This is a genomic window from Burkholderiales bacterium, from assembly GCA_015075645.1.
GTDB lineage: Bacteria > Pseudomonadota > Gammaproteobacteria > Burkholderiales > Casimicrobiaceae > VBCG01.
Window position 1 is genome coordinate 574893 of sequence record JABTUF010000004.1, and the last position, 56732, is coordinate 631624.

The window sequence follows — 56732 nt, forward strand, 5'->3', positions numbered from 1 at the left end:
TGCTCGAGGCCGGGCTGACGCGGCTCATCCATCAGCGCGCGCGGTTCGCCCTCGTGCTCACCGACATCGACCACTTCAAGAAGGTGAACGACACGCACGGGCACGACGTGGGCGATCGCACGCTCAAGCTCTTCGCCGCCACGCTCAAGCAGTTCGTCCGCCGCGAGGACCTCGTGTGCCGCGTCGGCGGCGAGGAGTTCGTGATGCTGCTCGCCGGCCTCGACGCGAGCCACGGCGCGACGCTCGTCGAGCGCGTCCGCACCGAACTGCCGCGGGCCACCGCGCGCGACAAGGTTCCCGCATTCACGATCAGCGCCGGCGTGGTCGACGAGCAGGACGGCAGCGACGCCGAAACGCTGCTGCGCGTCGCCGACGGCCTCCTCTACGAGGCCAAGGCGTCGGGCCGCGACCGCGTCGTGGTCTCGCCCCGCGTCGAGACCGATGCGGCGCCCGCCCACGGCGCCGGCGCGGGAGACTGACGCGCCGATCAGGACGCGCGGCGCCGCGGGATTCCGCACGCGCGGGAACGAGGTCCGCACCCCGTCGCCGGACCTGCTCCCGCCGCCGCTCCGGCGTGTGCAGGACGAGTGTGCGGGAGGGCGGCCGGGGTGACCCGGCCCCTACCCGAACGGGCCAATGCCGCCTATGCTTCGGCGCATCGCGGTTTCGGAGAACTCGACGATGCACCGCCTGCTGGCGTGCCTGGGGCTCTGCGCGGCCTGCGCCTCGCCCGGCGCGCCCGCACAGGAGACCAACCCGCTCGGGCTCTCCTACCTCGAGACCGCGGATCTCCGCCTCATCTGGTTCGACGGCCTCGACTATCTCGCACCGCACGCGGCGCGCACCTTCTCGAACTCGCTCGCCTGGCAGCGTGCGCGTTTCGGCTGGAAGCCCTCCGAGAAGGTCACGGTCCTGCTCAAGGACTACGCCGACTACGGCAACGCCGCGGCGAGCGTCGCGCCGCACAGCCGCCTCATCTTCGACGTCGCGCCGCTGTCGCACGCGTTCGAGTCCTATCCCGCGACCGAGCGGCTCTACTCGCTGATGAACCACGAACTCGTGCACATCGCGCAGGGGGACATCGCGAACGCCGAGGACAACCGCTGGCGCCGGTTCTTCGGCGGCAAGGTCCAGCCGATGCCCGAACATCCGGAGACCCTGCTCTACAGCTACCTGACGGTTCCGCGCTTCACCGCGCCGCGCTGGTACATCGAAGGCGGCGCGGTGTTCATGGAAACCTGGATGGGCGGCGGCGTCGGGCGCGCGCAGGGCGGCTACGACGAGATGGTGTTCCGGGCGATGGTGCGCGACGGCGCGCACTTCTACGATCCGCTGGGACTCGAATCGCGCGGCACGCGCTCGGACTTCCAGTTCACCGCGAACGCGTACCTCTACGGCGCGCGGTTCATGACCTGGCTCTCGTACCGGTACGGCGCCGACCGCGTCGTCCTGTGGATCCGCCGCGACGACGACAGCGAGCGCTACTACGCCGACCAGTTCCGCAAGGTGTTCGACCGGCCGCTCGACGACGCCTGGGCCGAATGGATCGCGTTCGAGAAGGACGTCGCGCAGAGGAACAACCTCGCCGAGGTGCGCAAGCACCCGATCACGCCGGCGAAGCGGCTCGCGGCGGGCGCGGTCGGTTCGATCTCGCGCCTCTACTACGACGAGGCGACCGGCACGCTCTACGGCGCGTTCCGCTACCCGGGCGTGGTCGAGCACGTCGGCGCGATCGACACGCGCGACGGCAGCGTGCGCCGCCTCGCCGACATCAAGCGCGCGATGCTCTACAAGGTCGCCTCGGTCGCCTGGGACCCCTCGACCGGCACGCTGTTCTTCACCAACGACAACCTCGCGTTCCGCGACCTGATGGCCGTGAACGTGAAGACGGGCGAGACGCGGATGCTGTTCGAGGACGCCCGGGTGGGCGAGATCGTCGTCAATCCGGCCGATCGCGCGATCTTCGGCGTGCGCCACGAGAACGGGCTCGCGGCGATCGTGCGGCTCGCGCCGCCCTACGACGAATGGCGGCGCGTGGCCGCCTTCCCCTACGGCAACGTGCCCTACGACCTCGACATCTCGCCCGACGGCAGGCGGCTGTCGGCGTCGGTGACCGAGAGTTCGGGCGAGCAGTTCGTGCGCGTCTGGGACATCGACCGGCTCGCCGCCGGCGACCTCGCGCCGCTCTCCGAGTTCAAGTTCGGCCAGTCGGTGCCGGAGAGCTTCGTGTTCTCGAAGGACGGGCGCTACCTGTACGGCAGCAGCTACTACACCGGCGTGTCGAACATCTTCCGCTACGAGGTCGCGACCGGGAAGATCGAGGCGGTGTCCAACGCCGAGACCGGATTCTTCCGGCCGCTGCCGCTCTCCGACGGCCGCCTCGTCGTGCTCGACTACACCGCCGCCGGCTTCGTGCCGGCGATCATCGACCCGAAGCCGCTCGAGGACGTGAGCGCGATCACCTTCCTCGGCGCCCAGGTCGCGCAGGGTTCGCCCGAGGTCCGGACCTGGCAGGTCGGCTCGGCGAGCGCGGTCGAACTCGGCAAGACGATCGTCGACGAGGGCCCCTACAAGCCGTGGCGGCAGCTCTCGCTCGCCAACGCATTCCCCGTGCTGCAGGGATACAAGGACTCGGTGGGCGTGGGCTACCGGTTCAACGTCTCCGACCCGCTCGGCTTCGCGAACGTGGGCCTCCTCGCCGCGTACACGCCGGACGACGACCTGCCGCAGGACGAGCGCACGCACATCGCGATCGACGCGAACTACCTCGGATGGCGCGGGTCGCTCTCGTGGAACCGCTCGAACTTCTACGACCTCTTCGGGCCGACGAAGCGGAGCCGCAAGGGGCTCGCGGCGACGATCGGCTACGACCATCTGCTGATCTGGGACGATCCGCGGCGGCTCACGCTCAAGCTCGACCTCGGGTACTACGACAAGATCGACACGCTGCCCAACGCGCAGAACGTCGCGACGACCTCCGACCAGCTCACGACCGCGTCGGCGGGGCTCTTCTACACCGACGTGCGCCGCTCGATCGGCGCGGTCGACGACGAGAAGGGCATCGCGTGGAACGCGGTCGCGACGGTCAACCGCACCGCCGGCGAGACGCTGTGGCAGTTGCGCGGCGGGCTCGACCTGGGCTTCGCGCTGCCGCTGCCGAACTCGTCGATCTGGCTGCGCACCGCGGCCGGCATCGCGACCGACGACCGCGACAATCCGGTCGCGCCGTTCTACTTCGGCGCGTTCGGCAACAACTACGTCGACAGCGGCGCGGTCAAGCGCTACCGCGAGTGGCACGCGTTCCCCGGCTTCGACATCGACGAGATCTCGGGCATCACGTTCGTGCGCCCGATGCTCGAATGGAACCTGCCGCCGGTCGCGTTCGAGTCGGTCGGCGGGCCGGTCTTCCACCTGCAGTGGCTGCGCCCGGCGGTGTTCGGCTCGGTGCTGTGGACCGATCCCGACCGTCCGGCCCGGCGCCAGGACTACCAGAACGTCGGCGGGCAGGCCGACTTCCACTTCTCGCTCCTGCACTGGTACGACATGACGTTCTCGATCGGCTACGCGGCGGGGTACCGGGGCGGCCGCTACGCCGGCGACGAGTGGATGGTCTCGCTCAAGATCATGTGATGTCGGGCACTCTCCTGTCGCACGCGCTGGTCGGCCTGTTGCCGGTGGTCCTGTTCCTGCTCGTGCTCCTGTGGCTCGACAGCTACAAGCTCGTCTCGATGCGCCTCGTGCTCGCGGTGACGCTCTGCGGCGTCGCCGCCGCGGTCGCGTGCTATTTCGTCAACGGCTGGCTCGTCGGGGTGCTCGCGCTCGACGTCGCGACCTACGCGCGCACGCTCGGACCGGCGGTCGAGGAGGCCGCGAAGGGGCTCGTCGTCGTCGCGCTGATCCGCGCGAACCGCGTCGGGTTCCTCGTCGACGCCGCGATCTGCGGCTTCGCGGTGGGCGCCGGGTTCGCGATGGTCGAGAACCTGCAGTACCAGCGCCTGCTGCCCGACGCCGGACTCGCGACCTGGATCGTGCGGGGCTTCGGCACCGCGATCATGCACGGAGGCGTCACCGCGATCTTCGCGATGATGGGCCTGACGCTCCTCGAGAAGGCGGAGCGCGCCGGCATCGCCGCCTTCGTGCCGGGCTACGCGCTCGCCGTCGCGCTGCACGCGGCGTTCAATCTCCTCGGCGGCTCGCCGCGCGCCGCGACGCTCGCGGTGCTGCTGGTGCTGCCGCCGCTCATGTTCGTCGTGTTCCAGCGGAGCGAGCGCGCGGTGGGCGCCTGGCTGGGGCGCGGCTTCGACGCCGACGCGGCGATGCTCGCGTCGATCAACTCGGGGCGCTTCGCCGATTCGCCGGCCGGCCGCTACCTCGAGAGCCTGCGGCGGCGCTTTCGCGGGCCGGTCGTCGCCGATCTCCTGTGCTACCTGCGGCTGCACACCGAACTCGCGCTCCGCGCGAAGGGCGTGCTGATGATGCGCGAGAACGGCTTCGACGCGCCGGTCGACGAGGCGACGCGCGACAAGTTCGCCGAGATGGACTATCTCGAGTCGAGCATCGGGCGCACCGGGCTCCTCGCGCTGAAGCCGATGCTGCACATGAGCCATCGCGACCTCTGGCAGCTCCACATGCTGGGGAAGTAGCCGACGTCGCGGCGCGTTCGATGCCCCCGTGATCGATCACGGGCACCGCGCGCCGGAGGCGTTCGACCGGCCCCTGCGTCATCGGCAAGGGGTCGTCACGCGCCTTCCGGAGCGATCAGCGCGACCGTCGGGAAGTAGTTGCGGTAGCGTCGCGCGTCGCGCGTGAGCAGGTTCCAGTCCTGGACTGCGGCGTGCGCGCCGATGAAGAAGTCGGGAAGCACGTTGGACTTGTTGCCGCCCTCGCGGCGGTACCTCAGGAACGCCCGGCCCGCGAGGAACAGCGCGGGGCGCGGCAGTTCGTGCACGGCCAGGCCCATCTCCTCGATGGCGGAATCCAGCGCCGGCACCGAATCGAATGCCAACGACAGTTCCGCGTAGATGACCGGATTGATGGCGAGGTCGTGCGCCTTCGACTGGGCGCGCAACTGGCGCAACGACCACTCGGCCCACGCCGGATCGTTCTCCAGCACGTCCAGCAGGACGTTGGTGTCGACGAGCACCATCGACGGGTCAGGGGCCGTGAATGAATCCGGCGGGGTCGCGAGGTTCCTTCACGGCCACTCAGTCCTCGCCGCGGAGCAGGGCCATCAGGTCGTCGGTGCGCCACTTCACCTGCGCCTTGCCGCGCGCCGCTTCGAAGCGATCACGCTTGACTCCGCCTGCGCCCCTCGCGCCTCGCCCGCCTGCCTTGCTGACCACGACCTGGCCTTCGCGATTGACGCCGAACTCCACGCCATCCCCGGGCGCGAGGCGCAGCGCGTCGCGCACCTTCTTCGGGATGGTGACCTGGCCCTTCACCGTCATCGTGGTCGCCACGGGCGGCTCCTGTGCAGGTAATACCTGATCGACGATTGTATTACATCCGCCCCGAAGCAGCGACCGGCGTGCGAAGGCGTTCCGGTTCGTGGTATGATCCGGGCTGCGGCATTCGTTCCAGTCCTCCTGCCGCAGTCGATTCCGACCTCCGCTTCATACCCCGCCTGGTCATGACTGGCCGCTCCGACGGAGCGACTGGCCTCGCATCGCTCGAAGGTTTCACCATGTCGTTTCAATCGCTCGGCCTGTCCGACGCGCTCGTGCGCGCCGTCGCCGAACAGGGCTACACCCGTCCCACCCCGATCCAGGCGCAAGCCATTCCCGCCGTCCTCACCGGCGGCGACCTCCTCGCCGGCGCGCAGACCGGCACCGGCAAGACGGCCGGCTTCGTGCTGCCGATGCTGCAGCGCCTGTCCGCCGCTCCGGCCGCGCGCGCGCCGTCGGGCGGCCGCGGAGCGCGCACGCCGGTACGCGCGCTCGTCGTCACGCCGACGCGCGAACTCGCCGCGCAGGTCGAGTCGTCGATCCGCGCCTACGGCAAGCACCTGCGCTTCCGCTCGATGACGCTGTTCGGCGGCGTCGGCTTCGGGCCGCAGGTCGAGCAACTGAAGCGCGGCGTCGACATCATCGTCGCCACGCCGGGCCGGCTCATCGACCACGCGGGCGAGCGCAACGTCGACCTGTCGACGGTCGAGATCCTCGTGCTCGACGAGGCGGACCGGATGCTCGACATGGGCTTCCTGCCGGACATCCGCCGCATCCTCGCGCTCCTCCCGGCGAAGCGGCAGAACCTGCTGTTCTCGGCGACCTTCCCCGACGAGATCCGCGCGCTGGCCGAGCGCCTGCTCGAACGTCCGCGCACGATCGAGGTCACGCCGCCCAACTCGACCGTCGACGCGATCCGGCAGAGGGTCCTCGCCGTCGGCCGCGACCGCAAGCGCGAACTGCTGTCGTGGATGATCGGACGCCACCGCTGGGAGCAGGTGCTCGTGTTCACGCGCACCAAGCACGGTGCCGACAAGCTCGCGCAGGCGCTCGAGCGCGACGGCATCCGAGCGCAGGCGATCCACGGCAACAAGAGCCAGGGCGCCCGCACCCGCGCGCTCGCCGGCTTCAAGGACGGCGAGGTGAACGTGCTGGTCGCGACCGACATCGCGGCGCGCGGCATCGACATCGCCGAGCTGCCGCGCGTGGTCAACTACGATCTCCCGAACGTGCCCGAGGACTACGTGCACCGGATCGGCCGCACCGGCCGCGCCGGCGCCGACGGCGAGGCGATCTCGCTCGTCTGCGTCGACGAGCACGATTTCCTTCGCGACATCGAGCGCCTGATCCGGCGCACGCTGCCGCGCGAAACGATCGAAGGCTTCGAGCCGGATCCGGCCGAGCGCGCGCAGCCGGTCTTCGCGAAGCAGCGCGGCCGCGGCCACGGTCACGGCGGGCACGCTCCGCACGCGCACGCACGCGAGAAGGCCGCTCCGCGCGGCCACGGCCGCCCGGCCGCTCACGGCAAGGCCGCAGGCCAGGTCGAGCGGCGCGCGCCTGCGCACGCGCAGGGGCAGCGGTCGTCCGGCGGCCCGGCAGGCGGACGCACGCACGGCGCGCCGCGCAGCGGAAACGCGCAGCGGCGTCGCGGCACCTCGCGCTGACGCGGAGCGCTATCGGTCGTCGCGCGTGAGCGCGACGATCGCCTCGCCGTAGCGCTCGAGCTTGGCGGCGCCGATGCCGTCGATCTGCGCGAGCGCGGCGATCGAGTCGGGCTGAGCGGCCGCGATCGCCGCGAGCGTGCGGTCGTGCAGGATCACGTACGCGGGCACGCCTTGCGCGCGCGCCTGTGAAAGGCGCCAGGCCTTGAGCGCGTCGAAGCGGTCGCGTGCGGGCCCCGCGAGCGCGGCGGCTTCTCCGCGGACCTTCGAGGGCTTCGGCGCGCGCCCGACCGCGCGGCGCATCGCCACCGTGGCCTCGCCGCGCAGCACGGCGCGGCTCGCTTCGGCGAGCTTGAGCGCGCCGTGCGCCTCGTGGTCGACACGCACGAGCCCCTGCGCGACCAGTTGGCGGAACACGCCGCGCCAGGCCTGCTCGTCGAGGTCGGCGCCGACGCCGAACACCGCGAGCCGGTCGTGGTCCCAGCGGGCGACCTTGTCGCCGCCCTTGCCGCGCAGCACGTCGATGACGTGCGCCGCGCCGAAGCGCTGCCCGGTCCGGTAGACCGCCGAGAGCGCCTTGCGCGCCGCATCGGTCGCGTCGAAGGTCTGCGGCGGCGCGAGGCAGTTGTCGCAGTTGCCGCAGGGCGCGCTCGCCTCGCCGAAGTAGTCGAGCAGCCGGACGCGCCGGCACCCCGCGGTCTCCGCCAGACCGAGCAACGCGTCGAGCTTCGCGCCCGACACGCGCTTGAACGCGTCGCTCGCGTCCGACTGCTCGATCAGGCGCCGCTGCTGCACGACGTCGGAGAGTCCGTACGCCATCCACGCGTCGGCGGGAAGGCCGTCGCGCCCGGCCCGTCCGGTCTCCTGGTAGTAGCCTTCGATGCTCTTCGGCAGGTCGAGGTGCGCGACGAAGCGCACGTCGGGCTTGTCGATGCCCATGCCGAAGGCGATGGTGGCGACGACCACGACGCCGTCCTCGCGCTGGAAGCGCATCTGGTTCGCGGCGCGGTCCGCGGCGTCCATCCCCGCGTGGTAGGGAATCGCGTCCACGCCCCTGCCCGCGAGCCACGCGGCCGTCTCGTCGACCGACTTGCGCGTGAGCCGGTAGACGATCCCCGCCTCGCCCGCGTGTTCCTCGCGAATGAAGGCGAGCAGCTGCTCGCGCGGCTCGGCCTTGTCGACGATCGTGTAGCGGAGGTTCGGCCGGTCGAAGCTCGACACGAAGGTGCGCGCGTCGTGCAGCGCGAGCCGCTCGACGATCTCGGTGCGCGTCAGCGGGTCGGCCGTGGCGGTGAGCGCGATGCGCGGCACGGCGGGCCAGCGCTCGTGCAGCACCGACAGCCCGAGGTACTCGGGTCGGAAATCGTGGCCCCACTGCGAGACGCAGTGCGCCTCGTCGATCGCGAACAGCGCGACGCGCGCGCGGCCGACGAGGTCGAGGCAGCCCGGCGTGAGCAGGCGCTCGGGCGCGACGTAGAGGAGGTCGAGCTCGCCGTGCTCGAACGCGCGCTCGGTCGCAGCGGCCGCGCGCGCATCGAGGGTCGAGTTGAGGAACGCCGCGCGCACGCCGAGCTGCGTGAGTGCGGCGACCTGGTCGGTCATCAGCGCGATGAGCGGCGAGACGACGAGCGCGCATCCGTCGCGCAGCAGCGCGGGCACCTGGTAGCACAGGCTCTTGCCGGCGCCGGTCGGCATCAGCACGAGCGCGTCGCCGCCCGAGGCGACGTGCTGCACGATCGCCTGCTGCGCGTCGCGGAACGCATCGTGGCCGAAGACCCGGCGCAGCGTGTCGCGGGCGCGCGATGCGAGGTCGACGGCGGAGCGGGGGTTCATCGGCGCGATTGTAGGCGTGAGCGCGGGCGCGGCCGCTCGCGCTATAGTGGACGACCCGACGACGGATGTTCACGGCGCGATGCTCTCCCACCACCTCGACCGCGACCGGGGCGTGCTGACGCTCGCGCCGTCGGGCTCGCTTCGCTCGGCCGACTTCGCGGCGGTGGCGGCGGAAGTGGATCCGTGGATCGCCGAGCACGGCGCGCTCGAGGGCGTGCTGATCCACGCGAGGGCGTTCCCCGGCTGGGAGAACTTCGCCGGATTCCTCGGGCACGTCGGGTTCGTGCGCGACCACGCCGCCAAGGTCCGTCGCCTCGCCTTCGCGTCCGACAGCCCGCTGCTCGCGTTCGCCCCGCAGGTCGCGCGCTTCTTCGTGCGGGCGGAGGTGCGCCATTTCGCCTGGGCCGAGTGCGACGCCGCGGCGGCGTGGCTCGCGGCCCCCTGACGCGGTGGCGGGCGGGAATGCGTCGGCCCGCGAGCGCGGGCTCGCGGCCTTCGGCGCGAAGCGCTTCGACGATGCGCTCGACGCTGCCCGCGAGTGGATCGCCGCGGCGCCCGACGCACCGGGCCCGCATCAGCTCGCCGGGCAGGCGCTCGCGCGGCTGGGGCGGCCAGCGGAGGCCGCGGCTGCGTTCGAGGCGGCGGAGGAGCGCGGCGGCGGTCCCGCGTGCGCGTTCAACGCCGGCAGCGCGTGGCAGGCGACCGGCGATCTCACGCGCGCACGCCACGCGCTGCACCGCGCGGCCGCCGCGCACGTCGAACTCGGCGCGAACGCGCTCGCGCTCGGCCGCGCACTGATCGACCTCGGCGAGCGTGGTCTCGCCGGACGCGTGCTCGCCGCGCTGGCCCGGCGCGACGCCACGGCGCATGCCGCGATGCAGTCGATCGTCCGGCTGGCCGCGGACGATCGCGGCGCCGCGGGCGGTGCGCCCGCGGTCGGACCTCCCGGCCCGATGGCTCCGCCGTCGTCATGGTCGTTCGTGGTGTGCAGCATCGACCGCGCGAAGTTCGAGGCGGTCAGCGCGACCTTCGCCATGCGTTTCGCGGGCGTGGCGCACGAGGTGATCCGGATTCCCGACGCCCGCTCGCTGTGCGAGGGCTACGCGCGCGGGCTCGCCCGCTCCGGCGGCGAGGCCGTCGTGTTCTGCCACGACGACATCGACCTGCTCGCGCCCGACGTCGCCACGCGGCTCGCCACGCATCTCACGCACCACGACATCGTCGGCGTCGCCGGGGCGACGCGGGTGACCGGCCCGGCGGTGTTCTGGGCCGGCCACCCGTGGCTCCACGGCTGGGTCAGCTACCGCGAGAGCGGGCGCGCCGGCTACGAGGTGACCGCGATGAGCCTCGCGCAGCCGCTCGTGGGGGACATCGCCGCGCTCGACGGCGTGTTCATCGCATGCCGGCGCGAGGCGGCGCTCGCGACCGGGTTCGACGCGGCGACCTTCGACGGTTTCCACTTCTACGATCTCGACTTCAGCTACCGCGCGCACCTCGCGGGGCGACGCCTCGCCGTCGCCTGCGACCTGGGCCTCGTGCACATGTCGAAGGGGTCGTTCGGCGCCGACTGGAGCCGCTACGCCGGGCGCTTCCGCGCGAAGTTCCCCGCGCTCGCGGCGCCGCAGGGCTCGCCGCACTTCTACGCCGCCCGCGTGCCGGGGCCCGCCGACGTGCTGGCGTTCCAGCGGCGGCTCGCCGAACTCGCCACCGCGTAGAATGCGATCGCCCCCGCCACGATCGCCCGACCGATGGATATCGCATTCGTCGTCGACCCGCTGCACGAACTCAAGGCCTACAAGGATTCGAGCGTCGCGATGATGCGCGCGCTCGCGCGCCGCGGGCACCGCGTCTTCGCCATGCTGCAGGGCGACCTCGCCTGGGCCGACGGCACGACGAGCGCGCTCGCGAGCGAACTCTCGGTCGGCGACGACGACCACGACTGGTACAGCGCGCTGCCGCCGTCGCGCCGCCGCCTCGCCGCGTTCGACGCGACGATCATGCGCAAGGACCCGCCGTTCGACATGGAGTACGTCTACTCGACCTACCTGCTCGAGCGGGCGGAGGGCGAGGGCGCGCGCGTCTACAACCGCCCGCGGTCGATCCGCGACCACAACGAGAAGTTCGCGATCGCGAAGTTCGGCCGCTTCGTCGCGCCGACGCTCGTCACGCGCGACGCCGCGCTCGTGCACGCGTTCATCGACGAGCACCGCGACACGGTCGTGAAGCCGCTCGACGGGATGGGCGGCACCTCGGTGTTCCGGGTGCGCGCCGACGACCCCAACCGCAACGTGATCGTCGAGACGGTCGGGCAGGAAGGCGCGCGCAGCGTCATGGCGCAGCGCTTCATCCCCGAGATCGCGGAAGGCGACAAGCGCATCCTCGTCATCGCCGGCGAGCCGGTGCCCTACGCCCTCGCGCGCATCCCGAAGGCAGGCGAGACGCGCGGCAATCTCGCGGCGGGCGGACGCGGCGTCGCGCGAGCGCTCACCGCGCGCGACCGCGAGATCGCCGAGGCGCTCGGGCCCGCGCTCTGGGCCGAGGGCCTCCTCGTCGTGGGGCTCGACGTGATCGGCGAACACCTGACCGAAGTCAACGTGACGAGCCCGACCTGCTTCGTCGAGATCGCGGCGCAGACCGGCTTCGACGTGGCGGGCATGTTCGCCGAGCGCCTCGAGCGCGCGGCGGGCGCGCGAACGTAGCGTCCGCGCTCCGCGCCGGCCCCGGACCGGGCGGACGCGGCTCGACTTCGCCGGCTCTGCTGCATCGCCGCATCCCGCGGGGTGGCCGGACGGTTGCTTCGCGGCCGAGACGTCGTGAATGGGGGCCGCGAGGCCGCGCTCGCCGCGGGGTTGCGCAGGACTTCGCCGGGTCGCGTGCTACCATCGGCCGACGCCGCCGTGCTCGTCAGGGAAGCGCGGCGCGACCGCATGATCGGCATCCTGATCGTCGCCCACGACTCGCTGCCCGACGCGCTCGCGCGCACCGTGGCGCACGTATTGGGCTCCCGTCCCCCGCAGTTCGAGACGTTGCCGGTCCGTCCCACCGACGACCCGCTCGACCTCTTGCCCGCCGCGCGCGCGCAGGTCGCGCGCCTCGACACCGGCGACGGGGTGCTCGTGTTCACCGATCTCTACGGCGCGTCGCCGTCGAATCTCGCGAAGAAGCTCGTGCAACCGGGCCGGGTCGAGGCGCTCGCCGGCGTCAACCTGCCGATGCTGGTGCGGGCGGTGACCTACCGGTCGAAGGGGCTGGAGACGATGGTCCGCAAGGCGGTCTCCGGCGGTTGCGAGGGTGTCGTGCACATCGTGGTCGATCCAACCCATGCCGCAACGCGAACTTGAGATCGTCAACAAGCTCGGCCTGCACGCGCGCGCCTCGGCGAAGCTGACGCAGCTCGCGTCGCGGTTCCAGAGCGAGGTGCACCTCGCGCGGAATGGCCGGCGCGTGAACGCGAAGAGCATCATGGGCGTGATGATGCTGGCCGCGGGCAAGGGCGCGAAGGTGACGCTCGAGACTTCCGGTCCGGACGAGGAGGAAGCGATGAAGGCGTTGTGCGCGCTCGTCGCCGACTGTTTCGGCGAAGGGCAGTGACGAGTGATCGCTCACGTCGCGCCGCACGGCCGGCCGCGTCGCCTTCGGGCGACAACGTATTTCGACCGGCCGGGGAACTGCGGGGCGCGATCGCGGATCAATAACAGAGATCCGGACGGGCGCCGTCCGGACCTTCCCGTCCCGTCCCGCCAGGAGGCCCCTCATGCAGATCCGCGAAATCCGCCTGCGCAACGTCAAGGGCCTGCACGCCCGCGTCGCGGCGCGCGTCGTCAAGGTCTCGAACCGCTTCAAGAGCCGCGCGATCCTCGTCGTCGGCGAGCGGCGCGCGAGCGCGCGCAGCATCATGGCCGTGCTGATGCTGGCCGCGGCGATGGGCGCGACCGTGCGCCTCGAGATCGAAGGTCCCGACGAGGTCCAGGCGGTCGAGGCGCTCGCCGCCGTGCTGGGCGCCCCCGGCGACCTGCGTTGAGCGCGAAACGGTCGGGGACCCCGGAGCGTCATCTCGCGCGCGCGGGACCCGGCGCGCGCAGGTGCTGAGCCGATGGTCAGCTTCGCGCTCCACGGCATCGGCGTCTCGCGCGGCATCGCGATCGGCCGCGCGCAGCTCGTCTCGCACGCGACCCTCGAGGTCGCCCACTACACGGTGCCCGCCGCGCGCGTCGACGAGGAGGTCGCGCGCCTCGCCTTCGCGATCGAGGAGGTCCAGAAGGAGCTGACCGCGCTGCACGGCACGATGACGAAGTCGGGCGAGGTGCCCGGCGAGTTCGGCGCGTTCCTCGACGTCCACTGGATGATCCTGAACGACCCGACGATCGCGGAGGCGCCGAAGCGGATCATCGCCGAGCAGCGCTGCAACGCCGAGTGGGCGCTGGCCCAGCAGATGAACGTGCTGGTCGAGCAGTTCGAGCAGATCGAGGATCCCTACCTGCGCGAACGCAAGGCCGACGTCGTGCAGGTGGTCGAGCGCGTGCTGAAGCGGCTGATGGGCAAGCCCGGCGTGCTGCCCAACGCGGTCGCGGAGGAGCGCACGATCCTCGTCGCGCACGACCTCTCGCCGGCCGACGTCATCGGGTTCAAGCAGCACCACTTCGCCGCGTTCCTGACCGACCTGGGCGGCGTGACCTCGCACACCGCGATCGTCGCGCGGAGCCTCGCGGTCCCCGCGGTCGTCGCCACGCACAACGCGCGGCAGATGATCCACGACGGCGAGTTGCTGATCGTGGACGGCACCCACCACGTCGTCATCGTCAATCCCGACCGCGCGGTGCTCGCCGAGTACCGGCTGAAACAGAGCGAACTCGACCTCGAGCGGCAGAAGCTCAGGCGCCTGCGCGGGAAGCCGGCGGAGACGCTCGACGGGCAGCGCGTCGAGCTCCACGCCAACATCGAACTGCCCGGCGACCTCGCGCAGGTCCTGGAGAGCGGCGCGTCGGGCGTCGGCCTCTTCCGCTCCGAGTTCCTCTACCTGAACCGCGTCGGTCTGCCGGGCGAGGACGAGCAGTTCGAGGCGTACCGCGCGGTCGCCGCGGGGCTCGCCGGCAAGACGGTCACGATCCGCACGTTCGATCTCGGCGCCGACAAGAGCAAGGAGGGACTGGGCGGCCTCTCGCGCGTGGCGCCCAATCCGGCGCTGGGCCTGCGCGCGGTGCGCTTCTGCCTCGCCGAGCCCAAGCTGTTCCTCACCCAGTTGCGGGCGATCCTGCGCGCGTCGCATTACGGCCGCGTGCGCATCCTGATCCCGATGCTCGCCTCGGTCGCGGAGATCGACGCGACGCTCGCGATGATCGAGCAGGCGAAGGAGAGCCTGCGCGAACGCGGCGAACCGTTCGACACGGAGGTGCCGGTCGGCGGGATGATCGAGATCCCCGCGGCGGTGCTCGCGATCGGGAGCTTCCTCGAGCGCCTCGATTTCCTGTCGATCGGCACCAACGACCTCATCCAGTACACGCTCGCGGTCGACCGGGCCGATGAGTCCGTGTCGCATCTCTACGATCAGCTCCATCCGGCGATCGTCCGGCTCCTCGCGCTCGCGATCGGCGACGCGGTCAAGGCCAAGGTGCCGATCGCGGTCTGCGGCGAGATGGCCGGCGACACGCTGATGACGCGACTTCTGCTGGGCCTCGGGTTGCGCGACTTCTCGATGCACCCGGCGCACGTCCCGGCGGTCAAGCAGCGCGTGCTCACCTCCGACGTCGGCGCGATCAAGCCGATCGTCGACCGGATGCGGCGCACCGACTCGCCGGCGAAGCTCGCCGCGCTGATGGACAAGCTGAACGCCTGAATCGCCCGCCCGACGGTTGCACGGCACGGCGATGACAATGGCATAATCCCGGCTCGCCCCGTCCGGGGCGCCTGGACGGAGGACGCCGGCATGGTGGCTTCACGCCTGCGGTGCGCGGTGGCGATGCTCGCGGTGGCGCTGTCCCTGGGGGCGGGGACGGCCGAGGCGCTCGCGCCCGGCGAGGCTGCGCCTTCGCTCGCGCTGCCCGACGCGCAGGGATCGACCGTCGCGCTCGACGCCCTGCGCGGCCGCGTCGTGGTCGTCGACTTCTGGGCGTCGTGGTGCGGCCCCTGCAGGCGCTCGTTCCCGTGGATGAGCGAGATGCAGCGCAAGTACGCCGACCAGGGACTGACCATCGTCGCGGTCAACGTCGACAAGCGCCGCGAGGACGCGGCGAAGTTCCTCGCGGTGACGCCGGGCGCGTTCACCATCGTCTACGATTCGACCGGCGCATCGCCCACGGCCTGGAACGTGAAGGGCATGCCGACCTCGTACCTCGTCGATCGCGGCGGCAGGATCGTCGCCGTCGACAGCGGTTTCCGCGAGGAGTCGAAGGACACGCTCGAAGCGCGCATCAAGGCGGCGCTCGCCGCGAAATGAACCGCGTCTCCGATCACGATTCCGAACCGAGCGCCCGGCAGGTTGCCGGCCTGCGCCGGCTGACCGCGGTGCTGCTGGTCGCGGCGGTCGGCCTCGGCGGTTGCGCGTGGGCGCCGCCCAAGCCCTGGGAGAAGGGCGAACTCGCGCGGCCGGCGATGCAGTTCGATCCGCCGGGCGAGCGCCTCGAGATGCGCAACCAGGAGCAGGTCTACAACAGCAAGGAAGCCGCGGGCGGCGGCTTCGGGGTCGGCGGGGGCGGCTGTGGCTGCAATTGACGCGGACGCCTCCGCGCAGGCGCGTCCCTCGCACCGCACGGAGCCGACGGAGCAGACGATCGCGGCGGAGGACCGACCCGCGCGCACGCATGCGCCTTCGACGCGCGCGTTGATGGCGGCGGCGCTCGCGCTTCCCGGGATCGCGCCAGGCGCGGCCGCGCAGTCGATGCCCGACGAGGGCACGTTCTCGATCCGTTACCTCGACTACCGCGACTGGCAGCCCGGCGCGGACCGGATGAAGGTGCAGAGTCCGTCGATGTTCCTGCAGAAGCCGTTCGCGGGGAGTTGGCTCTTCGAGGGCTCGCTCGTCTACGACGGCATGTCGGGCGCCTCGCCGCGCTACTTCAACACGCTTTCCGGCGCGTCGGGCGAAGGGGTGCGCGACTACCGCACCGCCGGCGACGCGCGGGTCACGAAGTACTTCGACCGCTACGCGATCGGCGTCGGCGGCGCGGTGTCCTCGGAACGCGACTTCCTGTCGCGCGCCGGCTCGCTCGACTTCCGCTGGTGGACCGAGGACCGCAACACCACGTTCGCGTTCGGCTTCGCCGGCACCGCGGACCGGATCAACTCGAACAACGGCGTCGCCGACAACGAGACGCGCTACACGATCGACTGGCTCATCGGCGTCACGCAGGCGGTCGACCCGAACGCGATCGTGCAGTCGAACCTGACGTACTCGCTCGGGCACGGCTACTACGACGACCCGTACAAGCTCCTCGACACGCGGCCCGACGAGCGGGACATCGTCGCGTGGCTCACGCGCTGGAACCAGGCGATCCCCTCCGCGGACGCGACCCTGCGGCTCGCGTTCCGGGTGCTGCACGACTCGTTCGGCTCCACGTCGTTCATGACCGAGGCGCAGTGGGTGCAAGCGCTGCCGCAGGGCTGGACCGTGCAGCCGGGATTGCGCTACTACACGCAGAGCGCGGCGGACTTCTACCGCGATCCGCCGTTCCCGACCGGCTACGTGCCCGGAGAGAACTACACGGCGGACACGCGCCTCGCCGCGTTCGGCGCGTTCACGACCTCGTTGCGGGTGGCGAAGAGCTTCGCCGACGGCTGGACCGCGGATCTTCGCGTCGACTTCTACCGGCAGAAGGCGAGCTGGAGATGGGGCGGCGGCGGCAGCCCGGACATCGACACCTTCTCGGCGCGCTGGATCCAGGCCGGCGTTTCGAAAGCCTTCTGACGCGCACGCCCGCAGTCGCGCGCGATGCCCGCGTGCGCGCCGCCGCGTCGGTTACTGCGGCGCGCAGAACACGACGCCCTCGCCCGCCCAGCCCTGCGCAGTCGTGAACTGCTGGTAGGTCGCGAGGCTCGTCGTGAAGCGGTGGTTGGGCGCGCCGGTCTGCCCGTTGTTGAACATCCGGTAGATCGGCACCGAGCCTCCCGGGCAGGCGCCGCCGGCAGCCGGCGGCAGGTAGTAGGCGATCTTCTCGTAGGTCCAGTCGCCGCCGTTCTCGGTGCGGATGCCTTCGCGCTCGACCGTGTCGGTCGTGTAGAAATGCGCGGCCTTCGATGCGAACTTCGTCGTGTAGAGGCGGAACACCGGCAGCGCGCCGCCGTTCGCCGCATCCCACACGTAGAACGCGTTGCCGGTGCGCTGCCATCCGGCGAACACGCCGGTGTCGAGCCCGGTCTGCTCGTCGGCCTGCGCGGTCAGGAAGTAGTGGCCGATGCCGGCGTGGAAGTACTCGATCGCCTGCACCTTGTCGGCCGGCGGACCGGCGTTGCCCGAGCCGGTGCCCGACAGGACGACGGTGTGCGGGCTGCCGGTGCCGGTGTCGGTGATGGTGAGCGTGCCGCTGCGCGCGCCCGCCGCTTGCGGGCGGAAGGCGACGGTCACGGTGCAACTCGCGCCGGGCGCGACGTTCCCGCAGGTGAATCCGGTGATCGGAAACTCCGCGGCCGGGTTGGTCGACAAACCGGTCACCGTCGTGCTGCCGCCGCCGACGTTGGAGAGCGTCAGCGCCGATCCGGCGGTCTGGACGCCGACCGTCGACGAGCCGAGGTGGAGCGCGGAAGGCATCGACAGGCTGCCCGCGGGCGGCGGACCGGCGGACTGCCCGGTGCCCGACATCGCGATCGTCTGCGGGCTGCCGAGTCCGTTGGACACGATCGTGATCGTGCCCGAGCGCGCTCCGGCGGCGAGCGGCGTGAATTGCACGCCGATCGAGCACGACGACAGCGGATTGACGTAGGCGCCGTTGGTGCAGGTGCTGCTGACGATCGAGAACTCGGCCGGATTGCTGTTGCCGACCGACGAGATCTGCACCGCCGCGTTGCCGGTCGACGTGACGTTCTTCGACACCACCGAACTGCCGACGCCGACCGGCACGGTCCCGAACGCGAAGGCCGAGGGCATCGAGAGCTGGCTCGTCACGCCGCCGGAGAACGTCGCGAGGTAGCTCGCGATCGTCATGAACGTGGCGTCGGTGATGATGTTCGCGTCGTACAGCGGACGAAGGTCGGCCGTCATGTCCGGCTTGGTGTCCATCGCCAGCTTGATGATGTTCCAGTCCTTGCCGCCCAGCACGCCGTTCTTGTTGTTGGCGGCCGGCCCGTGGCAGCCCGCGCAGTAGGTCGTGTAGAGCTGCTGCCCCGTCTGCGCGTGCGACGGCGATGCCGCGGAGAACGACGCTGCGGCGATGAGGACGGCAAGCGTGCGGATCGGAGTCATGTCGGCATCCGGTCGGACGGAGGGTGCGGAGCGGCGGCCGGCGTGCGCGAGATTGGCCTGACCAATTCCGCCACCAGTTTATTCCAATGTCATGGGGCGGCACAAGACAATGTCATGAAACGGCACGAGATGCCGACGAGCGGCCCGGACAGCACCCGATGGGGATCCGATGGCATCCAGACGTGTGCCGCCGACGCAGCGCACTATCTTGGTGCGCGGGTATCCAATCCGGCCCCGATTGGCTAGACTCGGGTCGAACGCGCCGATTTGATCCAGCTTGCGGGCGCACTACAAATCCGGCTAAAGCGGGTCGGCTCGACCGGGACCGACTTCGCGCCGGGGCGAACCGGGCGGCGAGTGCCCTCCGGAGCGGGCGAGGCGGAGCCGACAGCACACGATGGGCCGATTCAGCGACACGACGGGCGGGACCCAGGCTCGGGCCGGCGCCGGACATTCGATCGGCGTCGTGACGCCGCAGGTCGCGCGGTTCGACGCGCCGTTGAAACTCGCCTGCGGCAAGACGCTGCCGGCCTACGAACTCGCCTACGAGACCTACGGCGAACTCAATCCGCGCCGCAACAACGCGGTGCTCGTCTGCCACGCGCTGAACGCGTCGCACCACGTCGCCGGCATCGCGCCGGACGACCCCGACAACGTCGGCTGGTGGGACAACATGGTGGGGCCGGGCAAGCCGCTCGACACCAACCGCTTCTTCGTCGTCGGCGTCAACAACCTCGGCAGTTGCTTCGGGTCGACCGGACCGACGACGATCCACCCGCACACCGGCAAGCCGTGGGGCGCCGACTTCCCGCTCGTCACGGTCGAGGACTGGGTGGATTCGCAGGCGCGCCTCGCCGACCATCTGGGCATCGAGGACTGGGCCGCCGTGATGGGCGGGAGCCTCGGCGGCATGCAGGCGCTGTGCTGGGCGATACGCTACCCGTCGCGCATCCGCAACGCGCTGGTGATCGCCGCCGCGCCGAACCTCTCGGCCGAGAACATCGCGTTCAACGAGGTCGCGCGGCAGGCGATCCTCACCGATCCGGACTTCCACGACGGGCATTTCGCCGCCGCCGGCGCGCTGCCGCGCCGCGGATTGCGCGTGGCCCGGATGATCGGCCACATCACCTACCTGTCCGACGCGCAGATGGAGGTCCGCTTCGGGCGCAAGCTCCGCGAGGGCCTGCACTACTCGTTCGCGCCCGAGTTCCAGATCGAGAGCTACCTCCGCCACCAGGGCGAGAAGTTCGCCGACTACTTCGACGCGAACACCTACCTGCGCATCACCAAGGCGCTCGACTACTTCGACCCGGCGCTCGCCACCGGCGGCGACCTCGTGCGCGCGCTCGCGAGCGCCGCGTGCCGCTTCCTCGTCGTGTCGTTCACGACCGACTGGCGCTTCCCGTCCTCGCGCTCGCGCGAGATCGTCGAAGCGCTCGTCGCCAACCGGCACGACGTCACCTACGCCGACATCGCGGCGCCGCACGGGCACGACGCGTTCCTGCTCGAGAACCCGCAGTACCACGCGGTCGTGCGCGCGTACTTCGAGCGCGTCGCGCACGACTTCAAGGACTACTCGACGTTCCGGCTCGGCAAGGCGTTCTCGCAGGCGGTCGAGCAGCGCACGAAGGTCGCGCAGCGGTCCGACTACGCGGCGATCGCGGGCTGGATCGCCGAGGGCGCGAACGTGCTCGACCTGGGCTGCGGCGACGGCGAACTGCTCGCGTTCCTCGCGCGCGAGCGGAACGCGCGCGGCTACGGCGTCGAGATCGGCGAGGCGGGCGTGCGCGCGTCGATCGCGGCCGGCGTCAACGTGATCCAGCGCGATCTCGAGAGCGGACTCAAGGGATTCGCCGACAACGCGTTCGACTGCGTCGTGCTGTCGCAGACGCTGCAGGCGATGCACCACATCGAGCCGATCATCGCCGAGATGCTGCGCGTCGGGCGCGAGGCGATCGTCTCGTTCCCGAACTTCGGCCACTGGCGCCACCGCTTGCAGATCCTCGCCGGGCGGATGCCGGTCTCCGAGAACCTGCCCTACCAGTGGTACGACACGCCGAACGTCCACCTGTGCACGGTGGCCGACTTCGACGCGTTCCTCGCCGCGCGCGGCCTGCAGGTGCTCGACCGGGCGGTGCTCGCGGGCGGACGCGAGGTGAACGCGCTCGCGAACCTGCGCGGTGAACTCGCGATCTACCGCTTCCGCCGGCCCGGCGCCTCGCGGCGGGGCGCGGCGTGAGCCGGGAGCGCGACGCGCGGAGGCGCGGTGCCGCCTGACGCCGGACGCGAATCGATCCTGAAGAGCCGGCTCTTCTGGGTCGGCATCCTGTACTTCTCCGAGGGTTTCCCGCTCGGGGTCTTCTACGAGATCCTGCCGGTCTGGTTCCGCCAGCGCGGCGTCGACCTCGCCACGATCGGCGCGCTGTCGCTCCTCGGGCTCTCGTGGACGCTCAAGTTCCTCTGGGCGCCCGCGATCGACTACTGGAGGCACCACCGGCGCTGGATGGCCGTGGCCGACGCCGGCATGGGTCTCGTGATGATCGCCTTCGCGCTGCACGCGGGCTTCGGGCCGGCGGTGTGGGTCGCGATCGCGCTCTTCACGATGCTCTCGGCGACCAACGACATCGCGATCGACGGCTACACGATCGAGTTCCTGTCGAGGGACGAACTCGGGCTCGCGAACGGCGTGCGGATCGGCCTCTACCGCGTCGGCATGCTGACTTCGGGCGTGATCCTGATGGCCTCCGACGCGCTCGGCTGGGACGGCGCGTTCGCCTGCGCGGCGGTGGTCTTCTTCGGGCTCGCCGTCGTGAGCCTCTGCGCGCCGCCCGAGCGGCAGCGCGTCGTGCCGCGCGCCGAGATCGGCCGCGAACTCGCCGCGCTCGCGCGCTCGCCGTTCGCGCTCGCGGCGGTCGCGGGACTCGCGCTCGGCGTCGTGTGGCTCGCGAACAACGCGGCGAAGTGGTCGTCGCGCGTGCCCGGCTTCTGGATGTGGGCGGTCGGCGGCGCGGCGGTGCTCGCGGTGCTCTCCGCGCTCGCGGGGCGCGCGCGTCGGGCCCCCCGCGTGGCCGAGGTCGCGGCCTCGCCCGAGGCGACGGACCCGGAAGGCGCTCCGGCCGGATCCGATGCGCTCTCGGGCGGCGTGCTCTTCGGTGCGCTCCTCGATCTGCTGCGCCGGCCGGGCATCGTGCCGGTGCTCGTCTTCATCCTGATCTTCAAGCTGCCCGACGCGGCGATGGGCTTCATGGTGAAGCCGTTCTGGGTCGACGCCGGGTTCTCCGCCGCGCAGATCGGACTCGTGTCGGTCAACATCGGTCTCGCCCTCTCGATCGCGGGCGGCGTCGCCGGCGGCTGGATCACCGACCGGATCGGCATCCTGCACGCGCTGTGGATCCTCGGTCTCGTGCAGGCGGCGTCGAATCTCGGCTACTGGATCGCCGCGACGATCCTGCCGATCCCGCCCGCGGGCCCGGTGCCGTTCGAGCACCAGGCCGTGCTGTACGCGGCCTCGGCCCTCGAATCGTTCACCGGGGGCCTCGGCACCGCGGCCTTCCTCGCGTTCCTGATGGCGATCGTGCGGAAGGATCGCGCCGCGACCGAGTACGCGCTGCTCTCGTCGGTGTTCGCGCTCTCGCGCTCGCTCGCCGGCGCGGCCGGGGGGGTCGGCGCGAAGGCCCTGGGCTACGCCGACTGGTTCCTGCTGACCTTCTTCTTCGTGTTCCCGGCGCTGTTGCTGCTGCCGTGGGTGAAGCGCATGCTCGAACGCGAGGCGGAGCGCACGTGAACCCCGACAAGTTCAGCTTCATCGCCCACCGCGACCACGACTACTGCAATCCGCTGGCCGCGGCGAAGATCGAGCGCATCCTCGACCTGATGCCGCTCGCCGAGGGCGCGACACGCTGGGCTTCGGCGTCTACCTTTTCTGGCGTCCGTAGCGGCGCGCCCCGGGGGCGGAGCCGAAACCATGGGCGGCGTGACCCGATGGCGCGGCTCCCGCCCCGCGACGTCGCGGCTACATCCTGCGGACGAGCCGCACGAGCGCGAGCAGGATGATCGCGCCGGCGGCCGCGATGACGATCTGGCCGACGAGCCCGCCGGCCGTCACGCCCATCAGGCGGAACAGGAACCCGCCGACGAGCGCGCCGATCACGCCGACCACGAGGTTGCCCCAGAGGCCCAGGCCGCGGCCCTTCATCACGACGCCGGCGATCCAGCCCGCGGCGATGCCGACGACGACGAACCAGACGAATTCCATTGCGCTCCTCCGTTGGGGCCGATGTTGTTCGGGGTCGGTGTCATCCGGGGTCCGCGCCGCCGTGGCCGGCGGGTTCGCCGGACATTGCGGCGCCGACCCCGAGGGACGCGATACTACGGCGCCGATCCCGAAACGTCGATCCGGTCGAGCGCCTCGGCGAGGTCGAGCCAGAGGGCCTCGCGGCGGGCGAGTTCCCAGGTGATCTCGCCCGAGCGTTCGATCGCGGGCTTCAGCCGTTCCTTCGCGTCGTCGCGGTAGGCCTCCGGCGTCGCGAGCCAGGCATCGAGGTCCGCCTTCTCCGCTTCGAGCGCGCGCATCTCGTCCTCGAGCTTCGCCTGCTTCGCGACGAGCGGCTTGCGCGCGTCGGAGCGCTGCTGGCGCGCCTCGGCCTGCGCGCGCTTCTCCGCCTTGCGGTCGGGGGCGGCGCCGCTGCCCGAGGGCGCCGCGGCGGCGGCCTCGCGGCGGCGGCGGGAGAGCACCCAGTCGCGGTAGTCGTCGAGGTCGCCGTCGAACGGCGCGACGCGGCCCGCGTCGACGAGGAGCAGCGTGTCGGTCGTCGCCGCGAGCAGGTGGCGGTCGTGCGCCACCACGACGAGCGCGCCGTCGTAGGCCTGCAACGCCTCGGCGAGCGCCTCGCGCATCTCGATGTCGAGGTGGTTGGTCGGCTCGTCGAGGATCAGGAGTTCCGGCCGCTGCCGCACGATCAGCGCGAGCACGAGCCGCGCCTTCTCGCCGCCGGAGAAGCGCGCGATCGGCGCCTCCGCCATGTCGCCGCGGAAATCGAAGCCGCCGAGGAAGTTCCGCAGGTCCTGGTCGCGCGCCGACGGGTCGATGCGCTGCAGGTGCAGCATCGGCGACGCGGCGGGATCGAGTTGCTCCACCTGGTGCTGCGCGAAGTAGCCGATCGCGAGATTCTGCGCGACGTGGCGTTCGCCCGCGGCGAGCGGCAGCGTTCCGGCGAGCGCCTTCGCGAGCGTCGACTTGCCGGCGCCGTTGGGCCCGAGCAGCCCGATGCGGTCGCCGGCGAGCACCGACAGTTCGAGCGCCTCGAACACCGGCGGCGCGTCTCCGTAAGCGAGCGTCGCCTCGCCCAGCCGCACCAGCGTCCGCGCGTGCGTTCCGGAGGGCGCGAACGCGAACTCGAACGGACTGTCGACGTGCGCGGGCGCGATGCGCTCCATCTTCTCCAACGTCTTCAGGCGGCTCTGCGCCTGCTTCGCCTTGGTCGCCTTCGCACGGAAGCGGTCGACGAACGACTGCAGGTGCGCGATCTGGCGCTGCTGCCGCGCGTACGCCGACTGCTGCAGAGCGAGCTGCGCGGCGCGCTCGCGCTCGAACGCCGAGTAGTTGCCCGCGTAGTGCACGAGCTTGCGACCGGTGAGGTGCACGATCGACTGCGCGACCGCGTCGAGGAAGTCGCGGTCGTGCGTGACGATGACGAGCGTGCCGGGGTAGCGCTTCAGCCAGTCCTCGAGCCACAGCACCGCGTCGAGGTCGAGGTGGTTGGTCGGCTCGTCGAGGAGCAGGAGGTCGGAGCGCGCGGCGAGCGCCTGCGCGAGGTTGAGCCGCATCCGCCAGCCGCCGGAGAAGCGCGCGACCGGGTCGCCGTGGCGCGCGTCGTCCACCCCGAGCCCGGCGAGCAGTTCCGCCGCGCGTGCACGTGCGGCGTAGCCGCCGATCGCCTCGTAGTGCTGGTGCAGCTCGGCGAGGAGGTGACCGTCGGCGGCGTGCCCGCGCTCCTCGCGCGCGATCGCCGCCTCGAGTTCGCGCAGCCTCGCGTCGCCGTCGAGCACGAAGTCGATCGCGGCGCGGTCGATCGCCGGGGTCTCCTGCGCGACGTGCGCGATCGTCCAGCGCTGCGGCAGGTCGACGCTGCCGGCTTCGGGCGCGAGTTCGCCGCGCAGGAGCGCGAACAGGCTCGACTTGCCGCTGCCGTTCGGCCCGACGACGCCGACGCGGTGGCCGGCGTGCACCGTCAGCGACGCGCCCTCGATGAGGCGCAGCGCCCCGCGGGCGAGCGTGACGTCGACGAGGCGGATCACGGCGCCCTGCGGGCTGCCCGATGCCCTGCGTCGAACGCATGACGTCCAACGTCCAACCCGCGGCGTCCGACGTCGAACGCCGAACGTCCAACGTCGAACCCGGCGTCACCGCAGTTCATGGTCGTAGTCGATGACGAGCGGGGCGTGGTCCGAGAACCGCCGGTTCACGTAGATCGACGCCGCGCGCGCGCGCTGCGCGATGCCCGGCGTGGCGATCTGGTAGTCGATGCGCCAGCCGACGTTGTTCTCCCACGCGCGGCCGCGGTTCGACCACCAGGTGTAGCGCCGCGGCCGCGGATCGACCTGGCGGAACACGTCGACGAACCCCAGGTCGTCGAACACGCGCGAGAGCCACGCCCGCTCCTCGGGCAGGAAGCCCGAGTTCTTCTGGTTCGAGCGCCAGTTCTCGAGGTCGATCGGCTGGTGCGCGATGTTCCAGTCGCCGCACAGGATGATCTCGCGGCCCGAACGGCGGAGCGAGGCGAGATGGGGCAGGAACGCGTCGAGGAAGCGGAACTTCGAGGCCTGGCGGTGCGGTCCGCTCGATCCGGACGGCAGGTACAGCGAGACCACCGTCAGGCCCTCGAAACGGGCTTCGAGGTAGCGGCCCTCGTCGTCGAACTCCTGCATGCCGAAGCCGGCGCTCGGGCGGTGCGGCGCCTTCGTGTAGACCGCGACGCCGGCGTAGCCCTTCCTGCGCGCCGGCAGGAACGTCGCGTGGCTCCTGCGCGGGGTCCGCAGCGCGGGCGGCACGTCGCCGGCCAGGCACTTGATCTCCTGCACGCACACGACGTCCCAGGGTTCCGCGCGGGCGAGCCAGCGCGAGAAGCCCTTGCGCTCCGCGGAGCGCAGGCCGTTGACGTTGAGCGTGACGATGCGCACGGGGCGGCGGGGCGGACCGGAGGCGCGCGAGTGTACACGACGCGATCCTCGCGCCCGCGCGGCTTATACTTCGCGCGATTGCATCGGAGGCGGTTCGGATGGAGGATTTCCGGCAGGCGTTCCTCGCGTTCTGCGTGGCACGTGACGTGCTTCGATTCGGGGACTTCGTCACCAAGGCGGGACGCAGGACACCCTATTTCTTCAACGCGGGCCGGTTCGACGACGGCGAGAGCCTGCGCCGCCTGGGCGGCTTCTACGCCAAGGCGCTCCTCGCCTCCGACATGGCCTGCGACCAGTTGTTCGGGCCGGCGTACAAGGGCATCCCCCTGGCGTCGGCCACCGCCATTGCGCTCGCCGAAATGGGTCACAATCTGCCCTGGAGCTTCAACCGCAAGGAGGCGAAGGACCACGGGGAAGGCGGCAGCGTCGTCGGCGCGCCGCTGGCCGGGCGCGTGGTGATCGTCGACGACGTGATCACCGCCGGCACCTCGGTGCGCGAATCGGTCGACCTCATCCGCAACCACGGCGCGAACCCCGCGGGGGTTCTGATCGCGTTGGATCGCATGGAGCGCGGCACCGGGGCGCAGTCGGCCGTGGCCGAGGTGCGCGAGCGATTCGGGATCCCGGTGACGGCGATCGCGACGCTCGACGACGTGATGGCGTTCCTCGCGGCGCGCTCGGACCTCGCGCGGTGGCGCGGCGCGGTCGACGCGTACCGCGCGGACTACGGAGCCTGACACGATGAATCGCCGGGTGCTCGTTCGGGTGGAATGCGCGGCAGCGGCGGTCGCGTTGTCGCTCGGCCTGTCGGGCGGCGCGTCCGCGCAGCAGCTCTACAAGTGGACCGACGAGAAGGGCGCGGTCCACTACACCGACAAGGCGCCCGATCCGGGACGCGCCGGGACCGTTCTCGACAAGCAGGGCCGCCCGGTCAGCCGGATCGAAGGCGCGCCCACGCCCGAGCAGGCGCGTGCCCGCGAGGTCGAGGACGAGAAGCGCCGCGCGTTGGCCAGGGAGGAAGAGGCCGAGGCCCGCCGCAACCGCGCGATCCTGTCGTCCTACACGACGGAGGCCGAGATCGATCTCGCGCGCGCGCGCGCGGCGGCGACCGTCGAGACGCAGCTCCAGTCGGCGCAGGCCTACATGGCGCAGCTCACCAAGCGCAAGCAGGACATCGACGCGCGCAAGGCGCGTTTCGGCGACAAGCCGATCCCGCCGCAGCTCGAAGCCGACAGCGCCGCGGTCGACGCGGAGTTCGCGAAGAACCGCGACCTCGTCCTCCAGAAGAAGCGCGAGCTCGCGGCGGTGATCGCGCGCTACGACGCCGACAAGGAGCGCTGGCGCGAGTTGAAGGCGCAGGAGACCGGCGGCCCGCAGGCGAGCCGCGGCGCGACCGCGAAGAAGTAGATCGCGCCTCCGGATGGCCGCGGTCCGCCGCGGTGCGATAATCGCGGGTTCCGGACCGCTTCTTCCGCAAGGCTCCCCGATGGCGCAGTACGTGTACACGATGAACCGCGTGGGCAAGGTCGTTCCGCCCAAGCGGCAGATCCTGAAGGACATCTCGCTGTCCTTCTTCCCCGGCGCGAAGATCGGCGTGCTCGGCCTGAACGGCTCGGGCAAGTCGAGCCTGTTGCGCATCATGGCCGGCGTCGACCGCGAGTTCGAGGGCGAGGCGGTGCCGATGCCCGACCTGAAGATCGGCTTCCTGCCGCAGGAGCCGCAGCTCGACCCGACGAAGACGGTGCGCGAGGCGGTCGAGGAGGGGATGAGCGAGGTGCTCGGCGCGCAGAAGCGCCTCGAGGAGGTGTACGCCGCCTACGCCGAGGACGGCGCCGACTTCGACGCGCTCGCCGCCGAGCAGGCGAAGCTCGAGGCGATCATCGCGACCTCGGGCGCGGACGCGAGCGTGCAGATGGAGATCGCCGCCGACGCGCTGCGCCTGCCGCCTTGGGACGCGAAGATCGCGAACCTCTCCGGCGGCGAGAAGCGCCGCGTCGCGCTGTGCCGGCTGCTCCTGTCGAAGCCCGACATGCTGCTCCTGGACGAGCCGACCAACCACCTCGACGCCGAGAGCGTCGAGTGGCTCGAGCAATTCCTGCAGAAGTTCCCCGGCACCGTGATCGCGGTGACGCACGATCGTTACTTCCTCGACAACGCCGCCGAGTGGATCCTCGAACTCGACCGCGGCTACGGCATCCCGTGGAAGGGGAACTACAGCTCGTGGCTCGAACAGAAGGAAGCGCGGCTCGCCACGGAGGCGAAGCAGGAGGAGGCGCGCATCAAGGCGATGGCGCGCGAACTCGAGTGGGTGCGCAAGGGCGCGAAGGGCCGCCAGGCGAAGAACAAGGCGCGCATCCAGCGCTTCGAGGAGCTCTCGTCGTACGAGCATCAGAAACGCAACGAGACCAACGAGATCTTCGTGCCGGTGGGCGAGCGCCTCGGCGGCCAGGTGATCGAGTTCGACAACGTCACCAAGGCGTTCGGCGACCGCGTGCTGATCGACGACCTGTCGTTCAAGATTCCGCCCGGCGCGATCGTCGGCATCATCGGCCCGAACGGCGCGGGCAAGACGACGCTCTTCCGGCTCATCACCGGCAAGGAGAAGCCCGACAGCGGCACGATCACCATCGGCCACACGGCGCAGATCGCGGTGGTCGACCAGTCGCGCGACGCCCTGCCCAACGACAAGACCGCCTGGGAGGCGATCTCCGGCGGCCTCGACATCCTGACCATCGGCCGCTTCGAGATTCCCTCGCGCGCCTACCTCGGCCGCTTCAACTTCCGCGGGTCCGATCAGCAGAAGGTCGTCGGCACGCTCTCGGGCGGCGAGCGCGGCCGGCTGCATCTCGCGAAGACGCTGCTCGCGGGCGCGAACGTGCTGCTGCTCGACGAACCGTCCAACGACCTCGACGTCGAGACGCTGCGCGCGCTCGAGGACGCGCTCGCCGAGTTTCCCGGCAGCGTGCTCGTCATCTCGCACGATCGGTGGTTCCTCGACCGCATCGCCACCCACATCCTCGCCGCCGAGGACGACTCGAAGTGGGTCTTCGTCGAGGGCAACTACCGCGACTACGAGGACGACAAGAGGAAGCGGCTGGGCGAGGAGGGCGCGAAGCCCCACCGACCGCGCTACAAGCCGCTGATGGCCTGACCGGATGACGGCCCTGCTCTGGGCGCTCTCCGCCGCGATGATCGCCATCGGCGTCGCCGGCACCGTCCTGCCCGCGCTCCCGGGGCCGACGTTCGTGTTCGGCGGCATCCTGCTCGCGGCGTGGATCGACGACTTCGCTCGGATTCCCGGCTGGGCCGTGGTCGTGGCGGGGGTGCTCACCGCGGTCACCTGGGTGATCGACGTGGCGTCGAGCGCCGCAGGAGCGAAGCGCGTCGGCGCGAGCCCCTGGGCGATCGCCGGCGCCGCCGTCGGGACGGTCGCCGGCGTGTTCACCGGACTCGTGGGGCTCCTGTTCCTGCCGCTCGCCGGCGCGGCGATCGGCGAATACCTCGCGAAGCGCGACTTCCTCGTCGCCGGCAAGGCGGGGCTCGCCACGTGGCTCGGACTGCTGATCGGGACTGCGCTCAAGGTCGCGATCGTGTTCGTGATGCTCGGGCTCTTCGCGGCGTCGCTCCTCGTCACCTTCTGATGCTCGTGCGCGGTGCCCGGCCCGCGCCGGGACGGCGCGTCGTCCCCGCGCGTGCGGCCGCGTCCGGAGCCGGGGTGTTGCCGTCCACCAGAGCGGCGCGCATCATCGTGCGCGTTCGCCCATCGGGCTTCGCGGGAGGGGGAGAGCGATGAACTGGATGATGTGGCTGGTGCTCGGTATCGGGGTGATCGCGCTCCTGTCGGGCGCGCTGATGGCGGTGATGCGCGTGCGGACGATCTACTTCGGTTCCAAGGCCGAAGGCAAGGTCGTCGGGCATTCGGAATCGACGTCGTCGTCGTCGAGCGGCGGCTCGACGCGGTTCAAGACCCTCTACGCGCCGATCGTCGAGTTCTCGTTCAACGGGAAGAAGTTCAAGTTCACCTCGTCGCTGTCGACGCAGGACAAGCTCGCCGAAGGATCGACGGTGCTCGTGCGCTTCCTGCCCGACCAGCCCGACCTGAGCGCCGAGATCGGCACGGGCGTGCGCATGTGGGGATTCCCGATCCTGTCGCTCGTCGTCGGATCGGTCTTCATCCTCGCCGCCCTGTGGGGCGGCGGGCTGCTCGGCGGGAAGCCCCCGGCGTAGCGAGGTCCGCGAGTCCAGGCACGCGCCTCGCCGCGAGGACGGTCAGGCGCCGAGTTTGCGCTTGAGGAGCGCGTTGACCTGCGCCGGATTGGCCTTGCCCTTCGAGGCGGCCATTGCCTTGCCGACCAGCGCGTTGAACGCCTTCTCCTTGCCGGCGCGGAACTCGGCGACGATCGAAGGATTCGCGGCGACGACCTCGTCGATGAGCGCGGCGATCGCGCCTTCGTCGGAGATCTGTCGCAGACCCTTCGCGGCGATGATCGCGTCGGCGAGCCCCGCTCCGAGGCCGGTGGCGGGTAGGTGCCCGGCGCCTTGCGCCTCCTCCGCCTTCACGCCGGCCTCCCACATCTCGGCGAACACGTCCTTCGCGATTTTGCCCGAAATCGTGCCGTCGGCGACGCGCTTCAGGAGCCCCGCGAGCGAGACCGGCGACACCGGCGAGGCTTCGATCTCGCGCTCGGAACGGTTGAGCGCCGCGGCGAGTTCGCCCAGCATCCAGTTCGCGGCGGCGCGCGGTTCCGCGCCCGCGGCGACGGCGGCCTCGTAGAAGTCGGCGAGCGCGCGGCTCGCGACGAGCGCCGTCGCGTCGGCGACCGGCAGCCCGTAGTGCGGACGCTGCGCCGAGACCTGCAGCGCGAGGCTCGACTCCTCGAAGACGCGATCGTCGAGCCCCGAGCGGTCGACGCCGCCCTCCGCTTTCGCGAGCGCGACCAGGTGCTCGCTCGAGGTGGCCGAGAAGCGCAGCTTGCGCAACTCCGGCAACTCGGGCATCTCCTCGCGCACGCGCTCGATCCACGCGGCGTCGATCGAAAGCGGCGGCAGGTCCGGGTCGGGGAAGTACCGGTAGTCCTGCGCGTCCTCCTTGCTCCTCATCGGGCGCGTCTCGTTGCGTTCCGGGTCGTAGAGGCGTGTCTCCTGCACGACCTCGCCGCCGTCCTCGATCAGCGCGACCTGGCGGCGCGCCTCGTAGTCGATCGCCTGCTGCATGAACCGGAAGCTGTTCAGGTTCTTGATCTCGCAGCGGGTGCCGAGCGGATCGCCCGGATGGCGCACCGACACGTTCGCGTCGCAGCGGAAGCTTCCCTCCTGCATGTTGCCGTCGCAGATGCCGATCCAGCGCACGAGCGTGTGCAGCGCCTTCGCGTACGCCACGGCCTCGTCGGAGGAGCGGAGATCCGGCTCGCTCACGATCTCGAGGAGCGGCGTGCCGGCGCGGTTCAAGTCGATGCCGGACATGCCGTGGTAGTCCTCGTGCAGGCTCTTGCCCGCGTCCTCCTCGAGATGCGCGCGGGTGAGCCGCACGCGCATCGCGCCGCGCGTGGGCGACACGATGTCGACGCCGCCGCCCGCGACGACGGGGATCTCGTACTGCGAGATCTGGTAGCCCTTCGGCAGGTCGGGATAGAAGTAGTTCTTGCGCGCGAAGACGCTCTTCGCGTTGATCGTGCCGCCGACCGCGAGGCCGAAGCGGATCGCGCGCTCGACCGCGCCGCGGTTGGGCACCGGCAGCACGCCCGGAAGCGCGAGATCGACCGCCGAGGCCTGGGTGTTCGGCGCGGCGCCGAACGCGGTCGACGCGCCGGAGAAGATCTTCGAGGCGGTCGAGAGCTGGGCGTGGGTTTCGAGCCCGATGACGATTTCCCAGGTCATCGGCGAATTCTACCCGCCCGGCTCGAGCGCGAAGATCTCCCCGGACGCCACGCGGAACCGGTGCCGGGTCCCTTCGGCGAGCGTCGCGTGGTGCCGCGCGTGGGCGAGGTCCGCGTGGATCGTCGCCGGTCCGGCGCGAAGTTCGTAGCGGATGAACTCGCCGAGGAACCGCTCGGCCCTGACCTCCGCCGTGAAGTCGAGGGCACCGGTGGCGCCGCCGTCCGCGGTCACGAGTTCGACCGCATGCGGGCGGAAGGCGAGGGTCACGCGGTCGCCGGCGATCGCGTCGCGCACGCGCGCGGCGGGCAGCGCGAACTCGCCGGCGCCGTCCGGCGCGAGGCGCACGGTCTCGCCGTTCGCGGCGAGCACGCGCGCGTCGACGAGATTGATCGACCCGACGAACTCGGCGACGAAGCGGTTGGCCGGGTCGTCGAAGAGTTCGCGCGGCGCGCCGACCTGCTGGATCGCGCCGGCGTCGAGCACCGCGAGGCGATCGGCGAGGATCATCGCCTCCTGCTGGTCGTGGGTGACGAACACCGTGGTGAGGTCGAGCTGGCGCTGCAGGCGCTTCAATTCGAGGCCGGTGGCCGAACGCAGCTTCGCGTCGAGGTTCGACAGCGGCTCGTCCAGCAGCAGCACCGTCGGCGCGACCGCGAGCGTGCGCGCGATCGCCACGCGCTGCTGCTGGCCGCCGGAGAGCTGGCCGGGACGCCGGTCCGCGAACGCCTGGAGCCCGACCAGTTCCAGCATCTCGCCCACGCGCTCGCGGATCTTCTCGCGCGGCCAGCGCCGCTCCTCGAGCCCGAACGCGACGTTGCGCGCGACGGTGAGGTGCGGCCACAGCGCGTAGTTCTGGAACACCATGCCGACGTCGCGCTTCCACGGTGGCAGCGCGGCGACGTCGCGCGTGCCGATGCGCACCACGCCGCGCTGCGCGACGTTGAATCCGGCGATCAGGCGCAGCAGCGTCGACTTGCCCGACCCGGACGGGCCGAGGAGCGCGAAGAACTCGCCCGGGCGGATCGAGAGCGAGATGTCGCGCAGGACCGGCGTGTCGCCGTAGGCGAGGTGCACGCCCTCGATGTCGATGCCGATCGCGCGGGTTTGCGGGGCGGGAGTCATGGGGCGGGGGGCGCCGAGCCGGCGGCGCGCTTCTCGAGGATGCGGTGCGACCACCAGGTGCCGAGCCCGACGATCGCCACCGCGATCACGCCGAGCGCCGCGGCGGGGCCGCGGGTGGCGATGCTCTGGTTGTACAGGTAGATGCCGTAGGAGATCGGCGCGAGCGACTCGCGCGTGACGAGCAGGATCGTCGCCGACAGCTCGACCGACGCGGTGATGAAGCTCGTGACGAAGCCGGCGAGGATGCCGCCGGACATCAGCGGCACGACGATGCGCCGCACGGTGCGCCAGCGGTCGGCGCCGAGCGCCTGCGCGGCCTCCTCGAGCGAGTGGTGGACCTGCTCGAGCGCCGCGACGCAGGAGCGCACCGCGTAGGGCAGCCGGCGCACCGAGTAGGCGAGCATGATCGCGAGCCAGGTCGCGGTGAACGCGCCCATGCCGAACGGCAGCTCGAGGCCGCGGAAGGCGCGCAGGTAGCCGATCGCGAGCACGAGGCCGGGGATCGCGAGCGCGGCGGAGGCGCCCCAGTCGAGCCACCGCCGGCCGGGAAGCTTCGTGCGCAGCACGAGCCACGCGATGGCGACGCCGATCACGACGTCGATCGCGGCCGCGAGCCCGCTGTAGAGCAGCGTGTTGCCGATCATGCGGCTCGAATCCGAGAGCACGGTCGCGTAGTGCGCGAGGGTGAACGACTCGGGCAGCACCGAGAAGCTCCACACGCGCGAGATCGACAGCAGCAGGATGCCGACGTGCGGCGAGAGCACGAGGAGGAGGACGAGCAGCACGAATCCGTACGCCGCGGCTCCGCGCCAGCCTTCGAGCGGGCGCCGCACGGTGGCGCTGCCGCCGCGGGTGAGCGTCGCGTAGTCGCGCCCGCGGGTGACCCGTGCGGCGAGCGCGAGCGCGGCGATCGAGAACGCGATCATGATCACCGCGATCACGTAGCCGACCGGGTCCTCGAGGCCCACCGAGGTGATGCGCAGGTACGCCTGCGGGGCCAGCATGTTGGTGACGTTCAGCACCAGCGGAGTGCCGAGGTCGTCGAACACCTTGACGAAGACCAGCGAGGCGCCCGCGACGTAGCCGGGCAGCGCGAGCGGGAACACGACGCGGCGGAACAGGCCGAAGCCGTGCGCGCCGAGGTTCTGCGCCGCCTCCTCCATCGCGCCGTCGATGTTGCGCATCGCCGCGATCAGGTTCAGCAGGATGAACGGAAAATAGTGCAGGCCCTCGACGAACACCACGCCGTTCAGCCCGTCCATGAACGGGATGCGGAAGCCGAACGCGTTGTTGAGGACGAGGTTCACCGAGCCGTTGCGGCCGAAGATGAGCTGCATCGCGACCGCGCCGACGAACGGGGGCATGATGAGCGGCAGCACGCCGAGCGTCTGCACCAGCGCGCTGCCGCGGAACCGGAACCGCACGGTCAGGTAGGCGAGCGGCACCGCGAAGAACGTGGCGAGCACCACCGACGCCAGCGCCACGACCACGCTGTTGACGAACGACTCGCGCATCAGCGACAGCGAGAAGAACGCCGTGAAGTGCGCCGGCGTCAGGCGGCCCTCGCCGTCGACGAACGCGGTGTGCAGCACCGTGGCGATCGGCCACAGCAGCAGCACGCCGATGAAGGCCGCGACCAGCGCGGCGAGGAGCCACGCGCCGGCGGGAACGGCGTGCCCCGACGCCCGTGCGCGGCCGAGGACGGTGGCGTTCACCCCGCGCGCCGGCCGGTGCGCGCCGGCGGCGGAGTGAACGCGGGGGAGGCGATCACTTCACCGCGTTGGCGAGTTCGACCGCGCGCGCGTAGTTCGCGCGCGCCCGCGTGGACCACTCGTCCTCGACCTGCGCGCGGCGCTTGCTCGCCTCGGCGTTCTTCTTGTCGGCCGAGAACACCGCGTTCAGCGCCTTGTCGCCCGCCTGCTTCTCGTCGATCGGCGGGGAGAACGCGAGCTTGCGCGCCTCGTCGAGTTGCGGGCTCGACCGGCCGCCCAGGCGCTTCTGCGCTTCGTGGATCGCGCGCGTGGCCTCGACGAGTTCCTTGTGGCGGAAGGTGATCGTCTGGTCGAACAGCGCGCGCACCACGTAGTAGCGCGATTCCGACAGGTTGGAATCGAAGTTGACCTTCGCCTGGATCTTGCCGGCGAAAGGATTGGGGTAGCCCGCGGGAGCCTTCGCGTAGGTCGCCGGCAGCACCGGCAGACGGCTGATCGCCTTGTCGAGGAGCAACTGCTGGCCTTCGTCGGAGAGCGTGTAGGCGATGAAGCGCTTGCCCGCCTCCGGCGACTTCGAGCCTTCGACGAGCCCGATGTTCGCCGGCACGATCGCGGTGACCGACGGGTAGACGAAGTCGGTCGGCAGGCCCGAGTACTTGGCGGCCAGCCCGAAGAAGTCGACGACGAGCCCGTACCCGAACTGGCCGTTGGCCACGCCTTCCGGTACGCCGAAGCTGCGCTCGGTGATCGCCGCGCTGTTCCCGGAGATGGCGAGGATCTGCGCCCAGCCGTTCTGCCAGCCTTCGCCCTGCAGGATGGTCTCGACCGTGAGGTGCGTGGTGCCCGAGCGCGACGGGCTGCTGATCGCGACGTGGCCGAAGAACTCGGGCCGCGCGAGGTCCGCCCACTCGTTCGCCACCGGCAGCTTGTTCGCCGCGAGGTAGCGCGTGTTCCACATGATGCCGTAGCCCGCGAGCGCCTGGCCGTAGTAGAAGCCTTCCGGGTCGTTGATCGGGTAGCTGCCGATCTTCGCGGGCACCGCGGGATTGGCGATGTTCGCCTTCTGCAGGAGCTTCGCCGCCGACAGCACCTCGAAGGCGTCGGGCGCGGAGGCCCAGAACACCTCGGGCCGGCTGCCCGCGGCCTGCTCGCGGACGTACGCGATGCCCGCGGCCGTGTTCTTGTTCAGGATCTCGAGCTTGTCGTTGGGGAACTTCGCCTCGTACGCCTTCTTGTAGGCCGCGGTGAGTTCCTTCGGGAACGACGTGATCACGGTGATGGTGTCCGCGGCGGCGAGCGTCGCGAACGCGAGCGTGCAGGCGAATCCCGCCGCGGCGGCGGCGCGAAGGCGAAACGGCATGGCGTCCTCCCGAACATGCGCCGGCGCGAGAGCGGCTCGGCTGCCGGACGATTCTATCAGCCTGTCGCGGCCGCGCTCGGGGCGCGGTCAGGTCGCCTTCGGGCGGCGGAGGTGCCAGTCGGTCGCCTGCTGGAAGCGGTGCGCGACGTCGAGGAGGCGCGCCTCGGCGAAGTAGTCGCCCTGGATCTGCAGGCCGATCGGGAGACCCGACCGGGTGAAGCCGCAGGGAATCGAGATGGCCGGCGCCCCGGTGAGGTTCGCGGCGATCGTGAAAATGTCGTTCAGGTACATCTGCACCGGGTCGTCGGCCTTCGCGCCGAAACGGAACGCGGGCGAGGGCGCGGTCGGTCCCATGATCACGTCGCATTCGCGCCACGCGCGGGCGAAGTCGTCGGCGATCAGCCGGCGCACCTTCTGCGCCTTCAGGTAGTAGGCGTCGTAGTAGCCGTGCGAGAGCACGTAGGTGCCCACGAGGATGCGGCGCTTCACCTCGGCGCCGAAACCCTCGGCGCGGGTCTTGCGGTACATGTCGTCGAGGTCGTCGTAGCGCGCGGCGCGGTGGCCGTAGCGCACGCCGTCGAAGCGCGAGAGGTTCGACGACGCCTCGGCGGGCGCGATCACGTAGTAGACCGGCACCGACAGTTTCACCGCCGGAAGCCCGATCTCGACCGTGCGCGCGCCGAGCCGGCGGAACTCCGCGAGCGCCGCCTCGATCGCGGCGGCGACCTCGGGGTCGTTGCCCGCGCCGAAGTATTCGCGCGGAAGCCCGATCCGCAAGCCCTCGAGCGGCGCCTCGCGCGCGGGCGTGCGCAACTCGCGCGCGTAGTCCTCGCGCGGGCGATCGAGCGAGGTCGCGTCGCGCGGATCGTGGCCGGCCATCGCGTTCAGGAGCAGCGCGCAGTCCTCGGAGGTCTGCGCGAACACGCCGGGCGTGTCGAGGCTGGATGCGAACGCGACGAGGCCGTAGCGCGACGCGATGCCGTAGGTGGGCTTCAGTCCGCAGATGCCCGACAGCGAGGCGGGCTGGCGGATCGAGCCGCCGGTGTCGGTGCCGGTCGCCGCCGGGACGAGCCGCGCGGCGACCGCGGCCGCCGAGCCGCCCGAACTGCCGCCCGGCACGTAGTCCGGGTTCCACGGATTGCGGACCGGGCCGAAGTACGAGGTCTCGTTCGACGAGCCCATCGCGAACTCGTCCATGTTCGTCTTGCCGACGAGCACGGTGCCCGCGCGTTTCAGCGCCTCGACGACGTGCGCGTCGTAGGGCGCGACGAACCGCTCGAGCATGCGCGAACTGCAGGTGGTGCGCAGCCCCGCGGTCATGAACACGTCCTTGTGCGCGATCGGCACGCCGGCGAGCGTGCCCGCCTCGCCGCGCGAGCGCGCCGCATCTGCCGCGCGCGCCTGCGCGAGCGCGCCTTCCGCATCGACGGTCACGAACGCGTTGAGCGCGGACCCGAGCTTCGCGATGCGCGCGAGGGCGTCGTGCGCGAGTTCGACCGCGGAGACCTCGCGCGCGTCGAGGCGCGCGAGGACGCCGGCGACGGTGTCGTTCGTGCTCATGAGGGGCGTCGCGCGGCGACTGGCCTGGAGGAGTCCATCACTCCACGACGCGCGGGACGAGGTAGAGCCCGTCCTCGACCGCCGGGGCCACCTGCTGGAAGCGCTCGCGCTGGTCGGTCTCGGTCACGCGGTCCTCGCGCAGCGCGAGCACCACGTCCTGCGCGTGCGACATCGGCTCCACCCCGGTCGTGTCGACCGCCTGCAGTTCGTCGATCATCGCGAAGATGGTCTCGAGCTTGGCGTGCACCTCGCGGGCCGCCTGCGCGTCGATCTCGATCCGCGCGAGCGTGGCGATGCGCGAGATGTCGTCGAGCGTGAGCTTCATCGGGGCGATTCGGGAAGGGGCGGGTCCGGGGCCCGGGTCTGCGGCCGCATGCGGCGGCGCAGCAAACACCGGAAAACCGCACATTTTCAGAACGGTAGCCCGCTTGCCTAGAGTATCATAGCCGACCAGTCCGGACGGCTGCCGCCCCGTGGATCTCCGCAGGGCCGCCTGCGCGACCGTCCCCGCACGAAAGACGCTCCGTCGATGTTCGAGTTCTTCAAAGGCTACTTCTCCACCGACCTCGCGATCGACCTCGGCACCGCGAACACGCTGATCTACGTGCGCGGCCGCGGCATCGTGCTCGACGAGCCCTCGGTGGTCGCGATCCGCCAGGAAGGCGGTCCCAACGGCAAGAAGGTGATCCAGGAGGTCGGCCTCGCGGCGAAGCAGATGCTCGGCCGCACGCCGGGCAACATCACCGCGATCCGGCCGATGAAGGACGGCGTCATCGCCGACTTCACCGTCACCGAGCAGATGCTGAAGCAGTTCATCAAGAAAGTGCTCGACTCGCGCCTGTTCTCGCCGTCCCCGCGCATCATCATCTGCGTGCCCTGCGGCTCCACCCAGGTCGAGCGGCGCGCGATCCGTGAGTCCGCGCTCGGCGCCGGCGCGTCGAAGGTCTACCTGATCGAGGAGCCGATGGCCGCCGCGATCGGCGCCGACCTCCCGATCTCGGACGCGACCGGCTCGATGGTCGTGGACATCGGCGGCGGCACGACCGAGGTCGGCGTGATCTCGCTGGGCGGCATGGTGTACTCGGGCAGCGTGCGCGTCGGCGGCGACAAGTTCGACGAGTCGATCGTCAACTACATCCGCCGCAACTACGGGATGCTGATCGGCGAGACCACCGCCGAGCAGATCAAGAAGACGATCGGCAGCGCGTTCCCGGGCTCCGAGGTGCGCGAGATGGAAGTGAAGGGCCGCAACCTCGCCGAGGGCATTCCGCGCAGCTTCACCGTGTCGTCGAACGAGATCCTCGAGGCGCTGACCGATCCGCTGAACAGCATCGTCTCCGCGGTGAAGAGCGCGCTCGAGCGCACGCCGCCGGAACTCGGCGCCGACATCGCCGAACGCGGCATGGCGTTGACCGGCGGCGGCGCGCTCCTGCGCGACCTCGACCGCCTGCTGATGGAGGAGACCGGGCTGCCGGTGATCGTGGCCGAGGACCCGCTCACCTGCGTGGTGCGCGGCTGCGGCAAGGCGCTCGAGAACATGGACAAGCTGCAGACCATCTTCACGTCGGACTGATCAATGGGGTCAGACTCGATTGACAGGGGGTAGGAGCATTCGGTGACTCGAGTTCGCCGCCTGGTCAATCGAGTCTGACCTCATTGACCCCACATGCGTCCGATTCCCGCCGAGCCGCTGCCGTTCTTCCACCGCGGACCCTCGCCGGTCGCGCGGCTCGCGTTCTTCGGATTCGCCTCGATCGTGCTGATGTTCGTCGACGCGCGCTACAAGACGCTCGAGGACATCCGCCACGTCGCCGGAACCGTGCTGTTCCCGCTGCAGCGCCTGGTGCGCATGCCGGGCGAGGCCATCGACGGGCTCGCCGCGTACTTCGCGAGCAAGCACGACCTCGAGGCGGAGAACACGCGGCTCAAGACCGAACTGATCGCGCAGGCGCCCGCCGCGCAGGGCTACGCCGCCGCGCGCGACGAGGTCGCGAAGCTCAAGGCATTGCGCGACATCCGCGCGCAGGCGGCGCCGGGATCGGTGATCGTGCACGTGCTCTACGCAGGGCGCGATCCGTTCGCGCAGAAGCTCTTCGTGAGCCCGGGCGCCGAGGCGGGCATCGTGCCCGGCAGCGCGGTGATCGACGAGCGCGGCGTCGTGGGGCAGGTCACGCGCGTGCACCCGACGATGGCCGAGGTGACGCTCGTCACCGACAAGGACCACGCGGTGCCGGTGAAGGTCGAGCGCAGCGGCGTGCGCAGCGTGCTCTACGGCGCCGGCACCGGCCGCTCGCCCGAACTCCGCTTCATGCCGCCGTCCGCCGACATCCGCGCGGGCGACCGTCTCGTGACCTCCGGACTCGACGGCACCTATCCGGCGGGGCTCGCCGTCGCGCAAGTGCTCGAGGTCGAGCGCGACGCCGGCAGGATGTTCGCGCGCATCGCCGCGGCGCCGCTGGGCGGCGTCGACCGAAGCGAAACGCTGCTCGTGCTCGCGCCGCCGGCCGCGTTGCCGCCGCGCCCGGAGGAACCGGCCGACGCCGACGCAGCGCGCAAGGCCGGCCGCGGCAAGGGCAGGAAGGCGCCGTGAGGATCGCGGCGCGCGTGCCGCCGTTCACGCCGGCCCGGCCCGAGGAGATCCTCAGGCCGGCGAACTCCTGGTTCGTCGTGCTGACGCTCGCGCTCGCGCTCGTCGCCAACACGCTGCCGACCTCCGGCGTGGCGCTCGCGCTCAAGCCGGATTTCGTCGCGCTCGCGCTGCTCTACTGGTGCATCCAGGCGCCGCGCTACGTCGGCGTCGGCGTCGCGTGGACCGTCGGCCTCGTGATGGACGTGGTCGACGCCACGCTCTTCGGCCAGCACGCGCTCGCCTACGCGGTGTTGGCCTACGGCGCGGAGTTCTTCCGCCGCCGCGTGCTCCGCTTCCCGCTGTGGCAGCAGGCGGTGCAGGTCGCCGCGCTGCTCATGGCCTGCGCGGGGCTCGTGCTCGCGGTGCGCATGATCGGCGGCGCGCCGCTGCCGCGCTGGACCTACGTCGTCCCGCCGCTCGTCGGCGCGCTCTTGTGGCCGCTCCTGTCGGTGGTGCTGCAATGGCCGCAGCGTCCCTCGACGTCGTCGTCGAAGCTCTAGCGCCGCCGCAGCGTCCGCCGAATCCGCCGCCATGATCCGCCGCCGCCTGTTCTCCAGCCGCCGCCGCAGCCGCCACGCCGACTTCGGTTCGCGCGACCTCCGCAATCCGGAGAACGAGGTCCACCGCTACCGCACGCGCCTCGCGATCGCCGGCGGCGCGGTGCTCGTCGCCTTCGGGCTGCTCGTCGGCCGGTTCGTCTACCTGCAGGTCGCGCAGCACGAGCACTTCCGCACGCTCGCCGAGACCAACCGGATCGCGATCGTGCCGATCGCCCCCAACCGCGGCGTGATCACCGACCGCAACGGCGTCGTGCTCGCGCAGAGCTACTCGGCGTACACGCTCGAGATCCAGCCCTCGCGCGTGCGGAACCTCGACGCCACGATCGACGAACTCTCGACCATCGTCGACATCACGCCGCGCGACCGCAAGCGCTTCCGCAAGCTCCTGGACGAGTCGAAGAACTTCGAGAGCCTGCCGATCCGCACCAAGCTCACCGACGAGGAGGTCGCGCGCTTCGCGGTGAACCGCTACCGCTTCCCCGGCATCGAGGTCAAGGCGCGCCTGTTCCGCAACTACCCGTTCGGCGCGATCGCCTCGCACGCGATCGGCTACATCGGCCGCATCACCGACCGCGACCTCGCGCGCATCGCCGCGTGGGAGGAGAGCGCCGACTACAAGGGCACCGACACCATCGGCAAGGTCGGCATCGAACTCGCCTACGAGCGCGAACTGCACGGCACGACCGGCGTCGAGGAGGTCGAGGTCGACGCGGCGGGACGTGCGGTCCGGACGCTGTCGCGCGTGCCGCCGGTCGCCGGCAATAACCTGCACCTGTCGATCGACATCGCGCTGCAGTCGGCCGCCGAGGCGGCGTTCGGCGACCGGCGCGGCGCGCTCGTCGCGATCGAGCCCGCGACCGGCGACATCCTGGCGTTCGTCAGCCGGCCGGGCTATGACCCGAACCTGTTCGTCGACGGCATCGACTCGGCGTCGTGGCAGGAACTGAACGAATCGCCCGACAAGCCGCTGCTCAATCGCCCGCTGCGCGGCGCGTATCCGCCCGGCTCGACGATCAAGCCGTTCCTCGCGCTCGGCGCCCTCGCGTCCGGCAAGCGCACGGCGGCGCAGGCGATCTCGGACCCGGGATACTTCCAGCTCGCGGGCGCGGCGCACCGCTTCCGCGACGACAAGAAGGGCGGCCACGGGATGGTCGACATGACGAAGGCGATCGTCGTGTCATGCGACACCTATTTCTACCTGCTCGCGAACGACACCGACATCGACGACACCGCGCGGTTCATGTCGACGCTCGGCTTCGGCAAGCCGACCGGCGTCGACATCGAGGGCGAGCTCCCCGGCGTGCTGCCGTCGCGCGCGTGGAAGCGGCAACGTTTCGCCGGGGCGCAGTACCGCGAGGAGCACCGCAAGTGGTACCTCGGCGACTCGATCTCGGCCGGCATCGGGCAGGGCTACACCACGTTCACGCCGATCCAGCTGGCGCACGCGATCGCCGCGATCGCCAACGACGGCATCGCGTTCGAGCCGCACCTCGTGCAGCGGATCGAGGACGCGCGCACCGGCGAGGCGCGTGCAGTCGAGCGCCACGCGCCGATCGCCATCCCCGCCAAGCCGGAGCATCTCGCGGTGATCCGCCAGGCGCTCGAACTCGTCAACAAGGAAGGCACGAGCGCGAGCGCCTTCAGGGGCGCGCCGTACTCGAGCGGCGGCAAGACCGGCACCGCGCAGGTGTTCTCGCTCAAGGGCGAGGAGTACAAGGCGCACAAGGTCGACGAGCGGTTGCGCGACCACGCGTGGTACATCGCCTACGCGCCGGCCGACAAGCCGGTGATCGCGCTCGCCGTGCTGGTCGAGAACGGCGGCTTCGGCGCGCAGGCGGCCGCGCCGATCGCGCGGCAGGTGTTCGACTACTACCTGCTGGGGCTCAAGCGACAGGAGGCGGCGCCCTCCCTCGAAGGCCCGCTGCCCGACGCGGAAGACCAGAGCGACTGATGGAGCGCCGGCTCGACTTCTTCGACGCCGCCGGACGCCTCTGGGAGGTCCTGGTCCGGCGCATCGATCGTCCGCTCTTCGCGCTCGCGCTCGCGATCGTCGGCGTCGGCTTCGTCACGCTGTTCTCGGCCGCGGACCAGAGCGTCGCGCGCCTCACCAACCAGGCGATGAGCCTCTGCCTCGCGCTCGTCGCGATGTGGCTCCTCGCGAACATCCCGCCGCAGACGCTGGCGCGTGCGGCGCTGCCGCTCTACATCGCGGGGGTCGTGATGCTGGTCGCGGTCGCGCTCGCCGGCGTGGTCGTGAACGGGTCGCGCCGCTGGCTCGACCTCGGCGTCGTGCGCTTCCAGCCGTCCGAACTGATGAAGATCGCGCTGCCGCTGATGCTCGCGTGGTACTTCCAGAAGCGCGAAGGCAGGATCGGCTGGGCCGACTTCGTGCTCGCCACGCTCCTGATCGCGGTGCCGGCGTGGCTCGTCAAGCGGCAGCCCGACCTCGGCACCGGTCTCCTGCTGACGGCGTCGGGCTTCTACGTGCTGTTCCTCGCCGGATTGTCGTGGAAGGTGATCATGGGACTCGCCGCGATCGGCGCCGCCGCGGGTCCGTACCTGTGGACCCACCTGCAGGACTACCAGCGTCAGCGCATCCTCACCTTCCTCGACCCGTCGACCGATCCGCTGGGCGCCGGCTACCACACGACACAGGCGTCGATCGCGATCGGCTCGGGCGGCGTCGTCGGCAAGGGGTGGCTGAACGGCACGCAGGCGCACCTCGACTTCCTGCCCGAGAAGCACACCGACTTCATCTTCGCGGTGTTCGGCGAAGAATTCGGCCTGATCGGCAACGTGCTGCTCGTGATGCTCTACCTGGCGCTCGTCGCGCGGGCGATGATGATCGCGTCGAACGCCTCGACGCTGTTCGCGCGCCTGATCGCCGGCGCGGTGACGCTGATGCTGTTCACCTACGCGTTCGTGAACATGGGGATGGTGAGCGGCATCCTGCCGGTGGTGGGCGTGCCGCTGCCGTTCGTGAGCTACGGCGGCACCGCGATGGTGTCGCTCTTCATCGGGATCGGCATCCTGATGAGCGTGCAGGCGCACCGCAAGCTCGTGGCGAGCTGACCTGCGGAAGTCCGTTGACCGTTGACGGTTGACAGTAGCGACGGAGTCTCCGGTGGCGGCGCATGAAGCGCCGTTGCGGGGCCCTGGCAGGTCCGGCTTCATGTGATGCGTAATGACCAAATGCGTTGAGCGGTTCACGCCGATCGCGACTCACTCGCACCGTGACGACATGCGGATGCCGTGGAGGCACGCGAACCGCCGATCAGGGCGTCCTTTCGCCAGTGCGCCATCGGCGACCAACGCTGATCCCGGTCCGTTCGCGGACGTGGCTGTCGTCGAGACGTGGTTCGGGGGGCTGGATCCGATGTATCGCTATCGCTCGATCGCGGAGCGTGACAACGCGCGCTGCGCGTCACGCGCGTCCACGTTCCACCCTTGGTTCGGTCCTCGACACCGCATCGATCCGGCGTCCCCGCCCACCCTCCGCGCCGCTGTTGAGCACGCCGCCCGCGCCGGGCAGCGGCGCCGCGGTCTACCCACCAGCGCCCCCGGCCGCGCCGATCGCAACCCGGGCCGTCCACGAGGCCGATCCCCAATTAGGCCGTCAGACTGGTCGACCCATGCGGCCTTGGGCCAGGTCCGGCTTCAAGCCGGACGCCTTTCGCTCCGATCCGGCGAACCCCGTCAGACTGAAGTCTGACCCACGAGGATTGCGGGCGCCTCGGGGCTGTTGTGGGTCAGGCTTCAGCCTGACGCCTTTCGGTACGATCCGGCGAACCCCGTCAGACTGAAGTCTGACCCACGAGGATTCCGGGCGCCTCGGGGCTGTTGTGGGTCAGGCTTCAGCCTGACGCCTTTCGGTACGATTCGGCGAACCCCGTCAGACTGAAGTCTGACCTACGCCCCGAGAGACTTCCGGCGCGACGGCGGCGACCGACTCGGGAAACACAGGCCCGGCGAGCCCCTTCGCCGAACGCCCGCGCGAGTCCTTGCGCGCGCGCAGCGCGTTGACCATCTCGAGCGCCGTCTTCTCGCAGGGCGGCAGCTTCGCGTCCGAGCGGTCGATCGGCGTCACGCGCTCGCCGAAGCGGATGAGGTGCGAGCACCAGGTGAGGCCGGCGCCGAACGCGGGCGTGAGGATGCGCGCGCCGGGCTTCACGCGGCCTTCCTCGATCGCGTCGACGAGCGCGACCGGCACGGTCGCCGCCGACATGTTGCCGTACTTGTGCACGGTGACGAACACGCGCTCCATCGGCACGCCGACGCGTTTCGCGACGAACTCGATGATGCGCAGGTTCGCCTGGTGCGGCACGACGAGGTCGATGTCGCCGGCACCGAGGCCCGCCTTCGCGAGCACGTCGGCCGAGGCCTCGCTCATGCCGTGCACCGCGCGCTTGAAGATCTCCTGCCCGTCGAAGTCCCACAGCGTGTCGCCGTAGGAGACCTCGCGGTTCCCGTAGCCCGTGCCGTGGCCGCGCACGCGCAGGATGGCGCGCGCGTCGGCGTAGCAGCCGAGCCGGTCGGCGACGAGTCCCGCGTCGCCCTCGCCCGCCTGCAGCACGACCGCGGCGCAGCCGTCGCCGAAGAGCACGGCGACGTTGCGGTTCTCCCAGTCCATGAACGGCGAGATGGTCTCGACGCCGACGACGAGCGCGTTCTTCACCGTGCCCGCGCGGATCATGCCCGCGGCGGCTGACAGGCCGTAGAGGAAGCTGGTGCACGCGGTATTCACGTCCATTGCCGCGGCGTTGTGGGCGTCGAGGCGGAACTGGAGTCCCGAGGCGGTGTTGGGCACGGCCTCCTCGGCCGAACAACTGCCGTAGACGATGAGTTCGAGGTCCTTCGCGGAAAGGCCCGCGCAGGCGAGCGCGCGCGAGGCGGCGACGGCCGAGAGTTCGCTGCCCACGACGTGCGTCACGCGCCGCTCGCGGATGCCGGTCCGCTGCGTGATCCACGCGTCGTCGGTGTCGAGGAACGTCGCGAGATCCTCGTTGCGGAGCACGGCCGGGGGCATGCACTTGCCCCAGCCCGTGATGGCTGCCTGCGTCATCGTCCTCTCCCCCGTGCGGATGGCCCGCTCGCCGCGTCAGGTGCGGCGTGCGAGTCCGCCAGGGGCATTGTACGGCCGACGAAGAATCGTCCCCGCCCCGCGGGCGGAACCGGGTCGCTACTTCCGCCGGGCCGCGGAGCGCTTCGGCTTGCCGCGTGTGCGGCCCTTGCGGCGCACCGTCGGCGCGTCGGGCGCGGACGTTGCTTTCGGCGCTGCCGGCTCGTCGCCGATCACGCGCTTCAGCGGGCACACGCGAAACACCGGGCATCGACGGCATCCCACCGCGATCGCGATCGGGCAGAGGGTCACGGCCATGGGCGGAGGTGAGACTCCATCGGGGCGAAGGTTCCGACTGTGCGCCCGGGCGCGGCGCGTCGAAAGCCCCGGTCAGTCGCGGTGGCCGCCCGGGGTGACGCGGGCCCCGCCCAAACGCTCGCGCCGACGCGACCGGTGCCGAACGATCGCGACCGCGTAGATCGCGAGGTTCAGCGCGATGACGAATGCGCCGAGCACCGCCTGAAGGTCGTGCGTCAGTCCCGCCGGATAGAGGATCGGCATGACGTAGTGCTCGACGAAACCGCCGGTGTACCCGGCCTCGCCCGCGCGCCGGCGCAGCAGGTTCTCGAGCGGCGTCAGCGGACAGATCCGGCCGCTCAACTCGACGTAAGCGGCCCACGCGGCGGCCGGCACGTGCACGATCGCGTAGCGCAGGTCGCGCCACGCGAGCACGCCGCCGAGGCACGCGAACGCGATGAACGCGAGGTGCACGACGACGGTCGCGTCGGCGGCGAGGCGGTCGATCATGAGCGGGCGGGGCGGCACGGATCCCGGCGCATATCCGACGACGATCGTGCGCGCATTCGCGCGAAGATGCACCCGCGCGTGCGTCGCTCAGGCCTCGAACAGCGCGGCGGAGGCGAGCTGGCCGAGCCGGCGCGCGACCGCGGCCGCCGGGTCGCCCGCCTCCGCGGGCGGGATCGAGGCGCGCACAGCGGCGGCGATCTCTCCTTTCGTGCGCGTGCCGTCGCAGCGCAGCAGCACCGCGCGCGCGCACTCGTCGGCGAGCTTCACGCTGCTGTGGCGCAGGTTGGTGACGAGCCCCGATTGCGCCGCGAGGGCGCGCGACACGGCGCTCGCGCGCGGGCGTTTCGAGGGTCGCGTGACGAAGGCCAGCGCGTCGACGTAGGGATCGGCGAGCCCGATCGCCCACGATTCGCGCAGCTTGCCGTGCGCGTCGGCTTCGGTGACCCCGCGGGCGCGCAGCGCAGCGACGATCGCCTCCGACGGCTGCGCGGCGGGAAACGCTTCGGCGAGCAGGTCGCCGACCGGGTCGGACGTCGCGGCGCCGGCGAGCCGGTGCTGCATGTAGGGCATCGACGCGGCGAAGTGCAGGCCTGCCGTGTCGCGCGCCGCGAGCCGCTTCGAACCCTTCTGCACCAGCAACGACTGACGCATCTGCCGCAGGTGCACGAAATCGAGCATCTGTTCGCGCATGACCGGATCGCGCGCGGCGATGCGTTCGAGGAACGCCGGGCTCGCGGTGCCGGGCGAGCGGGTGCCGGGGTCGATGTCACCCGCCACCTCGAGGCCGTGCTGCGCGGCGTGGCGGACGAACTGCGCGTAGTAGACCGGTTCGTTCTGCGCGGCGAGGTCGTCGTGGTAGATGCCGCTGTCGTCGCGCGCGGCTTCGCGCGCGAAGTTCGCGGCGAGCGCCGCGCCGGGGCCGGGGGCCGCACTCCAGGTCTCGACCAGGAGCGCGATGAACTCGCGCGCGCGTGCCACACGCTCGGCGGGGTCGGTCACGCCGCGGACGTGGAACTGCATCGCCTCCCAGCCGGCCCGGCGCAGCCATCCGCCGGGCAGCAGGTTGTAGTTCAGGTACGCCACGCCGCCCGGTACGAGGCGGGTCGCGACCAGTTTCAGCAGGCCGTCGCGGACGTCCGGCGGCACCCACGAGTAGACGCCATGGCCCATCACGACGTCGAATTGTCCTAGCGAGTGCGGCAGGTCGCGCAGGTCGGCCTCGACGAGCGTGACGTTGCGAACGCCGAACGCTTCCGCCGCGGCACGGGCGCGCGCGGTGAGGAGCGCCGACAGGTCGACGCCGACGAAGCGCCCGCGCGGATACGCGGCGGCGATCGGCAGCAGGTTCGACCCGTCGCCGCTGCCGATCTCGAGCACCGAGATCCTCTCGCGCGCGGGCGGCGCGATGCCGTGGAGTCGCGCGACCGCGAGCAGGCGGTTCGGGTGGGTCTCGTGGAACGGCCGCCCGACGTAGGGAATCGTCTCGTAGGCGACGCGGATCGACTCGTGGATCGACGCGGTCATCGTTCGCGTTGCCTCGCGCGGCGCTTCGTCGGCGCCCGCGCCGATGCGGCGGCGCCCGCGCGCGCGCGGAGGACGCGCTCGGCCCACCACGGCTCGAGCGCATCGGCGAGCGCGGACGGCAGGCGCGTGCCCGACGCGCGCACGCCCCAGCGGAAGCGCCGCCACGGCGGCACCTCGAGTTCGTCGAAGCCGATGAGCGGCGTCTCGAACAGTTCGTCGAGGCGCAGCACGACCGCGCGCGAGAGCGCGCCGCTCGCGCGCTTCGTCTCCACCCAGTGGTCGCGCTCGGCCGGCGCGGTCATCACCACGCCCGACCCGATCAGCCCCTTCGGCGCCACGCCGAGCCGCACCATGAACGCGCGGCTGCCCGGCTCGATGTGGCGGAAGCGTCCGCACGACCACTCGGTGTCGAAGTGGCCGCGGCGGCGGAGCGCGCGGATGTCGCCTTCGAGCGTCGGCCAGTTCCAGAGCTTCGGGTTGAAGGCGAAGAGGTGGGTGGACATCAGGTGTCAGGAGTCAGTTGACAGTTGTCAGTGAAATTCGACATCGGCGCCGCCGGGCTCCCGTCGCGGACGGCGAGCCGGTATGCTACCGCGCGATGCCGCACCTGCCCGCCGTGCTCGCGATGCGAGCCTTAGCCTGCCTCGCGAGCGTCGCGCTCGTCGCGGCCTGCTCGACGGCGACGAAGGAGCGTCCGTCGTCCGGCGCGTCGCCGCCTTCGACCTCGTCGAAGTACTACTCGGACGACGGCCCCCCCGACCGCATTCCGGTCGATCTCGACCAGGTGCCCGACGCGGTGCCGCGCGCGGAGCCGCTGCACCGCTTCGCCAACCGGCCCTACGTCGTGCTCGGCCGCGAGTACGTGCCCGCGACCGCGCTCGGGCCCTACCGCGAGCAGGGCGTCGCGTCGTGGTACGGGCGCAAGTTCCACGGCCAGCGGACCTCGATCGGCGAGGTCTACGACATGTACGCGATGACCGCGGCGCACCCGACGCTGCCGCTGCCGTCGTACGCGCGCGTCACCAACGTCGCGACCGGCGCCACCGTCGTCGTGCGCGTCAACGACCGTGGGCCGTTCCTGCACGGCCGCATCATCGACCTGTCGTACGCCGCCGCGCACCGGCTCGGCATCGCCGCGCGCGGCAGCGGCGTGGTGCTCGTCGAGTCGGTGCTGCCGGGCGATGCGACCTTCGCCTCCGCCCGCCCGTCCGCGGCGGCGCCGAGCGTCACCGCGCCGCCGGTCGTGGCCGCGCCGGTGCCCTCCGCGGCGGGTGCGGGCGCATCGGCGCAATCGCCGGTGCAGGCGTCCGCGGGCGGATTCGTGGTCCAGTTGGGCGCGTTCGGCAGCGAGCCCAACGCCCGCGCGTTCCTCGCGCACGTGCAGGAGCGGCTCGCCGGCGACGGTGTCGTGCCGCAGGTCCGCCAGTCGGGTGGGCTCTTCCGCGTCTACGTCGGGCCCTACGCGTCGCGCGACGAGGCGCACGCCTCGGCGGGCCGGATCGAAGCGGCCTTCGGCATGGCGACCTCGATCGCGCCGCATTGAAAAAGTTACATCGCGTGAACCCCGCGCGAAATCCGCTGTCGTTGTCGCTATAATTCGCCGCACCGGCGGCGCGTTCGGGGGACGACTGCCTCGCGGGAGGCGAGTGTCCACGACGCGCCTTCCCCCTGACGATGAGCCATCGCACCCGACGCACCTTCCTCGCCCTCGTAGCCGCACTGACGGCGCTTCCCTTCGCCTCGGCGCGCGCGCAGCTCACGATCGAGATCGTCGGCGGCGCCGGCACCGCGATCCCGATCGCGATCGTCCCGTTCGAGGGCGAGTCGGCATTCCCGCTCGGCATCTCCGGCGTCGTCGCGGCCGACCTCCAGCGCTCGGGGCTCTTCCGCTCGGTCGACCCCGGCGGCGTGACGCCGCGTCCGTTTCGCGCCGACGAGGTGAAGCTCGACGTCTGGCGCGCCCGCGGCGCGGACGCCGTGGTCGTCGGCACGATGCGGCCGCAGACCGACGGACGCGTGGAAGTCGTCTACGCGCTGGTGGACGCGGTGCGCGGCGGCACGCTCGCCTCGACGCGGTTCGTCGTGGCGCAGAACCAGTTCCGCGCGACCGCGCACAAGATCGCCGACGAGATCTACGCGAAGCTCACCGGCGACGCCGGCGTGTTCTCCACGCGCATCGCCTACGTCGCGAAGCAGGGCAAGCGCTTCCAGCTCGTCGTGGCGGACGCCGACGGCGCCGATCCGCAGACGATCGTGTCGACCGACGAGCCGATCCTCTCGCCGCGCTGGTCGCCCGACGGCACGCGCATCGCCTACGTCTCGCTCGAGCAGAAGAAGCCGGTCGTCTACGTGCAGAACCTCGCGACCGGCGCGCGCACCGCGATCGCCGCGTTCCGCGGCAGCAACAGCGCGCCGGCGTGGTCGCCCGACGGCAGGCAGCTCGCGGTGACGCTGTCGCGCGACGGCGGCTCGCAGCTCTTCCTGATGAACGCCGACGGCTCCGGCCTGCGGCGGGTGATGACTTCGCCTGGCGCCGACACCGAGGCGTCGTTCATGCCCGACGGCCGCTTTCTGCTGTTCACGTCGGACCGCGGCGGCAGCCCGCAGATCTACCGCGTCGGCGTCGACGGCGGCGGCGTCGAGCGCATCACCTTCGACGGCAGCTACAACGTCTCGCCGCGGGCGCTGCCCGACGGCAAGGGCATGGTCTACGTGCGCCGCGACGCCAACCGCTACCAGATCGCGATCATGGATTTCGCGACGCGGCAGACACAGGTGCTGACTGCGGGGCCGCTCGACGAATCGCCCAGCGTCGCGCCCAACGGCAAGCTCGTGCTCTACGCGAACGAGACCGCGGGGCGTGGTATCTTGAACGCGGTGTCCGCCGACGGGCGCGTGAAGCAGCGCATCGTCGCGCCGGCCGCCGACGTGCGCGAACCCGCGTGGGGTCCGCTGCCGAAGTGATCCCGCGCGCTCGAACCACTCTCGCCCGTCCCACCAGAAGGAGGACTCCATGACCAAGCCGATCATCCTCGTCGCCGCGTTCGCCGCCGTGCTCCTCGCCGGCTGCCAGAGCACGCCGACCGACCAGGCCGCCGCGCCGGTCGAGGACCGCGCGGCAACGTCCGCCGGCGCCGGCTCCGGTGCGAGCACGAGCGGCGCGGGCAGCGGCGGCGTGTCCGGCACGGCGCAGGGCCAGCAGCGCTCGACCGCCGCGACCGGGAATCCGCTGAAGGATCCGTCGAGCCCGCTCGCGAAGCGCAGCGTCTACTTCGAGTACGACAGCTTCGTCGTCAAGGACGAGTACAAGCCGATGATCGAGGCGCACGGCCGCTACCTCGCGCAGAACCGCAGCGCGAAGCTGACGATCCAGGGCCACACCGACGAGCGCGGCTCGCGCGAGTACAACATCGCGCTCGGCCAGAAGCGCGCCGACTCGGTGAAGCGCATGCTGACGCTCCTGGGCGCGCAGGACGCGCAGATCGAGACGGTGAGCTTCGGCAAGGAGAAGCCGAAGAATCCGGGCCACGACGAGGCGTCGTGGGCCGAGAACCGTCGCGACGACCTCGTCTACGCCGGCGACTGATGCGCGCGCGACTCCTGCATGGCGGGGGCCGCGCCGCGGCGCTCGCGCTCCTCGCGGCGGCGGGCGTCGCGCACGCGGCGCTCTTCGACGACGAGGAGGCGCGCAAGCGCATCGCGGACACCAACGTTCGCCTCGCGCAGGTGCAGGGGCAGCTCGAGGCGCGCATCGCCGCGCTCGAGCAGCAGTTGAAGGCGCAGGGGTTAGTCGAGATGCTGTCGTCGATCGAGCAGATCAAGGCCGACCTCGCGAAGCTGCGCGGCCAGCTCGAGGTCGTGACCTTCGAACTCGCCGAGGCGCAGAAGCGCCAGCGCGACCTCTACGTCGACCTCGACTCGCGCCTGCGCAAGCTGGAGACGCAGCCGGCGGCGCCGGCCGCATCGGTCGCTCCCGCGGGCGTACCGGCTCCGGCGTTGCCCGGAGGTGCGATCCCGGCGGCGCAACCCGTTGCCGGTGCGACCGGCGCGCCGGTCGCCGGGACCTTGCCGCTTGCCGCGGTCGGGGCCACCGTACCGGTGCCCGGCTCACCCGCTGCGACTGCGGCCGCGCTCGCGACCGAGCAGCGCGAGTACGACGCGGCGCTCGAACTCTTCAAGCGCGCGGATTACGCCGGCGCGATCGCGTCGTTCGGCGCGTTCGTCAAGGCGCGTCCGAAGAGCGCGCTCGCGCCTTCGGCGCAGTACTGGATCGGCAACGCGCAGTTCGCGCGGCGCGACTTCCGCGCGGCGATCGCGGCGCAGCGCGTGCTGCTCGCGCAGTATCCGGACAGCGCGAAGGTCCCCGACGCGATCCTCAACATCGCCACCGCGCAGGGTGAATTGAACGAGAACGCCGCCGCCCGCCGCACGCTCGAGGACCTGATCGCACGCTATCCGACCTCCGAGGCCGCGGGCAAGGCGCGCCAGCGCCTCGGCGTCCGGTAGTCGCGCCATCCTTCCGGCCGCCGGGACGCACCCGGTACAGGAGTCGGCAAAGCGTCCGATGCGCGGATTCGCCGCACGCGTCGTCGCCTGGCAGCAGGCGCACGGTCGTCACGACCTGCCGTGGCAGGGTTCGCGCGATCCGTACCGCATCTGGGTCGCCGAGATCATGCTGCAGCAAACGCAGGTCGCGACCGTGATCCCGTACTACCTGCGCTTCGTCGCGAGCTTCGCCGACGTGCGCGCACTCGCCCGCGCGGACGAGGACGACGTGCTCGCGCACTGGAGCGGCCTGGGCTACTACCGGCGCGCGCGGCACCTGCATGCCGCGGCGCGCGCGGTCGTGCGGCGTTTCGGCGGAGCCTTCCCGCGGGACGCGGCCACGCTCGAAACGCTTCCGGGCATCGGACGCTCGACCGCGGCGGCGATCGCCGCGTTCGCGACGGGCGAACGGGGCGCGATCCTCGACGGCAACGTGAAGCGCGTGCTCGCGCGCCATCGCGGCATCGGCGGCGATCCTGCGTCACCGCGCGTCGAAGCGAAGCTGTGGGCCCTCGCGCGTCGCCTCGTGCCGCGCGACGACGTCGCCGCGTACACGCAGGGCATGATGGACCTCGGCGCGACGCTCTGCACGCGCGCGAAGCCGCGCTGCGGCGACTGTCCGGTCGCGGGCGACTGCATCGCTCGGCGCGAGGACCGGGTCGCCGAGCTGCCGGGCCGGCGCGCGCGCCGCGACCTGCCGCACCGCGAAGTGCAACTGTTGTGGATCGAGCGCGCGGAGGAGGTGCTGCTCGTGCGCCGTCCCGCGACCGGCGTGTGGGGCCGGCTGTGGAGCCTGCCCGAAGCGGGGGTCGACGAGGATCCGGTGGAGGCGGCACGCGCGCGACTCGGCATCGCCGCGCGATCCGGCGGTCGGCTCGCGCCGATCGAGCACCGCTTCACCCACTACGCGCTCACGATGCATCCATCGAGGCTCGCCGCCAGAGCCTCGCGCGCCGCTGCGCCGTCGGAGTGCCTGTGGGTCGCGCGCGCCGATCTCGCGCGCGCTGCGCTGCCCGCGCCGATCCGCAAGCTCCTGGGGAATCGGACCCGCGCCTGACAACTGCGACCTGAAGTGCCAGGTAACCGGCGCCGACGAGTCGCTCGCTCGAATCAGCGCCGCAGGCCGGCGTCCGGTTGACCGCGAGATTCGCGATCACACCCGGCCGCGCCAGCGCAAAGGGTCGCGACGACCGTGCATGCTCGCGACGACGACAACAGCGTTCGGATACGCCCGATAGAATTTGGCGCAGGGAAAGCGCTCCAGCAAAAGGCGTCGCGCATCTCGAAACACGATTGCTTGGCGAAGTGGATGCGCCACGATTTCGCGCAGACCGGCATCGAGCACGGCGAGAAACTCTTCACCTGGACCAGATCGCTGCTGCTCGTACCACGAACACGCTTCCTCGACGTCCGCAGCTGCAGCGGGCCGAAGAATCAGGTCCATTACGGAGAGCGCCGCCGAATCTTGCGAAGAACGTCATCCCACGGAATGCCGGCCGGCCCATCGCGATCGAGATCGTCGAGACGCCGTTCGAGTTCTCTGCGCTGCGCCGCAGTAACGGGCACTGACTCAGGTGTGGCAATGAGGCTATCCCAGTTCTGCTCTAGCAGCTCAAGTCGCTGCTCTGCAGTCAACCCGGCGATATCAATCGTGCTCATGGCGAAATTATAGCGCTGAGACCCATGCGATGGCTAACGCTACATGTCCTGCATGACCTGAGGCTGCTTCTCATCGCGGGACATCGGCGGCGAACGCGCGGAGGTCGTTCGGCAAGCGCGCGTCGGCGTCGATGTGGGTGCGGCGGAAGCGCTGAAGTTCGCGGATCGCGCCGTCGCGGTCGCCAGCGGCGAGGCGACGCCGGATCTCGGCGATGAAGGTGTCGGGCGGCGTGACCGCCAGCGCCTGGACTTCGGCGCTCGCGGAGGCTCCGGAGCTTCGCGCCGACGCCGGCGCGGGCGCAGGACGCGTGGCGGGCGCTTCGAGCTTCGAGCGTCCCGCCGCATCGCGCTCTCCGGCCACGGAGGGAGCGGCCTGCAACGTGCCGGGAGTCGCCGCTTGCACCGCCGCTGCAGGCGGCGGACTCGCAGGCGGACTCGCAGGCGGGGCGGGAACGAAGCCCTCGTTCTGGCGCGGTACTGCGGCGCTAGCATCATCCTTGCGTTCACGGCGTGGCGCGCTGCCCGACGCGCCGACCTGCGGGCGCGCGGTGTCCGTTCCGGCCGCCGATCGTTCCTTCGGGGCGTCCTGGGTCGCGGGCTCCGCGGTGCGTTTCGCCGTCGCCATCGCGGGCGCCGCCGCCGGCGTTTCGCGCTCGACGGCCGCGGACTTCGATGCCGCCATCGACGGGGCCGCTGGCGCTTGCGGGGCCTGTGCCGCCGCACGCGGCTGCGCGGCAGATACCTGAGCATTCCCGCTTCGCTGCGTGATCTCCGGGGCGGCGGCTGCGGGTGCGGCCGCATCAGGTTTGGCCGGCGTCGCAACCGGTTCGACGCGGGGTTGCTGACGCACGGGCGACGCGTCGCTCACCACCGTCGGCTCGATCGATTCGTGCGGCAGCGACTGGATCACGCCGATGGCGATGGCGCCGATCGTCGCCGCGGCCGCGAGCGGCGTCCACCAGCGCCACGGCTTCCGCGCTTCGGCGACGGACTCCGCGCGCGGCTTCGCGCCGACCGCGCGACGGGCGGCGGCGCGGATCGCGTCGTCGAGCGAGGCGCCCGGCGCGTCCTGCATCGCGTCGCGCCACACGCGGTCGACGACGTCGTCGCGAGGGTCGTCCCGCGCGGTCGTCATGCGAGATCCTCCAGCGCCGCCCGGAGCTTTGCATAGGCGTAGCGCACGCGGCTCTTCACCGTCTCCTCGCCGGCATCGGTCAACGCGGCGATGTCGGCGAGCGACATGCCCGACTCGATGTGCAGCAGGAACGCATCGCGCTGCGCCGGCGGGAGTTGCGACAGCGCGGCGTCGATGCGCTCGCGCGCGGCGCGCGCCGCCACGCGGGTCTCGGGCTCGTCGACGCGCGAGCCGGGGATCGCGTCGACGCGCGCGCCCGTCTCCTCGTCGCCGTCGTCGTCGAGCGACTCGACGCGCGCGCGGCCGCTCGCGCGCCAGTGGTCGACGAGGCGGTGGTGGGCGAGCGTGTAGAGCCAGGTCGCGAACTTCGCGGTCGGGACGTAGCTCGCGCGGGCGCGAATCGCATTCATCCAGACGTCCTGGAACAGTTCGTCGGCGAGCCCGGCGTTGCCGAGGTGGCGGACGAGGTAGCGGTACAGGCCGCCGCGATGGCGCGCGTAGAGCCGGTCGAACGCCCCGGCGTCGCCTGCCGCGTAGGCCAGCATCAGCGCCTCGTCGCCGGCGTCGTCTCCGGCGTCCGCGGGCGGCCGCACGCGCGTCGCGTCGGGCATGATCCGCCCAGTATGCGGGCGGATGCCCGACGCGGCAACGCTCACGCGCATGTCGCGCTCAGCGCGGATCGGGCACGAATCCCGGCCAGGCGGGAAACGGCGAGGGCACACGGGTCGCATACCGTGGTCCCGGCACGATGCCGCGCGCGACGAGCGCCTCGCGGCGGTCGTAGCGGATGGCGACGGTCGCCTCGGGCGCGAGGGTCGCGCGGTCGAAGGCGACGCGCGTCACCCACGAAGTCTCGCTGCGCCCGTGCCCGGTGCCCAGTCGATCGTCGCGGCGTTTCACCGCCGATTCCGCGGACGGTTGGCTCGCCCCCGCCTCGAGTTCGCGCGCGACGGCCCCTGCGGGAGCCTGCGCCAGCGGGGGTGCGGCCGCAGGCGCCTCGGCGCGCGCCGAGTCCTTCGCATCGTTCGCGATCGTCGACGGCTGCCGCCAGGCGATCGGCACGCGCTCGCGAAACACGGCGACGCCGATCACGCCGACGTCGAGCGGGCGCCCGGTGCGCGCGGCGTAGCTCGAGGCGACGTCGGTGAAGTAGAACGCCGCCGTGTTGCTCACGCTCCTGCGCCACCCGGCGACCTCGACGCTGCCGTAGGGTTCGAGCACGTAGCCGGTCTGGTCGGGCGCGGCGGTCTCGCCGGTGATTGCGTTGACGCCGTCGACCGACAGGACGCCGAGGATGCGCGTTCCGGTGTGATTGCGGATGCGGATCGCGTATTCGTTGCCCGGCGTGCCGATGATCCAGCGCTCGCTGCCGGAGACATACACCGGCAGCGGTGCGCCGCTCGTCCGGTCGACGACCTCGACCGTCGCGAGATGAGTGGACACCGCCGCCATCGGCGGGCTGGCGGCGCACCCGGTCAGCGGGAAGGCGAGCGCGGCGGCGAGCGCGAGCGCACGCAGGGCGGCGTCGCGTCGTGGGAGCGTGCGAGGGGATCGTGCCATCGGAGGCCTCCGTTCATGGGGCCGGCGAAGACCGGCCTGCGATGGCTGTGAACGGAGCGGGTGCGGCAACGGGGTCAGGCATCAGGAGTCAGGAGTCAGGAGTCAGAGGACAGAG

53 protein-coding genes and 1 pseudogene (1 of these 54 only partly in view) are annotated in these 56732 nt (G+C 71.3%); 31 read left to right on the forward strand and 23 right to left on the reverse strand.

What is annotated here, in order from left to right; all coding sequences use genetic code 11:
* The 3 genes from HS109_12845 to HS109_12855 form a co-directional block, all read left to right on the forward strand.
* A protein-coding gene (locus HS109_12845) for a GGDEF domain-containing protein (GenBank protein ID MBE7523258.1) crosses the window boundary here: on the forward strand, positions 1-479 show its 3' portion. Its footprint begins 853 nt before the window's first position; 479 of the gene's 1332 nt are visible here — the last part of the coding sequence; the start codon falls outside the window, past its left edge; its stop codon occupies positions 477-479.
* Positions 480-681: 202 nt separating this feature from the next.
* Entirely contained in the window at positions 682-3630 is a 2949-nt protein-coding gene (locus HS109_12850; GenBank protein ID MBE7523259.1) for a hypothetical protein, read from the forward strand.
* Positions 3630-4643 carry a PrsW family intramembrane metalloprotease gene (locus tag HS109_12855; protein MBE7523260.1) on the forward strand — a complete coding sequence of 338 codons (1014 nt, stop codon included), beginning with the start codon at positions 3630-3632 and terminating at the stop codon, positions 4641-4643. Before HS109_12850 ends, HS109_12855 begins: the two co-directional genes overlap by 1 nt.
* 95 nt (positions 4644-4738) lie before the next feature.
* Here HS109_12855 and HS109_12860 read toward each other — a convergent pair whose 3' ends face one another.
* Together HS109_12860 and HS109_12865 are read right to left on the reverse strand one after the other, a co-directional pair.
* Positions 4739-5146 carry a type II toxin-antitoxin system VapC family toxin gene (locus HS109_12860; GenBank protein MBE7523261.1) on the reverse strand — a complete coding sequence of 136 codons (408 nt, stop codon included), beginning with the start codon at positions 5144-5146 and terminating at the stop codon, positions 4739-4741.
* A 58-nt stretch (positions 5147-5204) separates the two neighbouring features.
* Positions 5205-5459 carry a type II toxin-antitoxin system PrlF family antitoxin gene (locus tag HS109_12865; GenBank protein MBE7523262.1) on the reverse strand — a complete coding sequence of 85 codons (255 nt, stop codon included), beginning with the start codon at positions 5457-5459 and terminating at the stop codon, positions 5205-5207.
* 224 nt (positions 5460-5683) lie between these two features.
* Between HS109_12865 and HS109_12870 the strand changes: the two genes are divergently transcribed.
* On the forward strand, positions 5684-7108 hold the full coding sequence (locus HS109_12870; GenBank protein MBE7523263.1) for a DEAD/DEAH box helicase: 1425 nt from the start codon (positions 5684-5686) through the stop codon (positions 7106-7108).
* A 9-nt stretch (positions 7109-7117) separates the two neighbouring features.
* Here the strand turns inward: HS109_12870 and recQ are convergent, their stop codons facing one another.
* Positions 7118-8938, reverse strand: a complete 1821-nt coding sequence (gene recQ / locus HS109_12875) for a DNA helicase RecQ (GenBank protein ID MBE7523264.1) — start codon at positions 8936-8938, stop codon at positions 7118-7120.
* A gap of 79 nt (positions 8939-9017) precedes the next feature.
* Here recQ and HS109_12880 point away from each other — a divergent pair, with 79 nt between their 5' ends.
* The 10 genes from HS109_12880 (at position 9018) to HS109_12925 (ending at position 16838) form a co-directional block, all read left to right on the forward strand.
* Positions 9018-9383, forward strand: coding sequence for an STAS/SEC14 domain-containing protein (locus tag HS109_12880; protein MBE7523265.1), 366 nt, complete (start codon positions 9018-9020; stop codon positions 9381-9383).
* Between the two features lie 4 nt (positions 9384-9387).
* A complete protein-coding gene (locus HS109_12885; protein MBE7523266.1) occupies positions 9388-10653 on the forward strand; it encodes a hypothetical protein in 1266 nt (421 codons plus the stop codon).
* Between the two features lie 21 nt (positions 10654-10674).
* Complete coding sequence (gene gshB, locus HS109_12890; GenBank protein MBE7523267.1) at positions 10675-11637, forward strand: glutathione synthase; 963 nt, start codon at positions 10675-10677, stop codon at positions 11635-11637.
* A gap of 228 nt (positions 11638-11865) precedes the next feature.
* Entirely contained in the window at positions 11866-12279 is a 414-nt protein-coding gene (locus tag HS109_12895; protein ID MBE7523268.1) for a PTS fructose transporter subunit IIA, read from the forward strand.
* Complete coding sequence (locus HS109_12900) at positions 12260-12529, forward strand: HPr family phosphocarrier protein (GenBank protein ID MBE7523269.1); 270 nt, start codon at positions 12260-12262, stop codon at positions 12527-12529. The genes HS109_12895 and HS109_12900 overlap by 20 nt, the downstream gene beginning before the upstream one ends.
* Positions 12530-12692: 163 nt before the next feature.
* Entirely contained in the window at positions 12693-12959 is a 267-nt protein-coding gene (locus HS109_12905) for an HPr family phosphocarrier protein (GenBank protein MBE7523270.1), read from the forward strand.
* A gap of 72 nt (positions 12960-13031) precedes the next feature.
* The gene (gene ptsP / locus HS109_12910) at positions 13032-14771 is read left to right on the forward strand and encodes a phosphoenolpyruvate--protein phosphotransferase (protein ID MBE7523271.1); all 1740 of its coding nucleotides are present in this window, start codon (positions 13032-13034) and stop codon (positions 14769-14771) included.
* Positions 14772-14894: 123 nt separating this feature from the next.
* Entirely contained in the window at positions 14895-15371 is a 477-nt protein-coding gene (locus tag HS109_12915; GenBank protein MBE7523272.1) for a TlpA family protein disulfide reductase, read from the forward strand.
* Positions 15368-15646 carry a DUF4266 domain-containing protein gene (locus HS109_12920; protein ID MBE7523273.1) on the forward strand — a complete coding sequence of 93 codons (279 nt, stop codon included), beginning with the start codon at positions 15368-15370 and terminating at the stop codon, positions 15644-15646. Before HS109_12915 ends, HS109_12920 begins: the two co-directional genes overlap by 4 nt.
* Positions 15647-15758: 112 nt before the next feature.
* On the forward strand, positions 15759-16838 hold the full coding sequence (locus HS109_12925) for a DUF3570 domain-containing protein (GenBank protein MBE7523274.1): 1080 nt from the start codon (positions 15759-15761) through the stop codon (positions 16836-16838).
* A 51-nt stretch (positions 16839-16889) separates the two neighbouring features.
* On the opposite strand, the gene HS109_12930 is transcribed toward HS109_12925, so the two are convergent.
* Positions 16890-18329 carry a choice-of-anchor D domain-containing protein gene (locus HS109_12930; protein ID MBE7523275.1) on the reverse strand — a complete coding sequence of 480 codons (1440 nt, stop codon included), beginning with the start codon at positions 18327-18329 and terminating at the stop codon, positions 16890-16892.
* 397 nt (positions 18330-18726) lie between these two features.
* On the opposite strand from HS109_12930, the pseudogene HS109_12935 reads away from it, so the two are divergent.
* A pseudogene (locus tag HS109_12935) lies at positions 18727-19893 on the forward strand (homoserine O-acetyltransferase).
* Positions 19894-20595: 702 nt separating this feature from the next.
* Complete coding sequence (locus HS109_12940) at positions 20596-22113, forward strand: MFS transporter (GenBank protein MBE7523276.1); 1518 nt, start codon at positions 20596-20598, stop codon at positions 22111-22113.
* 228 nt (positions 22114-22341) lie between these two features.
* On the opposite strand, the gene HS109_12945 is transcribed toward HS109_12940, so the two are convergent.
* The 3 genes from HS109_12945 to xth form a co-directional block, all read right to left on the reverse strand.
* Complete coding sequence (locus HS109_12945; GenBank protein ID MBE7523277.1) at positions 22342-22584, reverse strand: GlsB/YeaQ/YmgE family stress response membrane protein; 243 nt, start codon at positions 22582-22584, stop codon at positions 22342-22344.
* Between the two features lie 113 nt (positions 22585-22697).
* Positions 22698-24626, reverse strand: a complete 1929-nt coding sequence (locus HS109_12950) for an ATP-binding cassette domain-containing protein (protein ID MBE7523278.1) — start codon at positions 24624-24626, stop codon at positions 22698-22700.
* Positions 24627-24731: 105 nt separating this feature from the next.
* Complete coding sequence (gene xth, locus HS109_12955; protein ID MBE7523279.1) at positions 24732-25508, reverse strand: exodeoxyribonuclease III; 777 nt, start codon at positions 25506-25508, stop codon at positions 24732-24734.
* Positions 25509-25606: 98 nt separating this feature from the next.
* On the opposite strand from xth, the gene pyrE reads away from it, so the two are divergent.
* From pyrE to HS109_12980, 5 genes are all read left to right on the forward strand, one after another.
* On the forward strand, positions 25607-26245 hold the full coding sequence (pyrE, locus tag HS109_12960) for an orotate phosphoribosyltransferase (protein ID MBE7523280.1): 639 nt from the start codon (positions 25607-25609) through the stop codon (positions 26243-26245).
* A 4-nt stretch (positions 26246-26249) separates the two neighbouring features.
* Positions 26250-26915: a DUF4124 domain-containing protein gene (locus tag HS109_12965; GenBank protein ID MBE7523281.1), complete on the forward strand. Its 666-nt coding sequence runs from the start codon at positions 26250-26252 to the stop codon at positions 26913-26915.
* Positions 26916-26994: 79 nt separating this feature from the next.
* Positions 26995-28659 (forward strand): energy-dependent translational throttle protein EttA, encoded by a 1665-nt coding sequence (ettA, locus tag HS109_12970; GenBank protein ID MBE7523282.1) that lies wholly within the window; start codon positions 26995-26997, stop codon positions 28657-28659.
* A gap of 4 nt (positions 28660-28663) precedes the next feature.
* A complete protein-coding gene (locus HS109_12975; GenBank protein ID MBE7523283.1) occupies positions 28664-29149 on the forward strand; it encodes a DUF456 family protein in 486 nt (161 codons plus the stop codon).
* 148 nt (positions 29150-29297) lie between these two features.
* Entirely contained in the window at positions 29298-29735 is a 438-nt protein-coding gene (locus HS109_12980; protein MBE7523284.1) for a DUF3592 domain-containing protein, read from the forward strand.
* A gap of 42 nt (positions 29736-29777) precedes the next feature.
* On the opposite strand, the gene gatB is transcribed toward HS109_12980, so the two are convergent.
* From gatB to gatC, 6 genes are all read right to left on the reverse strand, one after another.
* Positions 29778-31385 (reverse strand): Asp-tRNA(Asn)/Glu-tRNA(Gln) amidotransferase subunit GatB, encoded by a 1608-nt coding sequence (gene gatB, locus HS109_12985; GenBank protein ID MBE7523285.1) that lies wholly within the window; start codon positions 31383-31385, stop codon positions 29778-29780.
* 9 nt (positions 31386-31394) lie between these two features.
* Entirely contained in the window at positions 31395-32507 is a 1113-nt protein-coding gene (locus HS109_12990; protein MBE7523286.1) for an ABC transporter ATP-binding protein, read from the reverse strand.
* Positions 32504-34222, reverse strand: coding sequence for an iron ABC transporter permease (locus HS109_12995; GenBank protein ID MBE7523287.1), 1719 nt, complete (start codon positions 34220-34222; stop codon positions 32504-32506). The genes HS109_12990 and HS109_12995 overlap by 4 nt, the downstream gene beginning before the upstream one ends.
* Before the next feature lie 52 nt (positions 34223-34274).
* Positions 34275-35579: an extracellular solute-binding protein gene (locus HS109_13000; protein MBE7523288.1), complete on the reverse strand. Its 1305-nt coding sequence runs from the start codon at positions 35577-35579 to the stop codon at positions 34275-34277.
* Between the two features lie 87 nt (positions 35580-35666).
* Positions 35667-37139, reverse strand: a complete 1473-nt coding sequence (gatA, locus tag HS109_13005; protein ID MBE7523289.1) for an Asp-tRNA(Asn)/Glu-tRNA(Gln) amidotransferase subunit GatA — start codon at positions 37137-37139, stop codon at positions 35667-35669.
* Positions 37140-37176: 37 nt separating this feature from the next.
* Positions 37177-37464 carry an Asp-tRNA(Asn)/Glu-tRNA(Gln) amidotransferase subunit GatC gene (gene gatC, locus HS109_13010; GenBank protein MBE7523290.1) on the reverse strand — a complete coding sequence of 96 codons (288 nt, stop codon included), beginning with the start codon at positions 37462-37464 and terminating at the stop codon, positions 37177-37179.
* A gap of 204 nt (positions 37465-37668) precedes the next feature.
* Between gatC and HS109_13015 the strand changes: the two genes are divergently transcribed.
* The 5 genes from HS109_13015 to rodA all read left to right on the forward strand — a co-directional run bounded on the left by HS109_13015 (position 37669) and on the right by rodA (position 43400).
* Positions 37669-38712: a rod shape-determining protein gene (locus tag HS109_13015; protein ID MBE7523291.1), complete on the forward strand. Its 1044-nt coding sequence runs from the start codon at positions 37669-37671 to the stop codon at positions 38710-38712.
* A 93-nt stretch (positions 38713-38805) separates the two neighbouring features.
* A complete protein-coding gene (gene mreC, locus HS109_13020) occupies positions 38806-39729 on the forward strand; it encodes a rod shape-determining protein MreC (GenBank protein ID MBE7523292.1) in 924 nt (307 codons plus the stop codon).
* A 47-nt stretch (positions 39730-39776) separates the two neighbouring features.
* Positions 39777-40268, forward strand: coding sequence for a rod shape-determining protein MreD (gene mreD, locus HS109_13025; protein ID MBE7523293.1), 492 nt, complete (start codon positions 39777-39779; stop codon positions 40266-40268).
* Positions 40269-40299: 31 nt separating this feature from the next.
* Entirely contained in the window at positions 40300-42279 is a 1980-nt protein-coding gene (mrdA, locus tag HS109_13030; protein ID MBE7523294.1) for a penicillin-binding protein 2, read from the forward strand.
* Positions 42279-43400 (forward strand): rod shape-determining protein RodA, encoded by a 1122-nt coding sequence (gene rodA / locus HS109_13035; protein ID MBE7523295.1) that lies wholly within the window; start codon positions 42279-42281, stop codon positions 43398-43400. Before mrdA ends, rodA begins: the two co-directional genes overlap by 1 nt.
* An 820-nt stretch (positions 43401-44220) precedes the next feature.
* Here rodA and HS109_13040 read toward each other — a convergent pair.
* From HS109_13040 to HS109_13060, 5 genes are all read right to left on the reverse strand, one after another.
* Positions 44221-45390, reverse strand: coding sequence for a ketoacyl-ACP synthase III (locus HS109_13040; protein MBE7523296.1), 1170 nt, complete (start codon positions 45388-45390; stop codon positions 44221-44223).
* Positions 45391-45507: 117 nt separating this feature from the next.
* The gene (locus tag HS109_13045) at positions 45508-45699 is read right to left on the reverse strand and encodes a hypothetical protein (protein MBE7523297.1); all 192 of its coding nucleotides are present in this window, start codon (positions 45697-45699) and stop codon (positions 45508-45510) included.
* Between the two features lie 78 nt (positions 45700-45777).
* Entirely contained in the window at positions 45778-46194 is a 417-nt protein-coding gene (locus HS109_13050) for a DUF2784 domain-containing protein (GenBank protein ID MBE7523298.1), read from the reverse strand.
* Between the two features lie 87 nt (positions 46195-46281).
* Complete coding sequence (locus HS109_13055; protein MBE7523299.1) at positions 46282-47718, reverse strand: methyltransferase regulatory domain-containing protein; 1437 nt, start codon at positions 47716-47718, stop codon at positions 46282-46284.
* Complete coding sequence (locus HS109_13060; protein MBE7523300.1) at positions 47715-48221, reverse strand: hypothetical protein; 507 nt, start codon at positions 48219-48221, stop codon at positions 47715-47717. The genes HS109_13055 and HS109_13060 overlap by 4 nt, the downstream gene beginning before the upstream one ends.
* Before the next feature lie 95 nt (positions 48222-48316).
* Between HS109_13060 and HS109_13065 the strand changes: the two genes are divergently transcribed.
* From HS109_13065 to mutY, 5 genes are all read left to right on the forward strand, one after another.
* A complete protein-coding gene (locus HS109_13065; protein ID MBE7523301.1) occupies positions 48317-49261 on the forward strand; it encodes a septal ring lytic transglycosylase RlpA family protein in 945 nt (314 codons plus the stop codon).
* Positions 49262-49392: 131 nt separating this feature from the next.
* On the forward strand, positions 49393-50682 hold the full coding sequence (gene tolB, locus HS109_13070) for a Tol-Pal system protein TolB (protein MBE7523302.1): 1290 nt from the start codon (positions 49393-49395) through the stop codon (positions 50680-50682).
* Positions 50683-50731: 49 nt separating this feature from the next.
* Positions 50732-51304, forward strand: coding sequence for a peptidoglycan-associated lipoprotein Pal (gene pal, locus HS109_13075; GenBank protein ID MBE7523303.1), 573 nt, complete (start codon positions 50732-50734; stop codon positions 51302-51304).
* Entirely contained in the window at positions 51304-52224 is a 921-nt protein-coding gene (gene ybgF / locus HS109_13080; protein MBE7523304.1) for a tol-pal system protein YbgF, read from the forward strand. Before pal ends, ybgF begins: the two co-directional genes overlap by 1 nt.
* Before the next feature lie 58 nt (positions 52225-52282).
* A complete protein-coding gene (mutY, locus tag HS109_13085) occupies positions 52283-53320 on the forward strand; it encodes an A/G-specific adenine glycosylase (protein ID MBE7523305.1) in 1038 nt (345 codons plus the stop codon).
* 96 nt (positions 53321-53416) lie between these two features.
* On the opposite strand, the gene HS109_13090 is transcribed toward mutY, so the two are convergent.
* The 5 genes from HS109_13090 to HS109_13110 all read right to left on the reverse strand — a co-directional run bounded on the left by HS109_13090 (position 53417) and on the right by HS109_13110 (position 56617).
* The gene (locus HS109_13090) at positions 53417-53707 is read right to left on the reverse strand and encodes a type II toxin-antitoxin system RelE/ParE family toxin (GenBank protein MBE7523306.1); all 291 of its coding nucleotides are present in this window, start codon (positions 53705-53707) and stop codon (positions 53417-53419) included.
* On the reverse strand, positions 53707-53922 hold the full coding sequence (locus tag HS109_13095; GenBank protein MBE7523307.1) for an addiction module protein: 216 nt from the start codon (positions 53920-53922) through the stop codon (positions 53707-53709). The genes HS109_13090 and HS109_13095 overlap by 1 nt, the downstream gene beginning before the upstream one ends.
* 70 nt (positions 53923-53992) lie before the next feature.
* Positions 53993-55057, reverse strand: coding sequence for a hypothetical protein (locus HS109_13100; protein ID MBE7523308.1), 1065 nt, complete (start codon positions 55055-55057; stop codon positions 53993-53995).
* On the reverse strand, positions 55054-55668 hold the full coding sequence (locus tag HS109_13105) for an RNA polymerase sigma factor (protein ID MBE7523309.1): 615 nt from the start codon (positions 55666-55668) through the stop codon (positions 55054-55056). Before HS109_13105 ends, HS109_13100 begins: the two co-directional genes overlap by 4 nt.
* Before the next feature lie 58 nt (positions 55669-55726).
* Positions 55727-56617: a hypothetical protein gene (locus HS109_13110; GenBank protein MBE7523310.1), complete on the reverse strand. Its 891-nt coding sequence runs from the start codon at positions 56615-56617 to the stop codon at positions 55727-55729.
* Positions 56618-56732: the final 115 nt, after the last annotated feature.

Coding starts and splice junctions, on each gene's coding strand:
- HS109_12880 (MBE7523265.1), top strand. CDS start 9,018: ATGCTCTCCCACCACCTCGACCGCGACCGGGGCGTGCTGACGCTCGCG.
- HS109_12895 (MBE7523268.1), top strand. CDS start 11,866: ATGATCGGCATCCTGATCGTCGCCCACGACTCGCTGCCCGACGCGCTC.
- HS109_12930 (MBE7523275.1), bottom strand. CDS start 18,329: ATGACTCCGATCCGCACGCTTGCCGTCCTCATCGCCGCAGCGTCGTTC.
- HS109_12915 (MBE7523272.1), top strand. CDS start 14,895: ATGCTCGCGGTGGCGCTGTCCCTGGGGGCGGGGACGGCCGAGGCGCTC.
- ptsP (MBE7523271.1), top strand. CDS start 13,032: ATGGTCAGCTTCGCGCTCCACGGCATCGGCGTCTCGCGCGGCATCGCG.
- HS109_12920 (MBE7523273.1), top strand. CDS start 15,368: ATGAACCGCGTCTCCGATCACGATTCCGAACCGAGCGCCCGGCAGGTT.
- recQ (MBE7523264.1), bottom strand. CDS start 8,938: ATGAACCCCCGCTCCGCCGTCGACCTCGCATCGCGCGCCCGCGACACG.
- HS109_12870 (MBE7523263.1), top strand. CDS start 5,684: ATGTCGTTTCAATCGCTCGGCCTGTCCGACGCGCTCGTGCGCGCCGTC.
- gatB (MBE7523285.1), bottom strand. CDS start 31,385: ATGACCTGGGAAATCGTCATCGGGCTCGAAACCCACGCCCAGCTCTCG.
- HS109_13055 (MBE7523299.1), bottom strand. CDS start 47,718: ATGACCGCGTCGATCCACGAGTCGATCCGCGTCGCCTACGAGACGATT.
- HS109_13065 (MBE7523301.1), top strand. CDS start 48,317: ATGCCGCACCTGCCCGCCGTGCTCGCGATGCGAGCCTTAGCCTGCCTC.
- HS109_12855 (MBE7523260.1), top strand. CDS start 3,630: ATGTCGGGCACTCTCCTGTCGCACGCGCTGGTCGGCCTGTTGCCGGTG.
- HS109_13095 (MBE7523307.1), bottom strand. CDS start 53,922: ATGAGCACGATTGATATCGCCGGGTTGACTGCAGAGCAGCGACTTGAG.
- HS109_13100 (MBE7523308.1), bottom strand. CDS start 55,057: ATGACGACCGCGCGGGACGACCCTCGCGACGACGTCGTCGACCGCGTG.
- HS109_12850 (MBE7523259.1), top strand. CDS start 682: ATGCACCGCCTGCTGGCGTGCCTGGGGCTCTGCGCGGCCTGCGCCTCG.
- HS109_13110 (MBE7523310.1), bottom strand. CDS start 56,617: ATGGCACGATCCCCTCGCACGCTCCCACGACGCGACGCCGCCCTGCGT.
- gatA (MBE7523289.1), bottom strand. CDS start 37,139: ATGAGCACGAACGACACCGTCGCCGGCGTCCTCGCGCGCCTCGACGCG.
- gatC (MBE7523290.1), bottom strand. CDS start 37,464: ATGAAGCTCACGCTCGACGACATCTCGCGCATCGCCACGCTCGCGCGG.
- ybgF (MBE7523304.1), top strand. CDS start 51,304: ATGCGCGCGCGACTCCTGCATGGCGGGGGCCGCGCCGCGGCGCTCGCG.
- mutY (MBE7523305.1), top strand. CDS start 52,283: ATGCGCGGATTCGCCGCACGCGTCGTCGCCTGGCAGCAGGCGCACGGT.
- HS109_13060 (MBE7523300.1), bottom strand. CDS start 48,221: ATGTCCACCCACCTCTTCGCCTTCAACCCGAAGCTCTGGAACTGGCCG.
- mreC (MBE7523292.1), top strand. CDS start 38,806: ATGCGTCCGATTCCCGCCGAGCCGCTGCCGTTCTTCCACCGCGGACCC.
- HS109_12900 (MBE7523269.1), top strand. CDS start 12,260: ATGCCGCAACGCGAACTTGAGATCGTCAACAAGCTCGGCCTGCACGCG.
- HS109_13050 (MBE7523298.1), bottom strand. CDS start 46,194: ATGATCGACCGCCTCGCCGCCGACGCGACCGTCGTCGTGCACCTCGCG.
- HS109_12980 (MBE7523284.1), top strand. CDS start 29,298: ATGAACTGGATGATGTGGCTGGTGCTCGGTATCGGGGTGATCGCGCTC.
- HS109_12860 (MBE7523261.1), bottom strand. CDS start 5,146: ATGGTGCTCGTCGACACCAACGTCCTGCTGGACGTGCTGGAGAACGAT.
- mrdA (MBE7523294.1), top strand. CDS start 40,300: ATGATCCGCCGCCGCCTGTTCTCCAGCCGCCGCCGCAGCCGCCACGCC.
- HS109_13000 (MBE7523288.1), bottom strand. CDS start 35,579: ATGCCGTTTCGCCTTCGCGCCGCCGCCGCGGCGGGATTCGCCTGCACG.
- HS109_12965 (MBE7523281.1), top strand. CDS start 26,250: ATGAATCGCCGGGTGCTCGTTCGGGTGGAATGCGCGGCAGCGGCGGTC.
- HS109_13015 (MBE7523291.1), top strand. CDS start 37,669: ATGTTCGAGTTCTTCAAAGGCTACTTCTCCACCGACCTCGCGATCGAC.
- HS109_13105 (MBE7523309.1), bottom strand. CDS start 55,668: ATGCCCGACGCGACGCGCGTGCGGCCGCCCGCGGACGCCGGAGACGAC.
- HS109_12945 (MBE7523277.1), bottom strand. CDS start 22,584: ATGGAATTCGTCTGGTTCGTCGTCGTCGGCATCGCCGCGGGCTGGATC.
- tolB (MBE7523302.1), top strand. CDS start 49,393: ATGAGCCATCGCACCCGACGCACCTTCCTCGCCCTCGTAGCCGCACTG.
- HS109_13040 (MBE7523296.1), bottom strand. CDS start 45,390: ATGACGCAGGCAGCCATCACGGGCTGGGGCAAGTGCATGCCCCCGGCC.
- HS109_12925 (MBE7523274.1), top strand. CDS start 15,759: ATGGCGGCGGCGCTCGCGCTTCCCGGGATCGCGCCAGGCGCGGCCGCG.
- HS109_12990 (MBE7523286.1), bottom strand. CDS start 32,507: ATGACTCCCGCCCCGCAAACCCGCGCGATCGGCATCGACATCGAGGGC.
- pyrE (MBE7523280.1), top strand. CDS start 25,607: ATGGAGGATTTCCGGCAGGCGTTCCTCGCGTTCTGCGTGGCACGTGAC.
- HS109_12975 (MBE7523283.1), top strand. CDS start 28,664: ATGACGGCCCTGCTCTGGGCGCTCTCCGCCGCGATGATCGCCATCGGC.
- rodA (MBE7523295.1), top strand. CDS start 42,279: ATGGAGCGCCGGCTCGACTTCTTCGACGCCGCCGGACGCCTCTGGGAG.
- pal (MBE7523303.1), top strand. CDS start 50,732: ATGACCAAGCCGATCATCCTCGTCGCCGCGTTCGCCGCCGTGCTCCTC.
- HS109_12905 (MBE7523270.1), top strand. CDS start 12,693: ATGCAGATCCGCGAAATCCGCCTGCGCAACGTCAAGGGCCTGCACGCC.
- HS109_13090 (MBE7523306.1), bottom strand. CDS start 53,707: ATGGACCTGATTCTTCGGCCCGCTGCAGCTGCGGACGTCGAGGAAGCG.
- ettA (MBE7523282.1), top strand. CDS start 26,995: ATGGCGCAGTACGTGTACACGATGAACCGCGTGGGCAAGGTCGTTCCG.